Raw genomic sequence first — 56,116 nt, forward strand, 5'->3', positions numbered from 1 at the left:
ATTTCCCCGCAAGAGTAGGACGTCGCCAGGCGAACTGTACCAACCCTTTTGAATATATATTCAAAAGGGTTTTTTTGTATGACTCATTTTAAAAAAATTATGTGTACTTAATAGGTAAACACTCATTTGGTTCTTTTACATATCATAAGCAGAAAGCTATTTTCTAAGAGTGTGTATAATCCCGTTAGATTAGGAGATACTAGTTTACATGGAGGTGGAGAATTGTGACGGGAGAACATAGCAATACCGTTTGTGCTGTTTGTGAAAGAGAGAAGGAAGTTGGCATTCTTGTATATCATACATTTATATGCAGAGAGTGTGAGAATGAAATCGTTGCAACAGACCCCTCAGATAATAAATATGCGTACTTCTTAAAGAAATTACGCGTCATGAATAAAGCAAAGTTGCATTCTTAATAGGGGGCCGAGCGCCAAATACGTTCGGTTTTTTTCTATGAGTTCATTTCATTATTGCTTCGTTCAACTGCATATCTGAACGAACATTAAAGGATGGACGCTCATGCCTTCTGATTGGAACGTAAGGTAGCGACTTCAGCGGGAATAATGTGTCGTCTCGAGAACCCCATGTAACCAAGTTGTTCAGATTTCTATAAGGATAGTTGAATTTTGCAATGGATACTTGTATAAAACAAAGAATATCTTTTAAAATATAGTATAATTTCTTGGTAGATTAAATGAGTTTATGACAAAGGAGTATTTGATGGATCAACACAAAACCCCACTTTATCATGCAATGTTACAACATGATAAGAAAAAGCCTATATCCTTTCATGTTCCGGGACATAAAAATGGGACGGTTTTCCCTGAAAGAGGACGGGCTTTCTATAACGATATATTAATAGTCGATTATACAGAACTTACTGGACTAGATGATTTACATGAACCAAGGTCTTGTATTTTAGAGGCTCAACGTCTTGCAGAACAATGGTTTGGTGCATTACATAGTTATTTTTTAGTTGGTGGAAGTACGGTAGGTAATTTAAGTATGATTATGGCTACACACCAATTTGATCGGCCGGTTATCGTGCAACGGAATTGTCACAAGTCTGTGATGCATGGTTTAGAATTGGCCGGTGCTGAGCCTGTATTCGTTTCCCCTATATATGAAAGGGATGTTCAACGTTATGGCTCTGTATCTGTAGAAGGAGTATTGGAGGCAATCGAGGAACATCCGCATGCAGGTGCAATTATTTTAACGTATCCAGATTATTATGGTAGAACGTATGATTTATTAGCTATTATTGAGAAAGCGCATTCCTATAATATCCCCGTGTTAATTGATGAAGCGCACGGTGTTCATTTTTCATTAGGTGATCCTATGCCACCTTCTGCTTTGCAATTAGGCGCAGATATAGTAGTACAGTCGGCTCATAAAATGGCACCAGCGATGACGATGGGATCTTATTTGCATGTTGGGTCAGATCGAGTGAATAATAAGCGAGTAGCTCATTATTTACAAATGCTTCAATCTAGTAGTCCGTCCTATCCTATTATGGGATCGCTGGATTTGGCAAGATATTTCATGGCAACAGAAGGAGCTCGATGTGTAAAAAAAAGTTTGCCATTTATTCAATTGTTCAGAGAAAGTTTGTCTCATTCAAAGGTTTGGTCTGTGTTACCTTACCGATTAGGTGTTGATGATCCTTTTAAAGTAACGATTCAAATGAATGACTATGATGCACAAGATGTTGCTCGTTTGTTTGAAGAGGAAGGGCTGTATCCTGAACTAGTAACAGAGAGTCAAATTCTATTCGTTCTCGGATTGGATTTTTATATTGATATGGAATCTTGGAGAAAGTGTTTGGAGCGAATCGAGATAAAAGCGCAACCCCAACAAGTGGTCACACATGCTACAATAGATAAAGCAGCTGTAAGTACTCCATTATATGAGAAGTGTGCTTTAAACTATCAAGATTTAAAGGAGTTAGAAACCGAATTTATTGCATGGCAAGATGCGGAACAAAGAATTGCCGCGCATCACGTTATTCCGTATCCTCCTGGAATTCCTCTTATTATGAAAGGGGAACGGATTACGAACCAACATATTCGAAAGCTGCATACTTTTATTCAGCAACAAATACATATACAAACAAATGAAGATTCTATTGAACAAGGAATTCATGTGTATATAGAGCTAGACTGGATAGGTTACACTTAGTTGGACAGATTCCTTAAGGTCATGTACACTTGATTCAATAATAAGTCGGAGGGTGATCAATTATGACAAAAAGACCGAGAAGAAAGAACTGCGGAGTTAGAGTGTAATAAAGAGTTGATCGTGAGTGGACGGTTAAAAGCCCTCGAGGGGGAAATCCAGAAACAGAAAGCTCTAATTGATAACTTAATCGTAGATAATATAGAATATATGAATCAAAAAATGATAATTGAAAACTTAAAAAAGGAAAATGAGAGATTACTGAAACAAAGAGAAGTGCATAATAGAGAAAAAGCTGATTTAACCAAAAAAATAATAAGTTAAGCATAGAAGTGAAGAAAGTAAATAATAATTTAATTGAATTCCCATCAAAATAAACAAATTAAACTTAATGTTCTTTCCCACTTCTCAGAGGATGGGTTTAGCATAGTCATATGAATAACTATGCTGCTAGGAATTACAATTGTCGGAGGATATTAAAATGAAAAAGTTATTTATAGTATTTGAAGGAATAGATGGTTCGGGTACATCTACCCAATCAAAGTTATTAAGAGATTACCTTACTGAACGTGGCCAAAGTGCCGTATTGACAGCTGAACCCACAAATGGACCCATTGGACATTTACTTCGAGAGGGTTTAAAAGAAAGAGTTATATTTTCTAAGGATGAAAAACGATTTGACCAACAAATGGCATATCTATTTGCGGCGGATAGACACGATCACTTGTACAATCACGTTGATGGGGTTTATAAGTTATTAGGCGAAGGGAAACATGTGGTTTGTACGCGCTATTCTCTCTCATCCCTCGCATATCAGTCTGATGAGGAAGGTTACGAATTCGTTTATGACCTGAACAAGAGATTCCCTAATCCCGATCTGGTGATTTATATAGATAACCCGGTTGAAACCTCTATAGATAGGTTACAAAAGAGGACTGTTCAAGATGTATATGAAAATAAAGAAAAGTTGTTATCAGTTAAAGAAAGGTACAACAAAATTTTCAAAACATATGATGGGAAATTGTTAATTGTGAAGGGCGACCAAAACCCACAGCAGATTCATTTAGAAATAGTGAAATATTTTGAGAGCCATTTCTAATTAATATCCTATTGCCTTAATACCTTATAAATATCCTCATTCTAAAAAGGGGTTAATTACAATATAAACTGTACAGGTACACGCGATTGCTATTAGCGTCACAGTTAGTAGGAATTCAGGGATATAACTCTATTAGATGGAATTAAGATTTAATGTGATGGTCAAGACGTACCAGTGAGTAATGAGCTGAAATAGTAATTCGCTCATTACTCTTTGCTTGTTTTAATAAATGGAAGAAGATATATGTCGATCTAGCTAAAAAGTCATCCTTTCTTTTTTCAAAATGGCAACTTATAGTTCCTGAATCTGAACAATTCATTAATATTATTAATAATTATGATTGGAGTCTGGGCGAAGGAGGAGAAGGTATTGACAAAATGAGTGAATTCCATAAATTATTAAATCAGTTACGACCATATGAAGAAATTAAAGACGATACAGATTATAAAGTGAAAAGATTATTGTTGAATTACGTATACCTAACAATGGTTCAATTGGGTATTACCGGAGTTGAAAAGTTCTCTATGTGCTACAGTGTGGCTAGATGGTTTGAAGAGAATTTAGATCAGGGGTGGAAAGAACAATTCATTAATAAGTATAACCCGGAGGGAATTAAATCTCTTTAATATTAAAGCGGTATTTTATTGAAGGAAAATTCTGATAAACGTTAATAGAACTAGAAGAAAGGAGATTACATGAATGGAGATGGTGTTTTAGAAGTTGACTCATTGTACGTAGAAATAAATGATCAGACCATTATAAATGGAATTAATTTACACCTAAAGGAAGGTGAAATTTGCTCGCTGGTAGGACATAACGGGGCGGGAAAGTCTATCACAATGAAAACAATTTTGGGTATCCAACAAAAAAAGAGCGGTCAAATCAAGATTAATGGCTGGGATATGGATCTTGATTTTGAACAATACAAGAGACAGTATACATATATACCGGAAGAACCGTTATTATTTACAGAGCTTACAGTGAAGCAACATTTCCAACTCTATGGTACGAGTTATCGTATACCTGAAACCATATTTGAAGAACGTGTATCCTATTATGTAGAGGCTCTCGAATTGCAGGGGAAATTGGAAGAATACCCACAAAATTTGTCTAAGGGCATGCGGCAGAAAGTAAACATCATTAGCAATTTTATTGTTGATACACCCTTAATTATTATTGATGAGCCATTTATTGGATTGGATGTAAATGCTGCAAACTTCCTTGAACAAGAGCTTGTAAAACGTAGAAAAAAAGGTGTATCAGTTCTAATTACTTCACATCAGTTGGAAAGGTTAAAGGAATTTTCAAACAAATATGTTATGCTAAAAATGGGGGAGGTAGTGCAAGAAGGGGAAATCACACATTTAAAGTCCATCAAGGGAAGAATTCACGATGAGTAAAGACATCGATCAAGCCATTTTTTCACTAGTTTATCAAAATCGATTTAAACGAATCATCGAATTATATAAAAGGTCATTTTTTATTCTTTTTGATAAAGTAACATTGATTTACCTAATCCCATTCGTTTCAATAGGTATGATTTTTCTGAGGTCATATATCCTTGAACATAGAACGGAAACAATATATACTTTTTTTCATCATGCTCCCTTGTTATTAAGTAGCGAATTTGCTTATTTGCTGCTTTTAGCAGCTGGACTTGCCTCATTTATAAGCCCTAGATATAAATTAACAAATTCTGATTACTTGCTAATCACTTTGCCAGTAAACATGGAACTCATCTTTCGCCGTAATATACAAAGAGAGCAAATAAAACGATTGATTGTCATGGTAATACTTTTTTCGCTGTCCACTTTGTTATTTGATTTTTTCTCCATTTTAACGTGCGTCTTGCTAATTTTGACGTTTGCAATTGTAGATCTATTCACAGGTTTATTTCAGTGGATGGCCTTTCAGAAGCAGGGTCGTCAAAAGTTATGCTTCATTATGGGTTATTTTGTGCTTTTGATTATAATCGGAGTTGGATTTATTTTATTTCAGAGTCATTATCTAGCTTATTATTATATCATTGGAATGGGTCTCATGTTTACGGTCACTATTAAATGGTTTAGGGAAGAGTTATTATACTCAGTTAAGTGGGGAGAGACAATTTCATACGGAGAGGAAAAAACATGGAATCGACTTATTGTTAAGCTTATCACGGGGGTTGGCTTTAACTTCCCAAGTAAATTATATATTACTAAGAAAAACGGTTCTAAAAAGAGAGTAAATTATCAGCTAACCAGTGTTTTATCTGCTAATTGGGAAGGATACCTATTAAATAATAAGTCAATCACCCTTAACATATTAATAAATACGATAGCTATTTTTATTTTGTTGAGTATTCGGTTTCATGTTTACAGTCTGTCCTATTTTTTAAGTACCCTGCTAATGTTTTATTTATTAAAAAATATATTTCAAGAGCAACTAACTACACACAAATTTCGGGTATTACCATGGTCAAAACGAGACTACATTAAATCTTTTTTGAAATCCGTTTCTTGGTTAGTTGGTCTTTTATTAATACTTCAATTTATTGTTCTTATTTTTATTAGTGGTAATGGAATTTATCAATCTATCTTCGCAGTGATTGGTCATGGAGTTTATTCCGTTTTCTTTTTCATATTGCTACTGCAAAATTCGTTTTTATTGCTGGAAAGTAAGAATAATTTCTTAAAATTAAAACAGTTTATGTTAATCATGTCCTATATGGGCCTGAATTTTATATCAATTTATTATCCAGTTCTAAATGTGGTTATGATAGTAAGCATTGTTTTAATGCGTCATTTTATTGTTCGGGTTAGAGAATAAGATTTTATGAAGGACATTGGAGTAAGGCGAGGCTGGGTGGAAATTCCCCCAGTCTTATTTATTCTCTATCAATTTATCAAATAGATAAGTTGGTTACAACAAGACTCCCTTTTAGGATCTCAAAGTTGAATTTTTATCTTTAGTTACACACTCTCGGACGATTTTATTGTATAACCTCCCTCAATAAATTAACCTTTTCTTAGAATTCCTTCGTTTATCTCTGTTTTTCTATTGGACAATTAAAGTCCATAGCGAATTCTGGCCTTTTCCACCCCTATAGGTGCTGGAATTTGGAAAAATGGGTAAGCTAAATAAACCTTAATGGCGTATTTCCGTTAAATGGATATGCATTTAATGATTGCACCTTGGATCTCCACTTTTACATGGCGGTGGACCCTCCCATGTCTCACGGCGTCTCCTTACATAAGTTAAAACATAGATATAGGTACCAAAGGAAGGTAGTTTATAATACTGTAACTCTGTCTTTCTACGGTAAAAGTGTAATTGGCGGTATAAAGACTGGCAAAAAAGCTGGCATTGGTAGTAAACTTGTTGGCAGACAGGGAAAGAACACGTCAAAATGGGTACATTTTAGTGGCTGTAATCAGTAATGTTGAAGCTTAACTAAAATACACAGCTTTCCATAAAAAAATTAGCCCGCTTTAACTAGTATCTTTTCTAAACGTTTTTTAACGTGAGAACTGGGGTTGTTTTGTATCCCTATTTAACTTTATTACAAAGATACAAAACCGCAGCCTTATTTATAAGTTTGATACAAATTTACTTATTATACCGTGATTAAATTAACGGATACTCTGGTAATGGAATTCATGGATGACTTTTTCACAAAAACCATACTAAGGATTGATAACACTGTCCATTAAATGTGAAATAACAAAGAATACGGAACCCATGGGAAAGTGGCTTAGGAAATACTGTATTATGGTGTCCATGGTTTATTCAATTTTGAGCGAGATGTTTATAGGTTTATAAAAGGTGATAAGTATTATATAATGAATAGAAGATAGAGGATCGTGTCCATATTTAAAATTATATATAATAAGTGTTAAAAATCAGTATTACCAAGCTTTAAGTGATGCTGGACATAATATCAACTTATCATAATATGCTGCTAGGAGACAGCATTTAGTGGAAAAGGTGATGCCAGCGCTTGAACAGGGGAAAATAGTGTTGTGTGATCGGTTTATTGACAGCAGTCTTGCTTATCAAGGATATGCAAGGGGATTAGGAATGGATGAAGTGTTTCAAATAAATAAGTTTGCTGTAGAGTCTTGTATGCCTGATGTTACGTTGTTTTTTGATATTACTCCTAAGCATGAACGGGAGAAAAATTAGAAAATATGGCTTTTCATCAAACGGTTTATGAAGCGTATCAAATGCTACTCACAACATTTAACGATCGAATGAAAACGATCGATGCAAGTAAGCCCTTTGAACATGTAGTAGATTCGGTATATGCACAAGTTATTTCTTATGTGAGGTACTAATGGGTGTATTCGTTTTTAAGGCATTTTTCCTGTTATAATATCACTAATAGGTTCCCTAATATATGAAGGGGGTAAACGTAATGAAGCTGGTTATTGCAGTTATTCAAGATAAGGATAGTAATCGATTAACAAACGCATTGTCGAATGAGAATTTTAAAGCAACAAAGCTTTCTTCAACAGGTGGATTTCTAAAAGAAGGTAATACGACCTTGATGATCGGTGTAGAAGACGAGCGAATAGATGAAGCATTGAATGTTATTCGGGATAATTGTAGTCAACGAGAGCAAATGATAGCACCGATTTCACCTATGGGAGGGAATGCAGATTCTTACATTCCTAAACCAGTAAAAGTCGAAGTAGGTGGGGCTACGGTTTTCGTTTTACCAGTGGAATCATTCTTTCAATTCTAATGAACTGCTATAAGGAGATTATTGCATGAAAATTAGTCAAGATATACGGACTCAAATAGAGACACATAAGAGTAATATACATCAGAAGCATCAATCAGCGAAAGGGTTTGATGCTCTCGTTCATGCACAAGCTAATAAAATGCAACAGGATGAAATGCAGCGCTTACTAACCGATATAACGAAGCAAGGAGAGAAAGTAGCCCGTTTTCGTTCTTTTAAAGATTTGGCGCGGTATAAACGTTTAGTTAAGTCGTTTCTAGAAGAATCTGTACAGTTCGGAATGGATTTGAAACAGTCCCATAGTTGGGATATGGAAGGCCATAGTCGGAAGTTAACGATTGTAGAGTCTGTTGATGAACAACTAATGGAGTTAACGAATGCTGTGATGGAGCAAGAGAAGAAATCCATTGATATATTAGGGATTATAGGAGAAATTAAAGGCCTATTAATCAACCTTTACACGTAAGGTAGTGACATGAACATGATAACTTGGGCAAAGATGGGGCGTCTACAACCGAAAGTGAGTAAAATGCTTACAAATAGTATTCAAAAGGATCGTGTGGCCCATGCGTATTTATTTCAGGGTTCAAAAGGTACAGGAAAATTATCTGTGAGTCTTCTTTTTGCAAAAAGCTTCTTATGTACGAACCGTAATGGGGTCGAGCCTTGTCAGGAGTGTAAGAACTGCATTCGAATTGAATCAGGGAATCATCCAGATGTTCATCTCATTCAACCTGAAGGACAGTCGATAAAGAAAGAGCAAATTCTTCATTTGCAAAAAGAGTTTACGTATACAGGATTAGAATCCAATCAGAAAGTATATATTATTGAAAATGCAGAAAAAATGACAACAAATGCAGCCAATCGTTTGTTGAAATTTCTAGAAGAACCGAGCAAGGAAACCGTCGCCATGTTGTTAACGGAAAACGGTCAGTCCTTGCTAGATACGATACGTTCTAGATGTCAAATATTGGCGTTTCAACCGTTGAACCCAGAAAATATGAGGCAACGTTTAATAGAAGAAAATATGACAGAGACGACGGCACGTTTAATGAGTGCGTTAACAAATAACTTAGAAGAGGCGATTACATTAAGCCAAGATGAGTGGTTTGCTAATGCGCGAAAACTAGTGATACAATTAATAGAAGTGCTTCAAAATAAGCCAAGTGAAGCACTGCTTTTTATAAATAATCAATGGATGGACCATTTCAAAGATCGTGATGCATTACAGCAAGGGCTAAATCTATTAATGATTTGGTTTAAAGATATCGTTTATGAGCATGTCGAGAATGATGCAGCTATTGTGTTTATAAATGAAAAAGAACGTATTCAAAAGAGTACGTATCATTGGTCGAAGCAACAAGCAACAAGTGCTTTAACCTATATACTGGAGGCAAAGCGAAAGCTAGTAGCAAATGTTCATCCAACTCTAGTGATGGAACAGCTCACGCTTCAAATACAGAGGTGATATGGATTGGTTGAAGTTGTTGGTGTACGCTTTAAAAAAGCAGGAAAAATTTATTACTTTGACCCAGATACATTCCCCATTACGCAAGATGATTATGTCATTGTGGAAACGGTTAGAGGAATTGAATTTGGTAAAGTCGTGTTAGCGCACAAACAAGTCGATGAGGAAGATATCGTCTTACCATTGAAGAAAGTCATTCGGATAGCGGATGATAAAGATAAATTATCGGTTGCTGAGAATAAGAAGAATGCAGAAGAAGCATATACGGTTTGTTCTCACAAAATTAAAGAGCACAAGCTTGAAATGAATTTAGTCGATGTAGAATATACATTTGACCGTAATAAAGTAATTTTTTATTTTACAGCAGATGGTCGAGTAGACTTTCGTCAGTTAGTAAAGGATTTAGCTGCTGTTTTTAAAACGCGAATAGAATTAAGACAAATCGGTGTCCGTGATGAGGCGAAAATGCTTGGTGGTATAGGACCGTGTGGACGCATGTTATGCTGTTCGACATTTTTAGGTGATTTTGAACCTGTATCGATTAAAATGGCTAAGGATCAGAGTCTTTCCTTAAACCCGGCCAAAATTTCCGGATTGTGTGGTCGTTTAATGTGCTGTCTGAAGTATGAAAACGATGATTATGAGACAGCGAAGCAAGAACTTCCGGATATTGGAGAGAAGATTCATACACCACAAGGGGCAGGGCGTGTGGTCGGATTAAATATTTTAGAGAGAATTGTACAAATAGAGCTACCTGAGAAAGAACGTATGTTAGAATATACGCTAGATGAACTCATACAAGAAGGTGCCGTACCAACGCAAGCCACAGAATGATGGGGTGGATTAAAGCGTGAACAAAAAAGAAATATTTGAACAAGTAACGCATATGGAAGAACAAATCGGTCATCTGTATCAACAGTTAGGTGATTTAAAGAATCAACTAGTGGAGTTGCTAGAAGAGAATCAACACTTATCTGTTGAAAATCATCATTTACGCCAACGACTTGATAAAGAGGAAGCAGATAGCCAGCAACAGCAATCCAATGAGTCAGTAGAAAAATCATTATTAGTTGGGGAAGGATACGATAATTTAGCCCGTTTATATGAAGAAGGCTTTCACATATGTAACCTTCACTTTGGTAGTCCAAGAGATGAGGATTGTTTGTTCTGTTTATCATTTCTTAATAAAAAGAAGTGAATCTTAATGAATTACCGTTGTGGCTTGTGAGCAATCAGAGATCTACAGTTTGAACATATGAACGAGGAATCCTAGCATGGTACATCTATGCTAGGATTTTCCTTTATCAACGAAGAGGAGTGACTTTATAAGTGTTGGTGCATGATGATGAACGAGTAAATTATTTATTAGCGGAAGAAGATATGCGCATTATCCAAAGTCCGAGTGTTTTTTCTTTTTCTTTAGATGCTGTATTGTTAGCGAGATTTGCGTATATTCCATATAAAAAGGGGAACATATTAGATTTATGCACAGGAAATGGTGTCATTCCCCTTTTGCTATCACGCCGGAGTGAATCGCGTATTACAGGTGTTGAATTGCAGCATCGATTGTACGATATGGCGGTGCGGAATGTTGCATTAAATCAACTAGAACACCAGATACACATGATCCATGGCGATTTGAAGGACATGCCAAAACAGTTAGGAAATGGACCGTTTGATGCTGTAACGTGTAATCCTCCCTATTTTCCTACACCTAGCCAAGAACTTATCAATGAGAATGAGCATCTAGCCATTGCTCGTCATGAGATTCATTGTACGTTAGAGGAGGTTGTATGGGCTTGCAGTAGACTCGTGCGTTCAGGAGGTAAAGTATCGTTAGTGCATCGCCCAGGCAGGTTGATCGACTTAATAGAGCTATTTAGGAAATATAAGCTTGAGCCGAAACGTATCCAGTTCGTATATCCTCGTGAAGGGAAAGAAGCGAACATGTTATTGATTGAAGGAGTTCGTGACGGGAAATCTGATGTGAAAATTGTTCCACCTATTTATATATATGATGAGCAGAATGAATATACCGAAACGATGAGGAAGCTGTTATATGGGTGAGCATATGGTGTATATTTTACAATGTAAGGATCACACGTTTTACACTGGTTATACAAGTAATTTACAACGCCGATTAAAAATGCATGAAGAAGGGAAAGGGGCCAAATATACGAAGGGAAGAGGGCCTTTTTCTGTTCTGTATTGTGCTAGTTTCGAGACGAAAGAAGCCGCTATGAGAGAGGAATATCGGATTAAACAACTATCAAGGTCGAAAAAGCAAAAGCTCATTACATCTTATATAGAAAGGCATGAAACCGAATGAACAATCAGAAGAGCTATGAAAACATAGAGCGTGATCAAGGTACATTGTATATTGTCCCGACTCCCATCGGAAATTTAGAGGATATTACGTATAGAGCATTGCGCACGTTGAAAGAAGCAGATGTAATCGCTGCAGAGGATACGAGACAAACGAAGAAGCTGTTATCTCATTTTGATATTCACGTTCCATTAGTTAGTTATCATGAGCACAATAAAATGAATCGTGAAGAACAACTATTACAGAAACTACAAAATGGGGAGCATATTGCTATGGTGAGTGACGCAGGGATGCCAGGTGTGTCTGATCCAGGTTATGAAATGGTGAAAGCGTCGATTGAACAAGGAATACATGTAATTGTGTTGCCAGGAGCTAATGCTGCTCTATGCGCTTTAGTGGGATCTGGAATCGATACGAGTCGTTTCTACTTTTATGGTTTCTTACCACGAAAGAAGAAAGAGAGAAAGGAAACGTTACAGCAGCTAAAAAAAATGACAGCAACTATCCTATTTTATGAATCGCCTCACCGTATAAAAGAAGTGATCAAACATATACACGAGGTTATTGGAGAACGCCAAATCACGTTAGCTCGTGAGCTCACGAAAAAGTATGAAGAATACGTGCGTGGCACTACTTCTGAAATAATGGAATGGTTACAACAGCAGGACATACGAGGCGAATTTTGCATTGTGATGGAAGGTTCTGATGAAAGAGAAGAAGAGCCTGAGCATTGCTGGTGGTCAGCGTTAACGGTGAGGGAGCATGTAGAAGCCTATATGGAGCAGCAGTATTCTTCCAAGGATGCAATTAAGCAGGTAGCACAAGAACGTCAAATGCCAAAGAGAAGTGTGTATCAAGCTTATCATATTCAATAAAAATAAAACCCCCGCTATAAAGAAAATAGCGGGGGTAGTCGTCTCTTTTATTCTCTAGATCGAAGCTTACTTACTTAAGTTGCTTTCAATTTCTCTAATTAACTCTTTTGCGCCTTCTTCGCTAAGAATTAATTTGCCGTTTGCTAGTTTCATATTTTGATCAGATACTTCACCAGTAACTTGGCAAGTCATGTTAGGCATATACTTTTTAAGAACGATTTGCTCATCATCCACGTAAATTTCCAAAGCATCCTTTTCGTTAATACCTAGCGTACGACGAAGTTCGATAGGGATAACCACCCGACCTAGTTCATCAACTTTACGTACAATTCCTGTAGATTTCATAATTAAAATCTCCTCTCACTCAAAATTTATAGATTGTAGAAACTTTCGTCATGATTCGACATTTCTATACAACATATAGTACCAACCATTCCATAGCATGTCAATTCTTTTTTTTCCCAAAACCCCCAATTAATTTAAAGTTTCTGTTATATTTCATTATAGTATTAATATACCCAAAATAAAAGGAATATAATCGCATTTCTTTACATTTTTTGAAAGTCCTTTCTTTGGATACATTTTCAGCAATATTACCTTTCTGATGATTCGAAAAATAACCCAACGTTTTTGTATTGTTTTGCTGAATAGATGGAAATAATGCGAATAAATCGGTAAAATAGAGTAAGGCTCTTTCGTTTCAAAAAAAGCTTAAATAACATGATACTCTTGTCCGTTGGATGGGAGTTTTCTTATACGACTAACGTCTATTTATAATGAGGAGGGACATACATGGCGAATGAAAAGAAAACATTTTATATTACAACGCCAATTTATTATCCAAGTGGCAACTTACATATCGGACATGCATATACGACAGTGGCAGGAGATGCGATGGCTCGTTACAAGCGGTTAAGAGGCTACGACGTAATGTATCTCACTGGTACAGACGAACACGGACAGAAAATTCAGCGGAAAGCAGATGAAAAAGGTGTAACGCCACAACAATATGTTGATGAAATTGTAGGCGGCATTGAACAATTGTGGAAGAAGATGGATATTACAATAGATGATTTCATCCGTACGACAGAAGATCGTCACAAAAAAGTAGTGGAACAAATCTTCGCTCATTTAGTAGAAAAAGGGGATATCTACCTTGATGAATATGAGGGTTGGTATTGTACATCTTGTGAATCGTTCTTTACTGAGCGTCAATTAGAGCATGGCGCATGTCCAGATTGTGGAGCGAAAGTAGATAAGGTAAAAGAAGAGTCCTACTTCTTTAAGATGAGTAAGTATGTCGATCGTTTGCTGGCATTTTACGAAGAGAATCCACAATTTATTCAGCCTGAGAGTCGTAAAAATGAAATGATCAACAACTTTATTAAACCAGGCTTAGAGGACTTAGCTGTGTCCCGTACAACATTTGATTGGGGAGTAAAGGTTCCTGGGGATCCTAAACACGTCATTTACGTATGGATTGATGCATTAAGCAACTATATTACAGCACTTGGTTATGGTACAGATGAAGATGGCCGTTTCCAGAAATATTGGCCTGCTGACGTCCATTTAATGAGTAAGGAAATTGTCCGCTTCCATACCATTTACTGGCCAATTATGTTAATGGCACTTGATTTACCATTACCGAAGAAAGTATTTGCACACGGTTGGATTTTGATGAAGGATGGAAAAATGTCCAAATCGAAAGGAAATGTTGTCGATCCGTATGATTTAATCGAGCGTTATGGATTAGATGCTCTTCGTTATTATTTATTACGAGAAGTACCATTTGGTTCAGACGGTGTATTTACTCCTGAAGGATTTGTAGAAAGAACGAACTACGATTTAGCCAATGATTTAGGAAACTTGTTAAATCGTACGGTTGCGATGATCGATAAGTATTTTGATGGTCACATCCCTGCATATAAAGCTGGAGAACAGCCAGTTGATACGGAGCTTGAACATTTCGCAAATGAAACACGTGTTAAAGTAGAGGAAGCAATGGAAAAGATGGAATTCTCTGTTGCGCTATCTGCAATTTGGAGCTTAATTAGTCGTACGAATAAATATATTGATGAAACGACACCATGGGTTCTTGCTAAAGATGAAGCTCAAAAGCAGCGACTTGGAAATGTCATGGCTCATTTAGCGGCTTCTTTACGTCATATTGCTGTACTGATTCAGCCATTTATGACACGTACACCACAAATGATTATGACGCAGCTCGGGTTACAGGAGGAGCGCTATTTAGCTTGGGATAGCTTAGACGAAATGGATATCATTCCAGCTAACACGAAAGTGCAAAAAGGTAGTCCTATCTTTCCGCGTTTAGATGCAGAAGAGGAAGCGCAAATTATTAAAGATATGATGAAAGGCTCTTCACCACAGCCTGAATCAGAAACAGAAGAAGTCGAGGTAGAAGAAATTACATTTGATGACTTTATGAAAGTGAATATTCGCGTTGCTGAGGTTGTCGAAGCGGATAAACATCCGAAAGCAGATAAGTTGCTACGCTTACAGCTAGACTTAGGTAAAGAACGTCGCCAAGTCATATCTGGAATTGCAGAGCATTACAAGCCTGAAGAGTTAGTAGGTAGGAAAGTGGCGTGTGTAACGAATTTAAAGCCTGTTAAGCTACGTGGGCAATTATCAGAAGGAATGGTGCTGTCTGCTGAAGATGAACAAGGCAAGTTAACGCTTGTCGCGATTGATGAAACGCAAGCAAATGGTTCCGTTATAAAATAATGTTTTACAATAGAAATGAGATCTCAGACTTAGTAGCTGGGGTCTTTTTTTCTTTGTGTAGTGTGGAATTTAATGGTGCATGGTTGTTGAATTATATTACTATAATGCTATAGGTTATCATGTAAGGTGATGCTAATAGACGTGGTACAATGAAGACAAAGTCGAAAAAAGGAGAATTTATATATGTTGTTTGATACGCATGTTCATTTGAATGCTAAGCAATTTGAAGAAGATCGGGAGGAAGTGATTCAGCGAGCAACGGCAGCAGGTGTTCAATACATGGTTGTGGTCGGTTTTGACCGGGAAACCATTCCGTTAGCAATCGAAATAGCTGAATCGTATGATCATATATATGCAGCCGTTGGTTGGCACCCGGTTGATGCAATTGATATGGAAGCAGGTGACTTGGAGTGGCTAGAGCAATTGTCCCAACATCCAAAAGTCGTTGCTATCGGAGAAATGGGGCTAGATTATCATTGGGATAAATCCCCAGTTGAAGTGCAGAAGGAAGTATTTCGAAAGCAGATTCAACTCGCCAAAAAAGTAAAAATGCCTATTATTATTCATAATCGTGAAGCAACGGAAGATATTGTGTCGATATTAAAAGAAGAAAATGCGGGAGAAGTTGGCGGAATTATGCATTGTTATAACGATGTTGTTGAATATGCTCATCAATGCATCGACATGAATTTTTATATTTCATTAGGTGGACCTGTTACATTTAAGAATGCTAAGAAGCCAAAAGAGGTAGCAGAAGCAATTGAGTTGGATCGCTTACTAATTGAAACCGACTGTCCATTCCTTGCTCCTCATCCTAATCGTGGGAAACGAAATGAACCAGCTTATGTACAATTAGTAGCTGAAAAGATTGCCGAAATTAAAGGTATTTCTGCCGAAGAAGTGGGAAGAAAAACGACAGAAAACGCATTGAATCTGTTTAATATTCAAAAATAATATATATCTATAACAATTTCCACCTAATATTTTGTAGAAATTTGTGTTTTTTTGTAAAAAACTTTGCATTTATTTGCGTGTGAAAAACAATTATAGTGTAAGGAGCCAGATTAGTGACTGGGTCCTTTTTTAATTTTTGATTCCAACGCAATGGTTGACAGGTGTATTATGCTATGCTTATAATCTACTGCATGGATAAAGGAGGCAGAACATGAAGAAAATTTTGGTAGCAATTGCAAGTTCTGTTGTGTTAATTGCCTTGCTTGTTAGCGTTACGTATGAAGTTACCAAAGCAGAGGTAACAGTGAGCACAGAAGGGAAAAAGCAAACCGTGCGCACACATGCGAATACAGTAGGTGATTTGTTAACAAGTTTAGACATTGATGTACAATCTCATGACCAACTTTCCCATTCCAAAGAAGATGAAATAGAATCAGGAATGGAGATTGATTATCAACCAGCTAAAGTCATCACGCTTACGATGGATAACCAATCAACAAAATACTATACCGTTCAAGATACCGTACAACAATTTTTCAATGATGAGAACATTGATGTTACTAAACGTGATCAACTGTCCATTGATCAAGACGCAACAATTGAAGACGGCATGAATATAGACGTAAAAAAAGCTTTCCGGGTTTCATTAAATGACGGTGGAAAGAAAGAAAAAGTTTGGACAACTGTCAATACAGTAGATGAGTTCCTAACAGAACAAGAAATTGAACTAAGTAAGCATGATAAATTAAAGCAAAAAGAATCCGCAAAATTATCAAAGGATAAGTCCCGCGTTACGATTATTCGAGTTGAAAAAGTAACGGATATTGTAGAAGAACCTATTGATTATGCAGTAGTAAAGCGTAAAGATGATTCCGTTGACAAAGGTAAAGAGAAACTTGTGCAAGATGGAGAAGAAGGTGTTGTGAATAAACACTATACAGTCACGATGGAGAATGGGAAGGAAGTCGATCGTGAACTGGTAAAAGAAGAAATGATGAAAGAAAGCCAAGATAAGATTGTAGCAGTCGGTACGAAAGAAATACAACAACAAGTATCAAGAAGTAATAGAACTAATACGAATACGAATACAAATGCTAATACGAACACGAATGCTACGAAACCGAAAAAAGAGTCATCTAATCAAGGCAATCAAGGACAATCGTTATATATGTCAGCCACTGCTTATACAGCAGACTGTGCAGGTTGTAGTGGTGTAACAACAACTGGTATTGATTTAAAAGCAAACCCGAATGCGAAAGTGATAGCAGTAGACCCAAGTGTTATTCCACTTGGTTCAAAAGTTTGGGTAGAAGGCTATGGTTATGCGATAGCAGGTGATACTGGGGGAGCTATTTCCGGAAATAAAATTGATTTACACTTCTCATCTAAAAGTAAAGCGAAATCTTTTGGACGTAAAAATGTAAAGGTGAAAATCATTAGCAAATAAGCAGGGGGAATTCCTCTGCTTTTTTTGTGTCGATGTGCATTTTATTTTCAATTCATAACGTGGTATAACTAAATAAGAACAATGCACGGGAGGAACGTTTTTTTGGACATTAAAGAAGTGATCGTTGTAGAAGGTAAAGATGATACGTTTAATATAAAAAGAGCAGTAAATGCTGATACAATTGAAACGAATGGTTCGGCGGTAAATGACAGCACAATTATGCAAGTAAAACACGCTCAGGAGAAAAGAGGCGTGATTATTTTCACCGATCCAGACTACCCAGGGGAGCGAATTAGACATATTATTTCTCAAGCGGTACCAGGATGTAAACACGCTTTTTTACCTAAGAAAGAGGCAATTGCTAAGCATAATAAAAGTGTTGGAGTAGAGCATGCATCAATAAGCGCAATTAAAGAAGCATTAGTTAACGTGTATAGCATGTCCGAAACGTATGAAAGTGACATTACGCAGGAGGATTTGGTCATCTTCGGCTTAGTAGGTGGAAAGAATGCAAGAGAGCGAAGAGAGCGATTAGGAGAACAACTGAAAATCGGTTATACGAATGGCAAGCAGTTATATAAGCGGTTGACGATGTTTCAAATAACAAGGCAAGAATTCATCGCCGTAATGGAGGACATTGTGCAGGAGGAAAACGAATGAATCAAGATAAAGCAATAGCAACGCCGAAACGAACACGAGAAATTTTGGAGAAGTATGGGTTTTATTTCAAAAAAAGCTTGGGGCAAAACTTTATTATTGACGTGAATACGTTAGAGAACATTGTTTATAACGCTGGTGTAGATAACCAAGCTGGTGTAATTGAAATCGGACCAGGTATTGGAGCGTTAACAGAACAATTAGCGAAAAAGGCGGATAAGGTGCTGGCGTTTGAAATTGATCAACGCTTGTTACCTATTCTCGATCAGACGTTACAACCGTATGATAATATTCGTGTGGTGAATCAAGACATATTGAAAGCGGATGTTCCTAGAATTATGGAAGAGTATTTTGATCAAGGCCAGCCTGTTCATGTCGTAGCCAATTTGCCTTATTATATTACGACACCTATTCTTATGAATTTATTAATGGCCCATTTACCAATTGATAGCATCACGGTAATGATACAGAAAGAAGTAGCAGATCGCATGGCAGCTGAACCAAATACGAAAAGCTACGGTTCGTTGTCCATTGCCGTTCAATACTATACGGAAGCGAAAGTAGTAATGGACGTTCCTAAGACTGTTTTTATGCCACAACCTAACGTGGGGTCTGCTGTGTTGCATCTAGCCATGCGACAGCAGCCTGCAGTTCAGGTAGATAACGAAACGTTTTACTTCGAAATCGTTCGAGCAAGTTTTGTCCAACGTAGAAAAACGATTATGAACAATCTTTCTAGACACTTTAAGGATCGCCTTGATAAAGACGCCGTACGTGCAGCTTTAGAGCAAGCAGACATTGAAATGCAGCGCCGTGGTGAATCGTTAACGATGGAAGAGTTTGCGCGGTTAGCGAACGTCTTTAACGCTTTGGGATAGACACATTCTCCTTTCTTACACATAGTCTAACGTAACAGGCTATACGTGTAGGGGAGGAGGATTTTTTTATGTTTGGTAAAGGTGACTTAGTAACACGCAAATCCTATCAGCATGACGTTCTATTTCGCGTGCAAGCTGTTTATGCTCAGCGAGCTATTTTATATGGGGAAGAAATTCGACTTGAAGCAGATGCACCTATTACGGATTTAACGAAAGTACAAGGGGAAGATCTAAAGCGACGTAAGAAGAAATTGAAAGAGAAAGAAGAGTACTCATTTCGATTGTTCAGGCAAGATTATCAATTAATGCGGAAAAAACGAGAATATGAGTTCTCCTCAGGTTATGCCAATGAGACGTCCTATTTTCAGCTCCCGTCTAGAGTGTTACATTTAGACGGTGATCGACTTTACTTAAAGAAGTGCATTGATTTATATCAGCAATTAGGATTACAAGTCCATGGTGCTTATGTTAGTGAAAAAGAGATGCCACATCAAATCGGAGAGTTAATTGATAAAGTAAACCCGGATATTGTAGTCATTACAGGGCATGATGCGTATTCCATGAACAAAGGAGCTAAACATGATTTACGAGCCTACCGCCATTCTCGCTATTTCGCAGAAGCTGTTCGTGAGGCTAGAAAAAAAGTACCGCATTTAGATCAGCTAGTTATTTTCGCTGGTGCTTGTCAATCCCATTTCGAATCGTTAATTGGAGCGGGTAGTAACTTTGCTAGCTCGCCAACACGAGTGAACATACATGCGTTAGATCCTGTCTACATCGTTGCCAAAATAAGCTATACCTCCTTTATGGAGAAAGTAAGTGTTTGGGATGTACTACGGAATACGTTAACAGGAGAGAAAGGGCTTGGAGGCGTAGAAACACGAGGATTAATGAGAACAGGTATGCCTTATCATAAAGACGATGACAACGAAATAGAATAATGGAGAGCACCTTTTTTGAAGCGAGAGGTGTTCTTTTCTATAGAGCGATTCGATGCTTTATGAAAAATAAATAAGAATGTAAATACAGACGCATATTTATGTCGAAAAATGGAACAATAACCAATAGTGTTAGAAATTACGCAGAAAGCATTGACATTGAATTCAACATACTGCTATAATATTAAGTTTTATTTGACTTTAATGATTGTTTTGTGTTATAGTAATTGTAGTGAGGTGGAGTGTAGTGGGAAAAACGTTAGGTGAAATTAAACAAGCTTTAGATGGTCAAATAGGCAATCGTTTAACACTGAAGGCGAACGGTGGTAGAAGAAAAACCATCGAAAGAAGCGGAATTCTTGCAGAAACCTATCCAGCTGTATTTATTGTAGAGTTGGACCAAGAACAAAATTCTTTTGAACGTGTTTCTTACAGCTATGCAGATGTCCTAACAGAAACGGTAGAATTAAGTTTTGGAGATAACGGATTAGCTTTAGGGGAGCAGTAAACCGAGTTTACTGCTTTTTATATTGCTTTTTTAAATATAATTGGACTAAGAATGTATGTGTTGCACAAACTATAGATGTCGTAACCTATCCATTTGGAAAGGAGCTGTTTTTTCCCTTGAGTAAACGTCGAGGCGTGATGTCCAGTCCATTCAAAGAAGAGATAGCTAAGGAATTAGGAATATACGACACCGTAATGCGAGAAGGTTGGGGCGGTATTACCGCAAGAGATGCGGGTAATATGACCAAGCTTGCGGTTCAAAAAGCACAACAGCAATTACAAGCAGACAGATCCCGATAATGGGGTCTGTTTTTATCGTTAAATTATGATACAATCTAGTTATACTTTATGCTAATGTGGGGTGATGTGTTGCGATTTTCAGAAAAAGCACCAGCTAAAATTAATTTAGTGTTGGATACATTGTATAAAAGAGCAGATGGCTATCATGAAGTAGAAATGGTAATGACGACAGTGGATTTGGCTGATCGAATTGAGCTTACTCCGTTGAGAGAAGATGAAATCATAATTGCTTCCGAGAGTCATTTTGTCCCTTGTGATGAGCGAAACTTAGCTTATCAAGCAGCACAACTTATGAAGAATAAGTACCACATTCGTGAAGGTGTTGAAATTTTTATTGAGAAACAAATTCCAGTCGCAGCAGGTCTTGCTGGAGGTAGTAGTGACGCTGCAGCGGTTTTACGTGGGTTAAATAAAATGTGGGAGTTAAATATCCCCTTAGATGAGTTAGCTGCTATGGGTGCAGCAATCGGCTCGGACGTTTCCTTCTGTGTATATAGTGGAACAGCTTTGGCAACAGGGAGAGGGGAGAAGATTCAAGCCTTACCCTCTCCACCAGCTTGTTGGGTCGTGCTAGCAAAACCAGCTATTGGAGTGTCTACAAAGACGATATATCAAAGTTTAAACATAGAAGAAATTAATCACCCCGACGTATCAGTCATGACAGCAGCGTTGCATAATGGTGATTATGAGCAAATGTGTGCGTCGATAGGAAATGTGCTAGAACCAGTAACGACAAAGCTACATCCAGAAGTAGAGCAGATTAAGGAGCATATGAAAGAATTTGGAGCAGATGCTGTATTAATGAGTGGTAGTGGGCCAACGGTATTTGGTTTAACGCAACAAGAAACAAGAGCACAACGTATATATAACGGGTTAAGAGGTTATTGTGATGAGGTGTATATCGTTCGTATGTTAGGTTCACGTACACCACTTGATTAAAACCGTATATTCCTGTTATATTAAGAACATTATATTCGGTTTTGAGGTGTTGGAATGAAGAGAAGTGAACGCTTAATTGCAATGACGCATTATTTAATAGAACATCCTCATCAATTAGTTTCGCTTCCTTATTTTACGGAATCTTATCAGTCGGCAAAGTCTTCTATTAGCGAAGATTTAGCAATAATCAGTGAAAGATTTCAGAAAGAAGGAATAGGTCGTTTGCAAACAGTACCTGGAGCAGCTGGTGGAGTGAAATATATTCCATACAATTCCATAGAGAAAAGCGAAGCGTTTATTGATGAACTGGCTTATCAATTACAAGATTCAGAACGATTGTTACCAGGTGGATATTTGTTTATGAGTGATCTATTAGGTGACCCACAAACAGTGCGCAATATTGGTAGGTTATTTGCTACTCATTTTGCTGAGTATGATATTGATGTAGTCGTTACAGTTGCTACGAAGGGGATACCTTTAGCATATGCAGTCGCCGCGTTCCTAAATGTCCCTGTTGTTATAGTGAGACGTGATCCGAAAGTGACAGAAGGGTCGACTGTTAGCATTAACTACGTTTCTGGATCTTCTCGCAAGATACAAACGATGGTACTACCGAAACGAAGCCTTAAGCAAGGTGCGAATGTTTGTATTATTGACGATTTTATGAAGGCCGGCGGAACTATTAATGGTATGCGCAGTTTGCTTAATGAATTTGAAGCGAATGTCGCCTGTATTGGTGTGCTCGCTGAGGCGGAAGATGAGGAAGAAGATCGAGTAGTTGATGATTATGTGTCGTTGTTGCAAATTAACAATGTCGATATTAAAAATAATAAAATTGAAGTGCATCGCGGAAATATATTCTTTTAATTCCGCTTAAAGTGGTAGAGGTGTTGTATGACGCAACCCTCTTTTTTTAAAAAAATGTAATGTAAGCGCACTCATTTTTTGTTATACATAAAAAATTTTTCTTAAATAGAAGGAATTTTCATATTCTTGTTGAATATTGGTAAACAAGCTCTTATGACAAAAAGGTGGTGACACATATGGAAGTGACTGACGTTAGATTACGACGCGTAAGTACGGAAGGCAGAATGAGAGCAATTGCTTCTATTACACTGGATGGCGAATTTGTCGTGCATGATATTCGAGTGATTGATGGGAACAATGGTCTGTTTGTAGCTATGCCGAGCAAACGTACTCCAGATGGGGAATTCCGTGATATTGCGCATCCAATCAATTCGAATACACGAAGCAAAATTCAAAAGGCAGTATTAGAGGAGTATAATACAGCTCGAAATGTTGAAGTGGAATATGAGGAAGCTGGAGCATCATAATAGGATGAATGAGAAGTCTAATCCATAAAAGGTTAGGCTTCTTTTTTTGTTATTTATAATCATTTTCGTTTGTTTTTAGAGAATTAGCGTTATAATGGGGTTTTGTACGTTATCAATTCGCAATCTTTTGTTAAGCTTTCTTTTCTATATTGAAATAGACAAGGTTTTGAGATATATTCGTAATGGATATAAAGGATGGAGGTATTTTTTCATGAGTAATCGCTATGCAGTTGTGTTGGCAGCTGGGAAAGGGACCCGTATGAAGTCGTCTTTATATAAGGTTCTTCATCCTGTGTGCGATAAACCAATGGTGCAACATGTAGTAGATCAATTACAAGCATTAAAACTGCAAGATATTATTACAGTAGTGGGACATGGAGCCGAACAAGTTCAAAAGCAGCTAAATGGCAGTAGTCAATTTGTTGTACAAGGTGAACAGTTAGGAACTGGTCATGCTGTACAACAAGCTGAGTCTATCCTTGCAAATAAAAAAGGCACTACTTTGGTTGTTTGCGGTGATACGCCATTATTAACAGCTGAAACGTTAAATACACTTATTTCTTTTCATGAAAAAGAAGCAGCGAAAGTAACTGTTTTGACAACACATGCAGATAATCCAACTGGATATGGGCGTATTGTAAGAAGCGAATCAGGCGATGTTGAAAGAATCGTTGAGCAAAAAGATGCTACTCCACAAGAGCAAGCCATTCAAGAAATTAATTCAGGAACGTATTGCTTTGATAATGAAGCGTTGTTTGAAGCGTTAAAGCATGTTTCGAATGATAATGCTCAAGGGGAGTACTACCTTCCAGACGTGTTAGAAATACTGAAGAAGCAGCAAGAGAAAATTACAGCCTACCAAACAATGGATTATGCTGAAACATTAGGTGTTAATGACCGTGTTGCTCTTGCAAATGCTGAACGTATTATGCAACGTCGCATCAATGAAAAGCATATGCGAAATGGTGTTCATCTTATTGACCCAGATCATACGTATATTGGATTAGATGTAACGATTGAACAAGATACTGTGATTCAACCTGGTTGTGTCATTAAAGGAGAAACAAGTATTGCAAGCGGTGCAGAAATTGGACCGCATACCGAAATATATAATTGTTCCATTGGTGCACAAACAGTTGTAAAACAAAGTGTTGCTCATGATAGTCAAATCGGTACTCATGTAAAAATTGGTCCATTTGCTCATATACGACCTGCCTCTGCGTTAGGTGATCATGTAAAAGTAGGTAACTTCGTAGAAATTAAGAAGTCCGTTTTTGGTAAAGGTAGTAAGGCATCTCATTTAAGTTATATTGGGGATGCGGAAGTAGGAACGGATGTGAATATTGGTTGTGGTACTATTACCGTTAATTATGACGGGGTAAACAAATATTTAACATCGATTGGAGATGGAGCCTTTATTGGTTGTAATTCTAATTTAGTTGCCCCTGTTTCCATTGGCGATGCTGCATATGTAGCAGCCGGTTCTACAATTACAGAGGATGTTCCGAGCAGTTCTCTTACTATAGCTCGTGCTCGTCAAATAAATAAAGAAGGCTATGTGGAGAAAATGAAGCATAGCAAAAAAGATTAATGGAGGTTTAGCTCATGGCTAACAATCAATATAAAGATCCAGCGTTAAAAGTATTTACACTTAATTCAAACCCAAGCTTAGCACAGGAAATTGCGGAGAGTATTGGAACGGAATTAGGAAAATGTACCGTAACTAGCTTTAGTGACGGCGAAATTCAAATTAATATTGAGGAAAGTGTCCGTGGATGTGATGTGTATGTTGTTCAATCTACATGTGAACCAGTGAACCAGCACATTATGGAGCTTCTTATTATGATTGATGCATTGAAGCGTGCTTCTGCAAGCTCTATTAATATTGTTATGCCTTATTATGGTTATGCTAGACAAGATCGTAAAGCTCGCTCTCGTGAACCAATTACAGCTAAACTTGTTGCTAACTTATTAGAAACAGCTGGAGCAACACGTGTAGTGATGCTTGACCTTCATGCTTCACAAATTCAAGGCTTTTTCGATGTGCCAATTGACCACTTAGTAGGAGTGCCACTTCTATCTGATTACTTTGAAGAGAAGAATTTTGAAGATGTTGTTATCGTATCACCTGACCACGGTGGCGTTACGAGAGCTCGCAAAATGGCGGATCGCTTAAAAGCACCAATTGCAATTATTGATAAGCGTCGTCCACGTCCAAATGTGGCAGAAGTAATGAACATTGTTGGTAACATTGAAGGAAAAACAGCGATTTTAATTGATGATATCATTGATACAGCAGGTACGATTACGCTAGCGGCAAATGCATTGGTTGAAAGTGGAGCAAAAGAAGTCTATGCTTGCTGTACACACCCAGTATTGTCTGGACCAGCTATTGAACGTATCGAGAATTCAAATATTAAAGAATTAGTAGTGACGAACACGATTCCGTTAAAAGAAGAGAAAATCATTGATAAGGTTACGGTATTATCCGTCGGTCAATTAATTAGTGAAGCAATTACTCGCGTTCATGAGCATAAGTCAATCAGTGTATTATTTGATTAATGTAAAGTTTGTTAATTTCAAGTTTAGCTTTTGTTAACTTCGGGAACTATGTGTTATGTAGAAGTTTTATAATTCTCTGGAGGTTGATGAACTTGGCAATTACATTGAAAGCTAAACCTAGAAACGTAAACAAACGCACTGTGGCAAAATTACTTCGCAGTGAAGGACGGGTACCAGCAATTGTATATGGTCAAAGTAAAGAACCGATTCCCATTTCTGTCGATAGCGTAGAGCTATTAAAGACACTACGCGATGAAGGGCGTAATGTCATTATTTCTTTAGATTTAGAAGGTCAATCACCGGTCAATGTTATGCTTCAAGAACATCAAATGGAGCCGATACGTAACACAATGGTACATGCCGATTTTTATCGAATCGATTTGTCATCAGAAGTAGATGTACAAGTACCTATTCATTTAGAAGGTGAAGCGCAAGGGGTGAAAGATGGCGGCATTCTTTCTCAGCCGTTACATGAATTGGCTGTTCGAGCAAAGCCAAATGAAATACCGGAAATGATTACAATAGATGTCTCTCCGTTAGAAGTGAACGACAGCTTACTTGTTTCTGATTTGAAAGATGGTCGTCATTACGAAATCATGGAAGACGAGTCAGCTGCTATTGTTACCATTCTTCCACCACAAACAGAAGCGGTGGTGGAATCTGGAGAAACGCAGGATGGAGATGTAGAGCCGGAGGTTATTAACCAAAAAGGCGAAAAACATCCATAAAAGCAATCATTTAGAAAATATAGAGGCGTAACCGGTTTTGGTTACGTCTTTTTTATGGGTTTTATCATGAAAAGGACTACAAGCATACAAATGAACATATTCTTAAATCATAACAGACGTGATGCGCTTCGCTTGTTTTATACATAAGCAGGGGATTTGTGAGGATGTGTTGTATATTAGAGAATAGAATCTTTTCTTTATGGTGCAGTATTCGATACAATAGATAAGAGAAAACATATAGAAATGGAACGTAGTTAGAAAGAGGGAATAGTGATGAAATGTATTATAGGGTTAGGTAATCCAGGACCAAAGTATGAGAATACGCGTCATAATATTGGTTTTATGGTCATAGATGAATTATTAGAGCGCCATCATTGGAAGTTAGATAAAGAGAAATTCAAAGCGCAATATACAGTGGAACGCATTGGCTCAGAAAAAGTGTTATTAATGAAGCCTTTAACGTATATGAATTTATCAGGGGAAGCTATTCGTCCTTTGATGGAATATTATGATATAGATGTGGAAGATGTCGTGATTATTTACGATGATTTAGATTTGCCAGTAGGTAAAATTCGCTTACGGACGAAAGGTGGACACGGAGGACATAATGGCATTCGTTCTACCATTGATCACTTAGGAACGAAAGGGTTTCCTCGTTTGCGATTTGGAGTTGGTAGACCATCTGTACCTATGCCGATAGCCGATTATGTGCTTGGTTCATTCCAAAAGGATGAAATGACAACCATTGAAGCGAGTGTACAGACAGCAGCAAACGCTTGTGAGGCATGGATGGAGAAGCCGTTTCTAGAAGTAATGAATGATTACAATCAGTAAGCATTAAAGCGTAGTATAAGGATATGTGGTGCCGGACACAATAGACATAATAGTGCTATTTAGGGAGGTGCACATTATGGCTATTGTGTATCAGTGCAGGCATTGTAAGCAACGTCTAGCCGCACTTGCTCATGAACAAGTTAATGCCAATGATTTAGGATTACAACATTTATCAGAGCAGGAGCGGTTGGAGATGATTCAGTTACATGAGAATGGCGATATGCAGGTAAATACGATTTGTGAACATTGCCAAGAAGCTATTGAATTACATCCTCATTATCATGAATTAGAATCGTTTTTACAATAAAATGTAAGAGATGCTTTGGTGAAAGACCCAAAGCATTTTTGTATGAAGGATAGGGTAATCAGGAGGGAACAAATTGCAAGGATTAAAAGATTATTTAAAAAAACAAGATGATGTTCATTCGATTATTTCCGGTTTTTCCTCCGGTATGAAAGAACAATTTGCAGCTGGTTTGTCTGGTTCAGCTAGAAGTTTGTTAGTTTCTGTATTGGAGGAGTCTTTAAATAAACCGATTTTACTTGTGACTCATCAGCTTACACAGGCACAACAACTATATGAAAATTTAATTGGGTTAGCAGATGCAGCAAACGTCCATCTATACCCAGTTAATGAGTTGATTGCTTCTGAGGTTGCTGTTGCGAGCCCAGAACTAAGGAGCGAGCGTATTGATGCGTTAAATCAATGGGTGCGCAAGAAGAAAGGGATATTAGTAGCTCCTGTAGCGGCGTTGAAGCGTATTTTGCCACCGCCTTCTTATTGGCAAAAGTATCAGTTCCCTTTTGAAATAGATAAAGCTATTGACCTCGATCAGTACATAAAAGGGTTTGTTGATGTTGGATATGAACGAACGGACTTAGTAGCCTCCCCTGGACAATTTAGTTTGCGTGGCGGCATATTGGATGTTTATCCTCTTACACAGTCAAATCCAATTCGAATTGAATTGTTTGATGATGAGGTACAATCGATTCGCTATTTCGACTCTGATAGTCAACGTTCTTTAGAGAAAGTGAACAACATAACGATTGAGCCTGCTAGTGAACTGTTATTGACGGAAGAAGACTTAACAAGGGCTGGTCAAAAGTTAGAAAGCATGTATCAAATCACAATGCAAAAATTAACATCTACAGAACGGAAAGAGATGTTAGCGGAAGTAACGGAGCGGGATATAGAACGTATTATGCACCACGAACGATTTCAAGAAATGTATAAGTATGCTTCGCTGTTTTATGAACAACCTGCTAGCTTGCTAGATTACTTACCTGAAGACGGTTTAATCGTTATGGATGAAATGAGCCGTATTCATGAAACAGCTAGCAGATTAGATGAAGAAGAAGCAGAATGGTATAGTAATCTGTTAGAAGCAGGGCAAATGATAAGAGATTTATCGATTTCGTATAGTTGGAAGGATATATGGCATTCCATTACGCACCCGCGTTTGTATATGTCTGTTTTTCTACGTCACATAACGAATACGCAACCAGAGAATATCGTGAACTTCTCTTGTCGTACGATGCAACAATTTCACGGACAAATGAACTTGTTGCAAAACGAAATGCAGCGTTGGCAAAAAGGGAACTACTCCGTTATTATTACAGCACCTACGAAGGAACGTGCGGAAAAAGTTCAGTCCGTGTTAGAGGATTACGACATAGAAGCTGTTCTTTCTGAGCAGCCGTTGACATTACCAATATCGACGCCAACGATCGTAGTTGATTACGTGCACTCAGGCTTCGAATTACCGATGCACCATGTCGCTGTTATTACAGAAAATGAATTGTTCAAAAAGCGCACTAGTCGACCTAAGCGAAAGAAGAAGATTTCAAATGCTGAACGTATAAAGAGCTATCAAGAGCTGAAGGTGGGCGATTATGTCGTTCACTATAATCATGGTATTGGTAAGTATTTAGGAATCGAAACATTAGATTTAAATGGGCTTCATAAAGATTATTTGTTGGTTCAATATTCAGGAGACGATAAACTATACGTTCCTATTGATCAAATTGATTTAGTGCAGAAGTATGTCGGTTCAGAAGGTAAAGAGCCTAAAGTTTACAAATTGGGCGGAAGTGAATGGAAGAAGGTCAAGCGTAAAGTACAATCATCTGTAGAAGATATTGCTGATGATTTAATTCAATTATATGCTGAACGGGAAGCCTCAGTCGGTCATGCGTTCGGAGAAGATACGGAAATGCAAAGAGGGTTTGAAGCGGCCTTTCCATATCAAGAAACAGAGGATCAAATTCGTTGTATTGAAGAAATTAAAGAAGATATGGAACGAGTACGCCCGATGGACCGCCTATTATGTGGCGACGTTGGCTATGGGAAAACAGAAGTAGCAATACGTGCAGCTTTTAAAGCGATTATGGATGGTAAACAAGTAGCCTTTTTGGTGCCAACAACGATATTAGCCCAGCAACATTATGAAACGATACGGGAAAGGTTTCAGGATTTCCCTGTGAATATTGGTTTGTTAAGTCGATTCCGTACACGAAAACAGCAGAAAGAAACGACAGATGGATTAAAGCACGGTACAGTAGATATTGTCATTGGCACACATCGAATTCTTTCAAAGGACATTCAAATACCTAAATTAGGGCTTTTAATTGTCGATGAAGAGCAACGATTTGGTGTAAAACATAAAGAAAAAATTAAGCAAATGAAGACCAATGTGGACGTTCTCACGTTAACCGCAACCCCAATACCTCGAACGCTACACATGTCGATGCTTGGAGTTCGTGATTTGTCGGTCATAGAAACGCCTCCAGAGAATCGCTTCCCGATCCAAACGTATGTGCTTGAGTATAACCCAGCATTTATGCGGGAAGCGATTGAGCGGGAAATGGCTAGAGGTGGTCAAGTATTTTTCCTCTATAACCGAGTTGAGAATATTGAACGAGTAGCAGGGGAGATATCGGCTCTTGTAGAAGATGCACGGGTTTCATTTGCTCACGGACAAATGAATGAATCGGAGTTAGAGGATGTTATGTTCAGTTTCTTAGAAGGGGAATCTGACGTATTGGTATCGACAACGATTATTGAAACAGGTGTTGATATCCCGAATGTGAACACACTGATCGTATATGATGCAGATCGTATGGGCTTAAGTCAGTTGTATCAAATTCGAGGTCGTGTCGGTAGGTCCAATCGAGTGGCGTATGCTTATTTTACTTACAAAAAAGATAAGGTGTTAACAGAAGTTGCGGAAAAACGTTTAGAAGCAATTAAAGAATTTACAGAATTAGGTTCAGGCTTTAAAATCGCTATGCGTGATTTGTCGATACGAGGAGCAGGTAATTTACTAGGAGCTCAGCAGCATGGTTTTATCGACTCTGTGGGATTTGATATGTATTCCCAAATGTTGAAAGATGCAATTGAAGCAAAACAAGAAGGGAAAACAACGGAGCAATTAAAGCCATTTGAACCAGAAATCCAAATTAAATTAGATGCATATATTCCTGATTTTTATATCTCAGATGAAAAACAGAAAATCGATATGTATAAACGATTCCATGCTATTGCGTCCATTCAAGATATAGAAGAATTACAGGAAGAAATACAAGATCGATTTGGTAAGTATCCGCAAGAAATTGATAACCTACTCCAAGTGTCCGCATTGAAATGTAATGCAGCGAACCATCGCATTGAAACCATTACTGAGAAAAATAACAAAATTCAGATGGTAATGGAGGAAGAAGCTAGTCAAAAGATAGATGGTTCTAAGCTATTTACGATTGCGAATCAATACGGAAGGACCATACAGTTAGGTACAGATGATAGGAAACTAAAAATCACATTTCAAATAAATTCAAGCAATAAGGCTAATCGTTATGAAGTAATACATGCATTTTTTAAAGACATGGAGCAATTAAGCAACGAATAATAGTTATTTTCCCCTTTTGATGAGATAGTTAAGTGCTTGTTTAAATGTTTTTCTATTTATTTGCATTTTTAATGAATAGTTCTTTCTCTGTGAAAAATACTATACCTATTGGATGGTGATTCCTACTTTATCGGAAGGTATCCATTTACATCATATGCTAGTCATCATAGGAAAGAGAGGCTTCGTAGAATGAAAGCAACAGGTATAGTACGTCGTATTGATGATTTAGGTAGAGTGGTCATTCCAAAGGAAATTCGTAGAACGTTACGAATTAGGGAAGGGGATCCTTTGGAGATTTTTGTGGATCGTGATGGTGAAGTGATTCTGAAGAAATACTCACCAATTAGTGAATTAGGTGATTTCGCTAAAGAATATGCGGATGCCTTATTTGATTCGCTTGGTCATACTATTCTTATATGTGACCGTGACGAATTTGTTGCTGCGTCAGGGGGTTCTAAGAAGGACTACCTTAATAAAAGTGTAGGTAGTGTCGTGGAACAAGCTATTCAAAATCGAACGGTGCGCAAGGTAGATCAACAAACGAATGCAGAGATTGTGAGTGGACAAGAAGAAAGTAGCGTTTCCTATGTTATTGGGCCGATTATTGCAAATGGTGATCCTATTGGTTGCGTCATGATTATGGAGCACGATGGGAAGCCATTAAATGATGTAGAACTTAAAGCAGTAGAGACAGCAACGGCTTTTTTAGCGAAACAGATGGAGTAACGCTGGTTGGTATTCTTCTATTAGGTGATCCGATGTATCGTATTCTATATGTCTTTATAACCGTAAAGGAGCCAGTACAAAAGGCTCCTTTTTATTATTGTAGCCTTAGCGAACCTCCACCTTCACATTATGCTATAATTGGGCAAGATCAATTTAGGGAAAGGATTAACGAATGGAACATAATGCTTCACAAAAAAACTTCTTCAAAGGTGCTTTGCTGTTAACGCTAGCTGGTCTTATAAGCAAGATACTGAGTGCAGGGTACCGGATTCCTTTACAAAATATCGCTGGGGATGTTGGCTTTTACATATATCAACAAGTGTATCCTTTTCTCGGGATGGCTTGGGTTATATCGATATACGGCTTTCCGGTTGCGATTTCAACATTAGTTGCCCAGCGGCGGTCTTTATCGATACGTGGCTTTTTTATGCCGGTTTTTTTTCTGTTATTAAGCATAAGTGTCCTTTTCTTTGCGGTGTGTTATATCGGTGCACCGTTCATAGCTCATGTGATGGGGGATGACAACCTTGTTATGCCTCTTCGAGTGGCTGCTTCTGTCTTTCTGTTTTTGCCGTTTACTTCTTTGTTACGAGGGGTATTCCAAGGGTTGAATGATATGGGTCCAACAGCTTATTCGCAAATGCTAGAGCAGTTCGTTCGTGTGTTGATTATTATAGTTGGCACGGTGTATTTCGTTCGGAGTGGGTACAGTTTATATCATGTAGGAGCGGGTGCTGCGGTTGGTTCTGTCATCGGTGCGATAGTTGCGACGGTGTATCTTAGCTATGTGGCATGGGTACGTATTCCCGCTCGTATAAGTCATGCAGATAAGCAGGTATCTTTCGTCTATACGGCGAAAATAGTCATTGTAGTAGGTTTGTTTATTTGTATCAATTATATGATGTTGTTATTTATTCAACTCGGAGATGCTTTAACAATGGTTGCTAGCTTAGAGCGTTTAGGTATGGAGTTCGTGGAAGCACAAAAATGGAAAGGAATCTTTGACCGGGGATATCCGCTTATTCAATTGGGTACGGTTATTGGTAGTTCTTTAGCCTTATCTTTAGTGCCTTCTATTACGAAACAACGGCTAGAGAACAAGGAGCAGGAAGTATATAATGATGCGTATCGTGCCATGCGTTTTAGTTTTATTTTTGCGTCTGCAGCCACCATAGGATTAATCATTGTGCTTCCTAGCGTGAATAAGCTGTTTTTCGATTCGCAAGACGGAACAATGGCGTTACAGTTGTTGGCGTTAGTTATTCTATTTGGCTCAGTAGCTTTAACGTCTTCATCGCTTTTACAAGGGATTGGCAAGGTGAAAACTCCAGCCATCATGGTTGTTATCGGCTTTGTGTTGAAAATAGCGCTTAACAGTTGGCTTGTTTCTGTGTACGGCATTTACGGCGGAGCAGTAGCGTCTGTTCTAGCTATTCTGGCTGTGTGTATCGGTAATAGTATCGCATTGTATAAAGAGATAGGTGTAAACGTTTTAACAACTGTTCCGTGGAAACAACTAATAGCATCATTATGTGCAATGGGTATCGCCGTTGTGGTAGGTGAATGGGGATATGAGCAGTTGTTTACCGTTCAATCTCGCCTTGATTACGTCGGTTATACGTTGGTTAATGTCGTGCTTGGTATGGGTGTGTTTCTTCTTATGTTGTTGCGAACGGGCATTTTCGCGGAGAAGGACTTAGAAGGCGTTCCGCTAGGTGAGAAATTAATGTTAATGGCAAAAAGGAGATAGCAAATGAAGCAAATTACAGTAATAGGGTTAGGTGCTGGTGATTTAGAACAATTGTCTGTAGGGTTGTATCGTACACTGATTGCATATAAAGGGGAAGTATATGTGCGGACGATGGACCATCCAGTTGTGAAAGCGTTACAGGAAGAGGGTGTATGTTTTACAGGCTTCGACCATATATATGAATCGTACGACCAATTTGAAGAGGTGTACGACTCGATTGTAAGTACGTTATTAGAAAAAGCGAATCATAATGAGGTGATGTATGCTGTCCCAGGACATCCGATGTTAGCGGAACGGACGGTGCAGTTATTGTTACAAGCTCAGAAACGTGGCGATGTAAAAGTGAACATGCAAGGAGGCCACAGCTATTTAGACGCTTTGTTTACCGCCTTACATATAGATCCCATAGAAGGGTTTCAGTTTTTAGATGCAACGTCATTTGCAAGAAGGGATATCCATTACGGACAACACACCATTTTCTGTCAAGTGTATGATGAAATGATTGCTTCAACTGTAAAAATAGAGCTGATGGAAGATTTACCTTATGATTATCCTGTGTATATCGTGACGGCAGCAGGGAGTGAGCAAGAGAACATTCAACAAGTTCCTTTATATGAGCTAGATCGTGAAGTGATGGTTAACAATTTAACGAGTGTGTACGTTCCGCCGGCTCCATCGGAACTGTTGCAGCACCAATTTCGCCGCCTTTATGAAGTGATTGCTACATTAAGAGGACCTAATGGTTGCCCGTGGGATAAAGAGCAGACACATGAATCGTTGCGTCCTTACTTGTTAGAAGAAGCCTATGAGCTTATTCAAGCGATTCATGATCAAGATGATGAAGGCATGATAGAAGAGCTCGGTGATGTTTTATTGCAAGTCATGTTACACAGTCAAATTGGGGCTGATGAAGGATTTTTCACTATTGATGATGTAATCGCATCGATCACAGATAAGATGATTCGTCGTCACCCACATGTGTTTGGCGATGAAAAGATGCACACCTCAGAAGAAGTGGTAGGAACTTGGGAAGCCATTAAACAAATAGAAAAAGGTTCTGAACGTCCTTCAGCAATCGATGGTGTCGCGGAGGTGTTATCGGGTTTACTGAAGGCTGAGCAATTACAGAAGAAAGCGAGAAAAGTTGGCTTTGATTGGGATGATCCAAAGCCGATATGGGATAAAGTACAAGAAGAAATATACGAATTCCATGAAAGTGTCCAAACGTTGTCACATGATGAACAAGAAGGGGAACTTGGAGACATTTTATTTGCTCTTGTGAATATTGCTCGCTACTATAAAATTAACCCAGAATTAGCTTTACAACGCACTAATCATAAATTTGAACGACGTTTTAGAGAGATGGAGAAGGAAATTCAGCAAGCAGGCTTCACTATGAAGAATTTGTCTCTAGATGAATTAGATCATTATTGGGAACAAGCAAAACAAAAAGAAAGAAGTGATTCGTAAGTTATGAGGATGGATAAATTCTTGAAGACTTCTAGGTTAATTAAACGACGAACATTGGCTAAAGAAGTAGCCTCCCAAGGTCGTATTCAGCTTAATGGCAAACAAGCCAAAGCATCATCCGATGTGGAAGTAGGTGATACGCTTTCCATTCGTTTCGGTCAAAAGCAACTCACGATTGAGATTATATCATTACGCGAAAATGTTAAGAAAGAGGAAGCGAATACGTTATACAAAGTTGTGAAAGAGGAAGAGTTGTAATGAACACAGTGGTCTACAACCGTTGTAGTGTCCCTCCTCTTAAATAAGTTCTAACTTGCACCTTTTTATCATACATTGGTAGCGATAAGGGGGTTGTTCGATGGAATATTATGAGAAGGATAGTGCGGTGCGTGGGCAGGCTGAACATCACGTGAAGATGAATAATCGTCGTCAATTAGAGATCACTGGTGTGAAAGAAGTAGATAGTTTTGACGCAGAAGAGTTTCTCCTGCAAACATCAATGGGATTTCTTGTTGTACGTGGTCAAAACTTGCAAATGAAAAATCTTGATGTTGATCAAGGGATTGTGTCGATAAAAGGGAAAGTGGATGAACTTTCCTACTTAGATGATCAACATGGGGAGAAAGCTAAAGGATTCTTTAGCAAAATGTTTAAATGAATTTAGATACGCAGTTTTTCACGATGTTTATGATGTTAGGAAGCGGCATTTATTTAGGGATGGCCCATGATACTTTCCGTAGATTAGAAAGGTATTGGAACAAGCTAGTAGTAGCTTCCTTTTTTATTGAAATTTTGTATTGGCTATTGCAAGGGCTAGTCATATTTTATTTTTTATTTATATCCAATCACGGAGAACTGCGTGTTTATATTTTTTTACTGATTTTATGTGGTTTTACGATGTATCAAGCGTTATTTAAGCCAATTTATCACCATGTGTTAGAATGGGGGATAGCTGCTGCGCTTGTAATGCTGCGCGCTGTTCATCGTCTGTATACTATCTTCATTTTTTATCCTATCAAAGGGCTAGGTGTGCTACTGTTGAAGATGGTAGAGGTGTGCTTTGCGACTTTAGTTTGGCTATTATTGTTGATAGGTAAAGTAGTATGGTATCCCATTCAACTAATGGGAAGACTGATGTGGCAAATAACACCGAAATTTTTGAAAAATTATCTATCCCCTTTACGAGGGTTTTATAGTAAAATAAAGAATATACTATTACAATGGTGGAATAAAATCCGACAGAAGGGGAGGTAGCCAATCTGTGAAAGGTAGTCGTAAACGAGTCACTAAAATTGATTCTGGTTATATGAAACAATACGATGCCTATGTAGAAAGGCAACAAAGAAAGAAAAAACGCCTAGTTCGTCGGCTTGTTTTATTTACCATCGTAGCTTTCCTTTTATTTGGCGGCTTATTAGCTTATCATATTAATCAAAGGAATTTGTACGCAGAGAAACAAAAAAAATACGAAGAATTACAAAAGGAAATGGAACAATTAGAGCAACAAGAAGAAGACCTCAGGGATGAGATCAAATTGTTGAAAGACGATGAGTATGTGCTTCAAATTGCGAGAAAGAACTATTTCTTCTCAAAAGAAGGCGAAATTATATTTAAATTGCCAGAAGATACTCCGTCATATTGACACTCTTTTTGAAGCTTATATATAATATGTTAGAAGATACTTTTTGAAATTCTTAAGGAGGAGCATTTTTTTTATGTCAATCGAAGTAGGCAGCAAGTTGCAGGGCAAGGTAACGGGGATCACTAATTTTGGAGCGTTTGTAGAGCTTCCGAATGGTTCTACAGGTTTAGTTCACATTAGTGAGGTTGCTGATAGTTATGTTAAAGACATTAATGACCATCTTAAAGAAGGAGACCAAGTACAGGTCAAAGTCATTAATGTTGAAAAGGATGGGAAGATTGGACTTTCCATCAAGAAAGCGCAGGAGAACTATAATAATAAACCACGTCGCCCACAAGGCGGTGGCGGTGGCGGTAAAGGTAACCGAGACCGTCGTGAAAAGCCCGAAACTTTTGAGGCGAAGATGAATCGTTTCTTAAAGGATAGTGAGGAGCGTATGGCTTCATTGAAGAAGCATACAGAGTCAAAACGTGGAGGACGAGGTGCTAAAAGAGGCTAACTTGCTGTCTATGACCTGATCATAAGGAAATGACTGCTGTTTTAGTTTACAATAGGGATGAATGTATATGAGATGAAAGGTCCGTTGCCATTTAGGTAACGGACCTTTCGCTCTATGGTATAAATGTTTATGTTTGATATTATGAAAAAGGAAACTAAAAAGAATAAAGGGGGGATAATCGGTGGATCATCATGCTATAGAGAAGACAGTATTAAATACGTTGTTAGGGGCGGCTATAGATCATACGCGTGTCGGTGTTATTATTACAGATCCAAACGAACAAGATAATCCTATCATATTTGTCAATGAAGGCTTTCAAAGGATTACAGGTTATCGTGCAGATGACATTATCGGTTTAAATTGTCGTTTTTTACAAGGTGAAGGTACAGATAAGAAAGTAATCAATCAATTAAGAGAAGCTGTTCAAGCAAATGCCTCGATATCTACTGTTATACTAAATTATAAAAAAGATGGAACGCCTTTTTGGAACGAATTACATATTGATCCTGTCTATGTTGAACATCAAAGGAAAGGTTATTTAGTTGGTATTCAAAAGGATATAACGGGACAAGTACATACTGAAAAAAACTTATCAACGTTTAGAGAGGAAGTCTCGGTTTTATCGACACCTATTGTACTCATAGCAGAAGGTGTCTGTGTTTTACCTATTATGGGGAATATGGTTGGAGAACGAATGGCGGAAATGGTTGATAATATTACTTCCAAGGTAGCAAAAGGAGAGTATGACTATTTAATTATGGAATTATCAGGTCTCAAACATTATGATGAGGAAATGATTCAGGGTATTTTCCGACTTAAGGACATGCTACGTTTATTAGGAATTGAACTTTTGATTGCAGGAGCATCACCGGAATTTGCTATGAAATCAACCATACTACAATTAAATCTCTCGTCTATAAAAGCTTTTGCGACTGTGAAACAAGCTATCCAATCCATTGAAAAGATTAGATAAGCATGAGAGTGCTTCTTGTAATGATGCGAGAAGCATTTTTTAATTGCATATAAAAAAGCACGCAATTAACTGCGTGCTAGGACAAGAATCGGATAATGACCCGTACGGGATTCGAACCCGTGTTACCGCCGTGAAAGGGCGGTGTCTTAACCACTTGACCAACGGGCCTAAGTCATTTCTTATAAATAAAATGGTAGCGGCGGAGGGAGTCGAACCCACGACCTCACGGGTATGAACCGTACGCTCTCGCCAGCTGAGCTACGCCGCCATAATTAAAAATAGTCTCCACATATTAACGTTGTAATCCAATGTTAATATCTCGAAGGCACAAAGAATATAATACACTATGATAAAAAAAGTGTCAATAACTTATTTGATATTTTATTACGTTTTCTCGTGACGAGAATGTAATAAAAGGAATGTGATCTCTTCGTTGACTCGAACAAGTATGAGAATGCGGTGTTCTTGGCGAATTGTCCTTTAGCGCGATGAATGAAGTCGAAAGTTTTCTATACTTTCTCCTGCTGTTTTGACAAAAAGAGCTTGTCTCTTATGTTTCAATAATATCACAAGGAGGAGGTATAGATGATGGAGTCAGTAACAGGGGAAACGTCAAAAGTATGGAATGGCAACCGAATGAATTGGTTCGTGAGATGGAAGCGAAAGATAGGGGAAGAGGTGAAGTACCTTTTTATTGAGCGAGGCTTTCTCTTATTTGTTGTGGGCTTTTTATTAGGAAGAGCTGTTGTGTTATCAACTGTGTCACCTTTTGCCCTTTCTTTTCTCGCTTCTGTGTGGCTTATTCGGAAGGAGAAGTCATTTAAAGTGATGTTTGCTGTTGTGGCTGGATCGTTTACGTTACATTGGCAACAAAGTATTTTCGTTTTTGTTTCTATGCTCATATTCCTTATGTTTGCTTTTTTGTTTCAGCGATATCGAGATCAACAGAAGTTTTTGCCGTTTTTCGTCTTTTTGGCAAGTGCTGGAACGAGATCAATTATGTATTCCTTTAGTGGCAATATCGATCCGTACAATTGGATGATGGCATTGGTAGAAGCGAGCCTTAGTGCCATCCTTGTTCTCATTTTTATGCAAAGCATTCCTTTATTATCACCCAAACGATATAAAACCACATTAAAAAATGAAGAAATTGTATGTGTGATTATTTTGTTAGCATCTGTACTCACTGGGACGATTGGCTGGCAATTATCCGACTTATCTATGGAGCAAATCTTATCCCGTTATTTAGTGCTGTGGCTTTCTTATGTAGGTGGCGCTGCAATTGGATCAACTGTAGGTGTTGTAACGGGACTTATTCTTAGCCTAGCCAATGTGGCAAATTTGTATCAAATGAGTTTGCTCGCCTTCTCTGGACTTTTAGGAGGGTTGCTAAAAGATGGTAAGAAGCTTGGGGTAGGTATCGGTTTATTTGTTGGTACGATGCTCATTGGTATTTATGGCAATGGATATGCGGATGTAACGCCTTCACTACTGGAAACGGCTGTAGCAGTAGGCTTGTTTTGGATAACACCTGAGGCGTGGATTCGCAAAATTGCTCGGTACATACCGGGAACGAATGAACATACTCAGCAGCAAGAGCAATATTTATTAAATGTCCGTAACGTTACAGCAGATCGGGTAGGACAGTTCTCTGATGTGTTTAAAGCGCTTTCGAATAGTTTCTCACAAGTAGACTGGCAAGAGGATGATCGAGAAGAAGTGAAAGAGCGAGATTATTATTTAAGTAATGTTACAGAGAAAACGTGTCAAACGTGTTTTAAGAAAGAAAAGTGTTGGGCGCAGCAGTTTGATAAGACGTATGGTTACATGGAGGAGATGATGGATGGATTACAGGATGGCTCCCTGCAGCATAACCGAAAGTTGAAAAATGATTTTGAAAGACATTGCGTCAAGCCAGATAAAGTATTAGAAGCGATGCAACATGAGTTATCATTCTTCCAGGCGAATAAACATTTAAAGAAACAAGTGTTAGAAAGTAGAAGGTTTGTGGCGGAACAACTTCAAGGTGTTTCCGAAGTGATGGAGGACTTTGCTAAGGAAATCGTAAAAGAAAGAGAGAATCACGATATTCAAGAAGAAGAGATTGTCCAAGCCTTGAATCAGATGGGCTTTGAAATGGATCAGTTAGAAATCTACAGCTTAGAACCGGGGAATATCGATATTGAGATGACACTATCTTTCTATGACTATAAAGGGGAAGGAGCGAAGATTGTTGCCCCAGTATTGTCGGAGATACTAAATGAAACGGTTGTCGTAAAGCAAGAAGAGATTTCTCCGTTTCCGAATGGATATTGTTATTTCTCGTTTGGTTCTGCACGAAAATTCGTTATGGAAACGGGGGTATCCCATGCTGCTAAAGACGGTGGATTAGTGTCTGGGGATAGTTACTCCATGATGGAACTCGGGGCAGGTAAATATGCGGTGGCTATTAGTGACGGCATGGGAAATGGAGAGCGAGCGCACGTAGAAAGTGTGGAAACGTTACATCTATTGCAGCAAATTCTCCAAACAGGTATTGAAGAGAAAGTGGCTATTAAATCCATTAATTCTATATTATCGTTACGGACGACAGATGAAGTGTTCTCGACGTTAGACTTAGCTATCGTGGATTTACACGATGCCTCAGCAGATTTCTTGAAGATTGGTTCTGCTCCGAGTTTTATTAAGCGTGGTGACCAATTTATAAAAGTCGAGTCAAGTAACTTACCAATTGGTATTGTTCGTGAATTTGATGTAGATGTAGTAAGTGAACAACTGAAAGCTGGTGACATTCTCATCATGGTTAGTGACGGTATATTTGATGGCCCTAAGCATGTAGAAAATGTGGATCGATGGTTACGACGAAAAATAAAAAATATGGAAACGAATAATCCGCAAGATATTGCTGACTTGCTTCTAGAAGAAGTGGTGAGAACGAGAGCTGGGGCGATTGAAGATGATATGACGGTAGTAGTGACGAGAATAGAACGTAACATTCCGCAATGGGCGAATATCCCAGTTGTTAGGAGGGAAGCGTAATCAGTCGTTCACTTTTTCTTCCATTGTGTAGTATATTTCTGCTTCATTGCGGTGATGATGGTAGTAGAATCAGGAGGAGGATGGAAGATGAATAAAGGAACGATTAAGCAAATATTGTTAATTACAGATGGGTGTTCGAATCAAGGTGAGGATCCTGCAGCGGTGGCATCGTTAGCGTTGCAGCAAGGAATCACTGTCAATGTAATAGGTGTGCTGGAAAATGATCAAACGGAGCAGCCGGAAGGGTTAGAAGAAGTAGAGGAAATTTCCCTTTCAGGTGGTGGGGTAAGTCAAATAGTGTATGCAAAGGCTTTGTCGCAAACTGTGCAAATGGTAACGCGGCAAGGAATGACGCAGACGTTACAAGGAGTCGTCAACCAAGAGCTTCAGTCTATATTAGGTTCAGGAAAGAATATGGAAGAATTACCGCCAGACCAACGTGGTGAAGTAATGGAAGTAGTGGATGAATTGGGAGAAACGAGTGATTTGCAAGTGCTAGTGCTAGTTGATACGAGTGCTAGCATGCATAGTAAATTACCGACAGTACAAGATTCTCTTTATGATTTATCGCTCAGTTTAAATGCACGGATGGGCAAAAATCGTTTTTCAATTTTCTCATTTCCAGGAAAGCGAAAAGCTATCGACAAAATAGTAGACTGGACACCTGAGTTAAATGCTATTGCATCTGTATTTCCCAAACTTACAAGCGGAGGTATCACACCTACTGGACCAGCGTTAAGAGAAGCAATGAATCATTTCAGCAAGAAGAAAAGGGTAAGGAGCCTGATTACTCGTGATGAATCAGCTAGGGAAGAGTCAGGATATTGAATTATCATTAGGAACGTTTGTAACAGGTAAATGGTATAAACGTTCTTATCGTATTTTAAGAAAGCTCGGTTCTGGTGCGTGTGGTACCGTTTATTTAGCAGAACGACAAGGGAAACAGTATGCGCTTAAATTGAGTCGTAACGGTTCATCTATTACAACAGAGGTTAACGTACTGAAAACGTTCCAGAAGGTTCAAGGAAAGACTCTTGGGCCTTCTTTGGTGGATGTTGATGATTGGATTCAGCCTGGTGGTGGAGCGTTGTCTTTTTACGTGATGGAGTATTTGAAAGGAAAAGAGTTGATCACGTTTATTAAGCAACATGGCAACGAGTGGATCGGTGTATTAGTTATGCAATTACTTACTGATTTAGAGCAACTTCATGATACAGGATGGGTCTTTGGAGATTTAAAGACAGATAATTTAATTGTAACGTACCCACCCGCTCGCTTAAGGTGGATTGATGTAGGTGGGACAACGCAAATAGGAAGGGCGATTAAGGAATACACAGAATTCTATGATCGCGGTTATTGGGGAATGGGTTCTCGGAAAGCAAATCCATCTTATGACTTGTTCGCTCTAGCGATGGTTGTTATCCAATTGTATTATCCTCATCGATTTGAAAAGGGTCAAGATCCAGAGAAGACATTGATTCGCAAGCTACATCAAGTGAAAGAGTTAACTGCTTATCAAGCGATACTCAAGAATGCCTTATACGGAAAATACAATAGTAGTGGTGCAATGCGCCATGATATTCAACAGGTTGCGTTGAAACACCCTACGTCCACAACAAATTTCTCTAGGTCTCCTCAAGTTAAGAAGAAATTTTCAAGTTCAGCGCCGCAGAGTCGACAGCAAAAAAATGCTCCGTATCGCCGGGGAAGTAAAGTGTGGGAAGGGATAGGTATAGGCGTCATGGTTGGATTGTTTTACATGATTTATATCGTTATACAATGGTTGTAGCATATGCTTTGCAGATTGATTAGCATTAATGGTACGATTAACAATGATACAGAGAAAGAGAAGAACGGAGTGGAACGTTTGTTTACCTTAAAGGTTGATCAGTTTGCCGAAAAGCATGAATTATTTAAGGAGCACGCGACGATGCTTGTTGCGGTTTCCGGAGGACCGGATTCAATGGCTCTTCTCCATTACTTAAAATCAATTCAACAGCAGTGGCAATTTCGTCTTATCGCCTTAACGGTTGATCACTCCTTAAGGAATGAATCAGCAGATGATGTGAAGTATGTCACATCGATGTGTGATGAGTGGGGCATTCTATGTAAGGCAGTGAAGTTAGATGTACCTACATATAAAGAACAATACCAAGTTGGTACGCAAGTTGCTGCACGTCATATGAGGTATGCATATTTCGAAGAGCAAATGAAAGAATGTGGCGGAGATTTCCTTGTATTAGGTCACCATGGTGATGATCAAGTGGAGACGGTTTTCATGCGTCTTACTCGTAGCGTAGAACCAAAACAAATCAAAGGTATGGATGTCAAACGCCCTTTTAGTTATGGTGAAATAATACGTCCCTTTTTAGGTGTTACAAAGCGTGAAATTGAACAGTATTGTGCTCAGCATGCGATTCAACCTCGTTTAGATCCATCGAATCAATCCTCTCAATATACGAGAAACGCATTTCGAATGGAGGTTCTTCCTTTTTTAAAAGAGCAAAATGAGAAGATACATGAACATATCCAACAATTTAGCGTGTATGCAAAGGAAGATGAAGATTTTTTACAACAAGAAGCAAATCGTCTTTTTCAATCGTCTCTTTTTACGAAAACGTATCGGCATATGGAGTTCGACCGATTAGCGTTTCTGAGTGTTTCTCCATCTTTACAAAGGCGTACCTTTCATCTAATATTAAATTATCTTTACGATAAGCTGCCCAATGATTTATCTTATCAACATTGGGAACAGTTTAAACATGTGCTTAAGTCAAGCTCTCCTCACTTATCAATTGATTTGCCGGATGAATTATTGGTAATACGTTCTTATGATCATGTGGCATTTACGTTTGAGAAGGAGGAAAGTGTAGCTTATCAATTCAAGTTAGATGTGCCTGGACAGGTGTTATTACCGGATGGATCTAGTCTTCATGCCGAAATAGGCGTTTGGCAAGCAGAGCGTAATCATCACCACTTTATATGTGATTTGAATCAAGTCTCATTTCCATTGTATGTTCGTACGAGGGAGCCTGGAGATAAAATCGCACTGAGGGGGATGGTTGGACGGAAGAAAGTGAAAGATTTGTTTATCGATCACAAGATTCCGAAACCAAAACGGGATGCTTGGCCAATTGTGACGGACCATAATGGGAAGCTGTTGTGGGTTGTTTCCATACAGAAAGCCGGTTTAGAAGCAAATAAGCCTGGAAATTGGTTGCACATAACGTATAAACCAGGATGATTTATCTAGGAGGATGGACAATGCATAACGATATGGAGAAGGTACTAATATCGGAGGAGAAAATTCAAGAAACGATACAGAAACTAGCCGCTCAACTCACAGAAGAATATGACGGTAAGTTTCCGTTAGTAATCGGCGTGCTAAAAGGTGCGATGCCTTTTATGTCTGATTTATTAAAACGCATCGATACACATTTAGAAATGGATTTTATGGATGTGTCAAGCTACCATGGTTCTACGAAATCAACAGGGGAAGTAAAAATTATTAAAGACTTAGATACACAAGTAGAGGGAAGAGATTTAATCATTATTGAAGATATTATTGATAGTGGTTTAACGCTTAGCTATCTTGTGGACTTGTTTAAATACCGTAAAGCAAAATCCATCAAAATTGTAACACTGTTAGATAAACCAGCTGGTCGAAAAGGTGTTGTATCTGCTGATTTAGCAGGCTTTGAAGTTCCTGATGAATTTGTAGTAGGTTATGGGTTAGACTATCAAGAAAAGTATCGTAATCTCCCATACATTGGGGTTTTAAAGCCTTCTGTGTATGGTGGCGATCAAAGCGAATAATGAATCGGATGTATGGATGTGCTAAATTTAATTACAATTTTTGAAACCTTAATGGTTATTAGTTGTATATCAACTTTTAACTATGGTACTATTTACTATAGTTTTCTCGCCTGGGAGGAGGTAGGCAATGAACCGAGTATTTCGTAATACACTATTTTATGCAGTCATTTTTATGGTTGTCATTGGTGTTGTTGGCATGTTAAGTGGTGATAATCAACAAACACAGCCACTAAGTTACACAGAGTTCAAAGATAAGTTAAGCAATGGTCAAGTGGAAGACATGACTATTCAATATACGAACCAAGCTTATCAAATAACAGGTAAGTTAAAGTCAGCTGAAGAAGGTAAAGAAACATTCACTGCTACCATTTTAGACAATGGTGAAGAAGTAAAAGAAGTGATTGACATTGCTGAAGATCAAGGTCTTAAAGATTTGAATTTTGAAGCAGCAGAGGATCCGAGCGGATGGCTTATTTTCTTTACGAATATTATTCCATTTGTGATTATCTTTATTTTATTCTTCTTCTTACTGAATCAAGCGCAAGGCGGCGGAAGTCGTGTCATGAATTTCGGTAAGAGTAAAGCGAAATTATTTAGCGAAGACAAGAAGAAAGTACGTTTTAAAGATGTAGCTGGTGCAGATGAAGAAAAGCAAGAACTAGTTGAAGTAGTGGACTTCCTTAAAGACCCACGTAAATTTGCTACAATTGGAGCGCGCATTCCTAAAGGGGTACTTTTAGTAGGACCTCCAGGAACAGGTAAGACGTTATTGGCTCGTGCCGTAGCAGGAGAAGCCGGTGTTCCATTTTTCTCTATTAGTGGTTCTGACTTCGTAGAGATGTTTGTTGGTGTCGGTGCATCTCGTGTCCGTGATTTATTTGAAAATGCGAAGAAAAATGCACCTTGTATTATTTTTATTGATGAGATTGACGCAGTAGGACGTCAACGTGGTGCTGGCCTTGGTGGGGGACACGATGAACGTGAACAAACCCTAAACCAATTGCTTGTTGAAATGGATGGGTTTGGTGCGAATGAAGGAATTATTATTATTTCTGCAACAAACCGCCCAGATATTTTAGACCCTGCTTTATTACGTCCAGGGCGTTTCGACCGTCAAATTACAGTTAACCGCCCAGACTTGAAAGGTCGTCAAGAAGTGCTTAAAGTGCATGCGCGTAACAAACCGCTTGCTGAAGAGGTGGAATTGCATACAATCGCAATGCGTACACCTGGCTTCTCTGGTGCAGATTTGGAGAACTTATTGAACGAAGCCGCTCTTGTAGCAGCCCGTGCGAATAAAGAGAAAATTGACATGGTATCTGTTGATGAAGCAATTGACCGTGTTATTGCTGGACCTGCTAAGAAAAGCCGTGTTGTTTCGAGTAAGGAACGCAATATCGTTGCTTACCATGAAAGTGGGCATACGATTATTGGAATGGTGTTAGATGAAGCGGATGAAGTACACAAAGTTACGATTGTTCCGCGTGGTCAAGCTGGTGGTTATGCTGTAATGCTTCCGAAAGAAGATCGTTTCATGATGACGAAACCGGAACTTCTAGATAAGATTACAGGACTGCTTGGTGGTCGAGTTGCTGAAGAAATCATCTTTGGCGAAGTAAGTACAGGAGCAAGTAATGATTTTCAGCGTTCAACAGATATTGCGCGCCGAATGGTGACGGAATTTGGTATGAGTGACAAACTAGGACCATTGAAATTTGGTGGTGGTGGTGGCGGCCAAGTATTCCTAGGCCGTGATATTCAAAATGAACAAAATTACAGTGATCAAATTGCTTATGAGATTGATCAAGAAGTACAACGCATTGTGAAGGAATGTTATGACCGCGCGAAGACAATTCTTACAGAGAACAAAGAACAATTAGAATTAATTGCGCAAACATTGCTTGAAGTAGAGACGTTAGATAAAGCTGAAATTAATTCTCTATTTAAACACGGTGTATTGCCAGAAGATTCTCGAGCAGCAAAAGTCAAAGAAGATGAAGCGAAGCAAGACGCTGATGTGAAAGTAAATATTCAATCTAAGGCGGAAGAAGAAGTAGAAACGGATTCTAACCGCTCAGAAGTTGATGAAGAGAATCAACGCAACGAATAATGTCAAATGAACTGCTCCGACCACCTGTTGGTCAGGGGCAGTTTTTTTTACGAGTTTCTTGGTCGGTGTGTATAGTATTCCTGTTACAGATTAGGATAAGGGAAAATACTTAGCTGAATAAGGTGTGGTATGATAAGTGCGTTATAATGTGAATGAAAGTGGTGAGAGGGTTGATTTTTGTATTCGATGTTGGCAATACTAATACAGTATTAGGTGTATTTGACCGTGGAGAATTGCAATATGAATGGAGAATAGGTACTGATCGTCATAAAACAGAAGATGAGTTTGCGATGATTATTAAACAATTATTTGAGCATGATGGTTTAGCTTTTGAACAAGTACATGGTATTATCATCTCTTCTGTAGTACCACCGATTATGTACGCTTTAGAACGTATGTGCCGTAATTATTTTCAACTTGAACCACTTGTTGTAGGTAATGGGTCAGTGGAAACGGGATTAAACATGATTTATCCGAATCCAAATGAAATAGGGGCTGACCGCATCGTGAATGCAGTAGGTGCTATTAAAGAGTATGATACGCCATTAATTATTATTGATTTCGGGACAGCGACGACGTATTGCTATATTGATGAGGAAAGGCAATATGTTGGTGGTGCTATTGCTCCAGGTGTTAATATATCTACAGAAGCATTGTATGCGAAAGCGGCAAAGCTACCGCGTGTTGAATTAGTGGCACCAAAAAATGTTGTCGGTAGTTCGACGGTAGAGGCGATGCAAATGGGAATATTTTATGGATATGTTGGTCAAGTAGATGAAGTAGTTCGTAGAATGAAGGAGCAATCAAGCATGCCACCGACAGTAGTGGCTACAGGTGGATTGGCACCATTATTTGCTGAGGAATCCCGAACGATTGACGTAGTGGATCCTTATTTAACGTTGAAAGGCCTATATGAAATTTATAAACGAAATGAAGGAAAATGTGTAAACAAAGGAGAATGACAAGCTTATGAAAGATTATTTAATTCGTTCAACTGCATTTGAAGGAAAGGTGAGAGCGTTTGCTATTACCTCTACCAATACTGTAGGAGAAGCGGCTCGTCGTCAAGATACATATGCAACAGCATCAGCTGCGCTAGGGCGTACGTTAACAATAGCGGCGATGATGGGAGCGATGAATAAAGGGGACGACAACCTGACTGTGAAAGTAGAGGGTGGCGGTCCGATTGGTGCCATTGTTGCTGATGCAGATACGCAAGGGAACGTTCGAGCTTATGTGTCGAACCCGCATGTCGATTTTGAATTAAATGAACATGGGAAGCTAGATGTAGCAAAAGCTGTAGGGACAACAGGTACGATTAGCATTGTGAAGGACATTGGATTGAAGGATTATTTTACTGGGGAAGTTCCAATTGTGTCAGGTGAAATAAGTGAGGATTTCACGTATTATTTTGCTAATTCAGAACAAGTACCATCTGCAGTAGGTGCAGGTGTATTAGTAAATCCAGATTTAACGATTAAAGCTTCAGGAGGGTTCATTATTCAAATGATGCCTGATGCAGATGAAGAAACAATTGCTAAGATAGAAGAGAATTTACGCTCAGTACAGTCAATCTCTTCATTAATTGATCAAGGGTATACACCTGAACAAATTCTTGAGGAATTGTTAGCTGGTGGTAATCCTAGCGTGCTAGGCAATACTCACATTCAGTTTACATGTAAGTGTTCAAAGGAAAGGTTAGAAAACGCTCTGAAAGGGTTGGGTGAAGAAGAGTTGCACAGCATGATTGAAGAAGATCATGGAGCATCAGCAACTTGTCATTTCTGCAATGAACACTATACGTTTACAGAAGAAGAATTAAAAGCATTGTTATAATAAAGTAGGTGACGTATGTCGAGAAAACAAATGTGGAGCATCATTGTTGTGCTCCTTATGACAAATGTAGCAACCTTAGTTTGGATGAATTTCTCTGATCGAGGAATGAAAACAGATAAAGGTACGATTCAAGACATGCAAGCTGCTGTGGCAAAAGTAGGCGATAAATCAATTACCTATGCAAGTTGGCTATCGGCTTTAGATCATCAGCACGGTGAAGAAGTGTTAGAACAGCTAATTAATCAAGAGGTTGTTTTTCAATTAGCTGAAGAGCAAGATATGCAAATAGAAGAGAAGCTGATTGAACGAGAACTATCCTTGATGGAGACGATGACTGGTGTTATGGATGATGACCAACTGCAAGCTATGCGTGATCATTGGAGAAAGCAAGTCAGGTACAATTATTTATTAGAAGCTTTAATGACGCAAGATGTTGGTATTCCAGAAGAAGAAATGAAAGAATATTATAATCAGTATAAGCAGCAGTATGAATTCCAGAAAACATATCAGCTATCTCACATTGTCGTGTCTTCTTCTGAAGAAGCAGAGAAGGTCGTTCAAGAGCTTGATGACGGTGCGGCATTTGATGCTCTTGCGAGAGAATACTCTGCAGATGAAGAGACGAAGCAAAAAGGTGGTTATTTAGGTTATTTTTCTGAAGATAGCAGTTTTTTATCAGATTCCTATTATGATGTGGCAAGCGAGTTAGAAGAAGGGGAATATAGTAAACCTTTTCCTTCGGAGCAAGACTATATCTTGTTGTATGTACATCGGACATTGCCTGCTATATCTTTCACTTATGATGAACTAAAAGCAGCGGTGGAAAGACAAGTGGCGTTACAACATGTTGGAGGTTCCTTCTCTCCTAAAGATTTATGGGAAGAAATTGGGGTAGATTCTTATTATGATGATTAATCGATTCGCCTCCATTCTCATGTGATTTTTAACGTGTATGGTTTGACATTTTTAACGTAGACGCATATATTATTATTAAAACCTATAAAAATACTCGGGATTAGAGGTGGCATTATGCGTATTGCTGAATCGATTGTTGATTTGATTGGCCAAACACCTATTGTAAAGTTAAACAGTGTAAATGAAGAGGAAAGTGCAGAAGTTTATGTGAAATTAGAATTCATGAATCCAGGGAGCTCAGTGAAAGATCGAATTGCTCTTGCGATGATAGAGGATGCGGAGGAAAAAGGTAGGCTGCAACAAGGTGATACAATTGTAGAACCAACGAGCGGAAATACCGGTATTGGCTTAGCGATGGTGGCAGCAGCGAAAGGTTATAAAGCTTTGCTAGTTATGCCCGATACGATGAGTCAAGAGCGTCGCAATTTATTACGAGCGTACGGTGCAGAGTTAGTTTTAACCCCTGGAAGTGAAGGAATGAAGGGGGCTATTCAGAAGGCTGGGGAGTTAGCGGATGAGCACGGATACTTCATGCCTCAGCAATTTAACAACGAAGCGAACCCGGCTATTCATGAGAAAACAACTGGCCCAGAAATTGTACAGCAGATGGGCAATCAATTAGATGCTTTTGTAGCTGGCATTGGAACGGGAGGAACGATTACAGGTGCTGGTAAAGTGCTGAAGGATGAGTACGATGGTATCCGAATCGTTGCCGTAGAACCAGATTCGTCTCCTGTATTATCAGGTGGAAAATCGGGACCTCATAAGATTCAAGGAATTGGGGCAGGATTTGTGCCAGAAATATTAGCGACGGATGTGTATGATGAAATTTTTCGTGTTACGAATGAACAATCTTTTGAAACAGCACGAGAGATGGCGAAAACGGAAGGTATTCTCGGAGGAATTTCTTCAGGAGCGGCCGTTTATGCAGCGAAGCAAGTAGCCAAACAGCTAGGTAAAGGGAAGAAAGTGTTGGCGATTGTGCCTAGTAATGGAGAACGTTATTTATCGACTCCGCTATATGATTTTGATTAAGAAAGTATATAAGATGTGTAGAGCCTATCGCTTAGAGGAGCGGTAGGCTTTTTAACGATTTTTGTTCAAGTGCCTAGAATATGAAAATATGTGAATATAGTAGCTACATTGTGTACAATAGTAATGGTAGATTAGAACGGTAAAGGAGATAGTAGAATGGCGCGAATGTTACGCACGAAAGAAAAGCATTACAATCTTGACGAACAAACACTTGTGATGGGAATATTGAATGTTACGCCTGATTCTTTTTCTGATGGTGGTAAATTTGATGAGGTGGCTTCGGCGGTTCAACAAGCAAAAGAAATGGAACGTAATGGTGCGCATATCATTGATGTTGGCGGTGAATCGACGCGTCCAGGTCATGATCCGGTTACAGAAAAAGAAGAATTAGAACGTGTAATTCCGATTATTAAAGCCGTGCATCGTGAAGTTCATATTCCAATCTCTATTGATACGTATAAATCGAATGTAGCGAGAGCGGCGCTAGAGGCTGGTGCGTCTATCATTAACGACGTTTGGGGGGCTAAGAAGGATCCAGAGATGGCGAATATAGCAGCTGCCTATCAAGTTCCTATTATGTTAATGCACAATCGCACAGATAAGGAATATAACGATCTAATTTCAGATATGAAAGTAGATTTACAGGAAAGCATTCAATTGGTTCAGGATGCCGGTGTAAGAGAACACAATATAGTTATTGATCCAGGGGTTGGTTTTGCGAAAACGGGTGCTCATAATTTAGAGGTCATGCGTCAACTGGAGGAATTCAGTGCCTTCGGTTATCCGTTGTTACTTGGCACGTCCCGGAAATCTTTTATCGGACAAGTATTAGACCTTCCTGTAAATGAGCGGGTGGAAGGTACAGGTGCGACAGTTTGTTTGGGCATTGCAAAAGGTGCCGATATCGTTCGTGTTCATGATGTGAAAGAAATGGCACGAATGGTTAAAATGATGGATGCCATGTTAGGTAAAGGAGGGAATGGCCTTGGATAAAATCATGATGAATCAAATGCAGTTTTATGGCTATCACGGCTTATATCCAGAAGAAAATAAACTAGGACAACGTTTTATTGTTGATTTACAATTAGAATTAGATTTGCAGCAAGCTGGTACGTCTGATGATATGAAGGAAAGCGTGAATTATGGGCACGTGTACGAAGTAGCAAAACGAGTTGTAGAAGGTGAAGCAAAAAACTTAGTCGAAGCAGTAGCGGAGCAATTAGCGGCTACTCTTTTACAGACGTTTACGAAAATACAAGCTGTAACGGTGAAAGTCGTCAAACCAGATCCGCCAATTCCTGGGCACTATCATTCCGTTGCAGTGGAAATTTGCAGGGAGCGAGTATAATATGGCGATAGCGTTTATTGCGTTAGGCTCTAACATACATCCGAGACAAACGTTTATTGAACGAGCGATTGAACGGTTAAGTAGCCATGAGGAAATAAAAAATGTCCGAGCATCCGCTATTTATGAAACGGTACCAGTAGGTTATACTAATCAAGATGACTTTTTAAATGGTGTTGTAAAAGTAGAAACGACTCTATCTCCAGTTGACTTACTTGCTTATTGTCAAACCATTGAGTCGACACTAGGTAGAGAAAGAAGAGTGAGATGGGGGCCGAGAACGATCGATCTTGATATCTTATTATATAATCAAGCCAATATGCAAACAGAGAAGTTAACCGTACCTCATCCACGAATGCACGAACGGGCTTTCGTGCTTGTCCCTTTGAATGATATTGGTTCAACTGTGTACCTGCCAAATTACGATAAGACGGTACAAGAGCTTTTATTGAGTTTACCAGAAGACGAGGTAAAAGGAGTAAGGCCATGGAAGCGTCGTAATGGGCAAAATGAAAAGGAGATAGGCAAATAGGGATTAGTTAATGTTTGGTACTGTATTGAGAGAACGAAACGAGTTATTCATACTTCAGATAAACGATAACGATTCATAAATAGCGTATGGATAAGGAGGGTATATATGTGGAACATTGGAGATATCACGATTCCTAATCAGGTTGTACTTGCTCCAATGGCCGGAGTGTGTAATTCAGCCTTTCGTTTAACTGTAAAAGAGTTCGGAGCGGGACTTGTATGTGCGGAAATGGTAAGTGATAAAGGAATAGTGAATAATAACGAGAGAACGATGAAAATGTTGTATATCGATGAAGAAGAAAGTCCAATGAGCTTGCAAATCTTTGGGGGGGAGAAGCAAACCCTTGTGGAAGCTGCTCAATTTGTCGATAAGAATACAACGGCTGATATTATCGATATTAATATGGGGTGCCCTGTACCGAAGATAACGAAGTGCGATGCAGGGTCTAAATGGCTGTTAGATCCGAACAAAATTCATGAAATGGTAGCCGCTGTTGTGAAAAATGTTGATAAGCCTGTCACGGTGAAAATGCGTACTGGTTGGGATGAAGACCACATTCTAGCAATTGAGAATGGCAAAGCGTTAGAAGAAGCAGGTGCTAAAGCGGTAGCACTACACGGTCGTACTCGTGCGCAATTGTATGAAGGGTATGCGGATTGGGATATTGTTCGTCGATTAAAAGAAAATATATCAATTCCTGTTATTGGAAATGGCGATATTGATACACCTCAAGAAGCCAAACGTCGTCTAGATGAAACGGGAGTAGATGCAGTTATGATAGGTCGAGCGGCGTTAGGCGACCCTTGGATGATCTATCGTACAACGAAGTATCTTGAAACAGGAGAACTCATTGATGAACCTCAACCACATGAGAAGATTGAAGTGTGTAAATTGCACATGGATCGTTTAATCGCTCTTAAAGGAGAGAAAACGGCGATTAAGGAAATGCGCAAGCACGCTGCATGGTATCTTAAAGGGGTAAAAGGCAACGGCAAAGTCCGTAGGCGTATCAATGAAGCGGAAACTCGTGAACAACTTGTCACGGTGTTGAATGATTTTGTTCAAGAGTCTCAGGCAAGAATGAAAGTTTCGTAAAGTAAGGGAAATTGACACAACTGTATGGTTTTTCTATACTACCTTTAAATAGACTGTCAGTACACCTGGCAGTTTTCGAACGTTTTCTATAATAGTCTTTAACTAGAACGTAGAGGATATAGCAACTTAAAACTGGAGTGATTAAACAATGACGGAAGAATTAAATGACTTAATGCGAGTGAGACGCGAGAAACTTGATTCTTTTTATGAAAAAGGATTCGATCCATTTGGGAATAAGTTTGAACGGACGCATTTGTCACAACAATTAAAACAAGCATATAACGACCAAACGAAAGAAGAATTAGAAGAACAACAAATCCCAACGACAATCGCTGGGCGTATAATGACAAAACGCGGTAAAGGAAAAGCGGGCTTTGCGCACATTCAAGATTTAACGGGTCAAGTGCAAATATACGTACGTAAAGACGCTGTTGGAGAAGAAGCATACGAATTGTTCCAATCTGCTGACATAGGAGATATTATCGGCGTGACAGGCGTCGTATTCAAAACGAATGTAGGAGAACTATCTGTTAAAGCGAAAGAATTTCACATGTTAACGAAGTCACTACGCCCACTTCCAGAGAAATTCCATGGTTTGAAAGACGTAGAGCAACGTTATCGTCAACGTTATTTAGATCTTATTACGAACCCAGGTAGCCGAGATACATTTATTATGCGCAGTAAGATTATTCAGTCTATGCGCCGTTATTTTGACGATAAAGGATTTTTGGAAGTAGAAACACCAACTATGCATGCGATTCCTGGTGGGGCGAGCGCACGTCCATTTATTACTCATCACAATGCTTTAGACATGCCTTTATATATGCGTATTGCCATTGAACTACACTTAAAGCGCCTAATCGTAGGTGGTATGGAGAAAGTGTATGAAATTGGACGAGTATTTCGTAATGAAGGCGTATCTACACGACATAACCCTGAATTTACAATGCTTGAACTATATGAAGCATATGCGGACTTCCATGATATTATGTCATTAACAGAAAATGTTGTCAGCCATATTGCGCAAGATGTATTAGGTACGACCACGGTTCCTTACGGTGAATATGAAGTGGATTTAGCTCCACAATGGAAACGAGTCCATATGGTGGACGCAGTTAAAGAATATACAGGTGTCGATTTCTGGGCAGAGATGTCTGATGAAGAAGCGAAAGCATTAGCGAAAGAACATGGTGTGAAAATTGAACATAACATGACGTTCGGCCACATTGTGAATGAGTTTTTTGAACAATTTGTTGAAGAGAAGTTAATTCAACCAACATTCGTATATGGTCACCCAGTTGAAATTTCTCCACTGGCTAAGAAAAACAAAGAAGACGAGCGTTTTACAGATCGTTTTGAGTTATTTATTGTTGGCCGCGAACATGCAAATGCATTTTCTGAGTTAAATGATCCAGTAGATCAGCGTCAACGCTTTGAAGCGCAGTTAAAAGAGCGTGAAGAAGGAAATGATGAAGCTCATATGATGGATGAAGACTTCTTAGAAGCATTGGAGTACGGCTTGCCACCAACTGGAGGTTTAGGAATCGGTATAGATCGTTTAGTTATGTTGTTAACGAATTCCCCATCTATTCGTGATGTACTATTATTCCCACAAATGAGACATAGAGATTAAGAAAGAATTAGCGCTCAAGTTTATGCTTGAGCGCTTTTATTGTGTGCAAAAAAAGCGTTCCTATACAGTTTGCGTCCTGTTTTATATAAAAACACAAGAAATTTTTAAAAAAACTATTGCATATATGACAATGATCATGGTATATTATTAAACGTTGCGCTAACAACGTAACAAATGCACACAATCGAAAAAGCAAAACAGCTTTTAAAACTTTTTAAAAAAGTTGTTGACGAAGATTCGATTAAATGTTATATTAATTAAGTCGCCAAAACAAGCGACGCAAACGAAAGACATTACGAACTT

Annotated in this window: 57 protein-coding genes, 2 tRNA genes and 1 pseudogene; 57 read left to right on the plus strand and 3 right to left on the minus strand. The window is 38.6% G+C overall.

All coding sequences use genetic code 11. The annotated features are described in order from the left end of the window. Positions 1-224 precede the first annotated feature (224 nt). From N784_RS12380 to rsmI, 16 genes and pseudogenes are all read left to right on the plus strand, one after another. Positions 225-416 (plus strand): sigma factor G inhibitor Gin, encoded by a 192-nt coding sequence (locus N784_RS12380; protein WP_052127304.1) that lies wholly within the window; start codon positions 225-227, stop codon positions 414-416. A 304-nt stretch (positions 417-720) separates the two neighbouring features. Beyond that, positions 721-2,178: an aminotransferase class I/II-fold pyridoxal phosphate-dependent enzyme gene (locus N784_RS12385; RefSeq protein WP_036835396.1), complete on the plus strand. Its 1,458-nt coding sequence runs from the start codon at positions 721-723 to the stop codon at positions 2,176-2,178. A 120-nt stretch (positions 2,179-2,298) separates the two neighbouring features. Then, complete coding sequence (locus tag N784_RS12390) at positions 2,299-2,499, plus strand: hypothetical protein (protein ID WP_036835398.1); 201 nt, start codon at positions 2,299-2,301, stop codon at positions 2,497-2,499. Positions 2,500-2,656: 157 nt separating this feature from the next. Further along, a complete protein-coding gene (gene tmk / locus N784_RS12395) occupies positions 2,657-3,274 on the plus strand; it encodes a dTMP kinase (protein ID WP_036835400.1) in 618 nt (205 codons plus the stop codon). Positions 3,275-3,651: 377 nt separating this feature from the next. Further along, complete coding sequence (locus tag N784_RS12400; protein WP_036835402.1) at positions 3,652-3,900, plus strand: hypothetical protein; 249 nt, start codon at positions 3,652-3,654, stop codon at positions 3,898-3,900. A 69-nt stretch (positions 3,901-3,969) separates the two neighbouring features. Further along, the gene (locus tag N784_RS12405) at positions 3,970-4,674 is read left to right on the plus strand and encodes an ABC transporter ATP-binding protein (protein ID WP_036835403.1); all 705 of its coding nucleotides are present in this window, start codon (positions 3,970-3,972) and stop codon (positions 4,672-4,674) included. Then, the gene (locus N784_RS12410; protein WP_036835405.1) at positions 4,667-6,082 is read left to right on the plus strand and encodes a hypothetical protein; all 1,416 of its coding nucleotides are present in this window, start codon (positions 4,667-4,669) and stop codon (positions 6,080-6,082) included. The genes N784_RS12405 and N784_RS12410 overlap by 8 nt, the downstream gene beginning before the upstream one ends. 1,128 nt (positions 6,083-7,210) lie before the next feature. Further along, positions 7,211-7,590, plus strand: a pseudogene (gene tmk, locus N784_RS16375) (dTMP kinase); the annotation flags it as partial. A gap of 80 nt (positions 7,591-7,670) precedes the next feature. Continuing rightward, positions 7,671-8,000, plus strand: a complete 330-nt coding sequence (locus N784_RS12425; RefSeq protein WP_036835408.1) for a cyclic-di-AMP receptor — start codon at positions 7,671-7,673, stop codon at positions 7,998-8,000. 25 nt (positions 8,001-8,025) lie between these two features. Further along, positions 8,026-8,466, plus strand: a complete 441-nt coding sequence (locus N784_RS12430; protein WP_036835410.1) for a YaaR family protein — start codon at positions 8,026-8,028, stop codon at positions 8,464-8,466. A gap of 15 nt (positions 8,467-8,481) precedes the next feature. Further along, positions 8,482-9,468, plus strand: a complete 987-nt coding sequence (holB, locus tag N784_RS12435; RefSeq protein ID WP_036835412.1) for a DNA polymerase III subunit delta' — start codon at positions 8,482-8,484, stop codon at positions 9,466-9,468. 6 nt (positions 9,469-9,474) lie between these two features. Further along, complete coding sequence (locus N784_RS12440; RefSeq protein ID WP_036835413.1) at positions 9,475-10,302, plus strand: PSP1 domain-containing protein; 828 nt, start codon at positions 9,475-9,477, stop codon at positions 10,300-10,302. A gap of 52 nt (positions 10,303-10,354) precedes the next feature. Continuing rightward, positions 10,355-10,666, plus strand: a complete 312-nt coding sequence (gene yabA, locus N784_RS12445) for a DNA replication initiation control protein YabA (RefSeq protein ID WP_408633532.1) — start codon at positions 10,355-10,357, stop codon at positions 10,664-10,666. 131 nt (positions 10,667-10,797) lie between these two features. Continuing rightward, a complete protein-coding gene (locus tag N784_RS12450) occupies positions 10,798-11,535 on the plus strand; it encodes a tRNA1(Val) (adenine(37)-N6)-methyltransferase (RefSeq protein ID WP_036835416.1) in 738 nt (245 codons plus the stop codon). Continuing rightward, positions 11,528-11,797: a GIY-YIG nuclease family protein gene (locus N784_RS12455; protein WP_036835419.1), complete on the plus strand. Its 270-nt coding sequence runs from the start codon at positions 11,528-11,530 to the stop codon at positions 11,795-11,797. The genes N784_RS12450 and N784_RS12455 overlap by 8 nt, the downstream gene beginning before the upstream one ends. Further along, positions 11,794-12,669, plus strand: coding sequence for a 16S rRNA (cytidine(1402)-2'-O)-methyltransferase (gene rsmI, locus N784_RS12460; RefSeq protein WP_036835421.1), 876 nt, complete (start codon positions 11,794-11,796; stop codon positions 12,667-12,669). Before N784_RS12455 ends, rsmI begins: the two co-directional genes overlap by 4 nt. 66 nt (positions 12,670-12,735) lie before the next feature. Here rsmI and N784_RS12465 read toward each other — a convergent pair whose 3' ends face one another. After that, a complete protein-coding gene (locus N784_RS12465; protein WP_036835424.1) occupies positions 12,736-13,014 on the minus strand; it encodes an AbrB/MazE/SpoVT family DNA-binding domain-containing protein in 279 nt (92 codons plus the stop codon). A gap of 447 nt (positions 13,015-13,461) precedes the next feature. On the opposite strand from N784_RS12465, the gene metG reads away from it, so the two are divergent. The 26 genes from metG (at position 13,462) to N784_RS12595 (ending at position 38,457) form a co-directional block, all read left to right on the plus strand. Further along, positions 13,462-15,414 (plus strand): methionine--tRNA ligase, encoded by a 1,953-nt coding sequence (metG, locus tag N784_RS12470; RefSeq protein WP_036835426.1) that lies wholly within the window; start codon positions 13,462-13,464, stop codon positions 15,412-15,414. Positions 15,415-15,597: 183 nt separating this feature from the next. Next, positions 15,598-16,368, plus strand: coding sequence for a TatD family hydrolase (locus tag N784_RS12475; protein ID WP_036835428.1), 771 nt, complete (start codon positions 15,598-15,600; stop codon positions 16,366-16,368). 211 nt (positions 16,369-16,579) lie between these two features. Then, positions 16,580-17,815, plus strand: a complete 1,236-nt coding sequence (locus N784_RS17120; RefSeq protein WP_036835430.1) for a G5 and 3D domain-containing protein — start codon at positions 16,580-16,582, stop codon at positions 17,813-17,815. A gap of 102 nt (positions 17,816-17,917) precedes the next feature. Further along, entirely contained in the window at positions 17,918-18,475 is a 558-nt protein-coding gene (rnmV, locus tag N784_RS12485; protein ID WP_232306020.1) for a ribonuclease M5, read from the plus strand. Continuing rightward, the gene (gene rsmA / locus N784_RS12490; RefSeq protein ID WP_036835435.1) at positions 18,472-19,350 is read left to right on the plus strand and encodes a 16S rRNA (adenine(1518)-N(6)/adenine(1519)-N(6))-dimethyltransferase RsmA; all 879 of its coding nucleotides are present in this window, start codon (positions 18,472-18,474) and stop codon (positions 19,348-19,350) included. Before rnmV ends, rsmA begins: the two co-directional genes overlap by 4 nt. Before the next feature lie 68 nt (positions 19,351-19,418). Next, positions 19,419-20,291 (plus strand): sporulation peptidase YabG, encoded by an 873-nt coding sequence (yabG, locus tag N784_RS12495; RefSeq protein ID WP_036835437.1) that lies wholly within the window; start codon positions 19,419-19,421, stop codon positions 20,289-20,291. A 244-nt stretch (positions 20,292-20,535) separates the two neighbouring features. Beyond that, a complete protein-coding gene (veg, locus tag N784_RS12500; protein ID WP_036835439.1) occupies positions 20,536-20,796 on the plus strand; it encodes a biofilm formation stimulator Veg in 261 nt (86 codons plus the stop codon). 116 nt (positions 20,797-20,912) lie between these two features. Beyond that, the gene (locus N784_RS12505; RefSeq protein ID WP_036835441.1) at positions 20,913-21,095 is read left to right on the plus strand and encodes a small, acid-soluble spore protein, alpha/beta type; all 183 of its coding nucleotides are present in this window, start codon (positions 20,913-20,915) and stop codon (positions 21,093-21,095) included. Positions 21,096-21,164: 69 nt separating this feature from the next. Further along, positions 21,165-22,034, plus strand: coding sequence for a 4-(cytidine 5'-diphospho)-2-C-methyl-D-erythritol kinase (ispE, locus tag N784_RS12510; protein WP_036835443.1), 870 nt, complete (start codon positions 21,165-21,167; stop codon positions 22,032-22,034). Between the two features lie 54 nt (positions 22,035-22,088). Further along, a complete protein-coding gene (gene purR, locus N784_RS12515; RefSeq protein WP_036835445.1) occupies positions 22,089-22,901 on the plus strand; it encodes a pur operon repressor in 813 nt (270 codons plus the stop codon). A gap of 176 nt (positions 22,902-23,077) precedes the next feature. Further along, positions 23,078-23,368, plus strand: coding sequence for a septation regulator SpoVG (gene spoVG, locus N784_RS12520; protein ID WP_036835447.1), 291 nt, complete (start codon positions 23,078-23,080; stop codon positions 23,366-23,368). Between the two features lie 211 nt (positions 23,369-23,579). Further along, positions 23,580-24,959: a bifunctional UDP-N-acetylglucosamine diphosphorylase/glucosamine-1-phosphate N-acetyltransferase GlmU gene (glmU, locus tag N784_RS12525; protein ID WP_036835449.1), complete on the plus strand. Its 1,380-nt coding sequence runs from the start codon at positions 23,580-23,582 to the stop codon at positions 24,957-24,959. A 14-nt stretch (positions 24,960-24,973) separates the two neighbouring features. After that, positions 24,974-25,930: a ribose-phosphate diphosphokinase gene (locus N784_RS12530; protein ID WP_036835450.1), complete on the plus strand. Its 957-nt coding sequence runs from the start codon at positions 24,974-24,976 to the stop codon at positions 25,928-25,930. A gap of 92 nt (positions 25,931-26,022) precedes the next feature. Next, entirely contained in the window at positions 26,023-26,658 is a 636-nt protein-coding gene (locus N784_RS12535; RefSeq protein ID WP_036835452.1) for a 50S ribosomal protein L25/general stress protein Ctc, read from the plus strand. A gap of 273 nt (positions 26,659-26,931) precedes the next feature. After that, on the plus strand, positions 26,932-27,492 hold the full coding sequence (gene pth, locus N784_RS12540; protein ID WP_036835454.1) for an aminoacyl-tRNA hydrolase: 561 nt from the start codon (positions 26,932-26,934) through the stop codon (positions 27,490-27,492). A 76-nt stretch (positions 27,493-27,568) separates the two neighbouring features. Further along, positions 27,569-27,799 carry an anti-sigma-F factor Fin family protein gene (locus N784_RS12545; protein ID WP_036835456.1) on the plus strand — a complete coding sequence of 77 codons (231 nt, stop codon included), beginning with the start codon at positions 27,569-27,571 and terminating at the stop codon, positions 27,797-27,799. Between the two features lie 73 nt (positions 27,800-27,872). Then, positions 27,873-31,397, plus strand: coding sequence for a transcription-repair coupling factor (mfd, locus tag N784_RS12550; protein ID WP_036835458.1), 3,525 nt, complete (start codon positions 27,873-27,875; stop codon positions 31,395-31,397). A gap of 189 nt (positions 31,398-31,586) precedes the next feature. Then, complete coding sequence (spoVT, locus tag N784_RS12555; RefSeq protein WP_036835459.1) at positions 31,587-32,123, plus strand: stage V sporulation protein T; 537 nt, start codon at positions 31,587-31,589, stop codon at positions 32,121-32,123. Between the two features lie 172 nt (positions 32,124-32,295). Beyond that, positions 32,296-33,873 carry a putative polysaccharide biosynthesis protein gene (locus N784_RS12560; RefSeq protein ID WP_036835461.1) on the plus strand — a complete coding sequence of 526 codons (1,578 nt, stop codon included), beginning with the start codon at positions 32,296-32,298 and terminating at the stop codon, positions 33,871-33,873. A gap of 3 nt (positions 33,874-33,876) precedes the next feature. Next, on the plus strand, positions 33,877-35,343 hold the full coding sequence (gene yabN, locus N784_RS12565) for a bifunctional methyltransferase/pyrophosphohydrolase YabN (protein WP_036835463.1): 1,467 nt from the start codon (positions 33,877-33,879) through the stop codon (positions 35,341-35,343). A gap of 3 nt (positions 35,344-35,346) precedes the next feature. Further along, complete coding sequence (locus N784_RS12570) at positions 35,347-35,601, plus strand: RNA-binding S4 domain-containing protein (RefSeq protein ID WP_036835465.1); 255 nt, start codon at positions 35,347-35,349, stop codon at positions 35,599-35,601. A 100-nt stretch (positions 35,602-35,701) separates the two neighbouring features. Continuing rightward, positions 35,702-36,001, plus strand: a complete 300-nt coding sequence (yabP, locus tag N784_RS12575; protein ID WP_036835468.1) for a sporulation protein YabP — start codon at positions 35,702-35,704, stop codon at positions 35,999-36,001. Further along, positions 35,998-36,597 (plus strand): spore cortex biosynthesis protein YabQ, encoded by a 600-nt coding sequence (yabQ, locus tag N784_RS12580; protein WP_036835470.1) that lies wholly within the window; start codon positions 35,998-36,000, stop codon positions 36,595-36,597. The genes yabP and yabQ overlap by 4 nt, the downstream gene beginning before the upstream one ends. Before the next feature lie 7 nt (positions 36,598-36,604). Beyond that, positions 36,605-36,985, plus strand: coding sequence for an FtsB family cell division protein (locus tag N784_RS12585; protein ID WP_036835472.1), 381 nt, complete (start codon positions 36,605-36,607; stop codon positions 36,983-36,985). Between the two features lie 73 nt (positions 36,986-37,058). Beyond that, positions 37,059-37,484: a S1 domain-containing RNA-binding protein gene (locus N784_RS12590; RefSeq protein ID WP_036835474.1), complete on the plus strand. Its 426-nt coding sequence runs from the start codon at positions 37,059-37,061 to the stop codon at positions 37,482-37,484. A 181-nt stretch (positions 37,485-37,665) separates the two neighbouring features. After that, the gene (locus N784_RS12595; RefSeq protein WP_052127306.1) at positions 37,666-38,457 is read left to right on the plus strand and encodes an STAS domain-containing protein; all 792 of its coding nucleotides are present in this window, start codon (positions 37,666-37,668) and stop codon (positions 38,455-38,457) included. A gap of 96 nt (positions 38,458-38,553) precedes the next feature. Here N784_RS12595 and N784_RS12600 read toward each other — a convergent pair. Next, a tRNA-Glu gene (locus N784_RS12600) sits at positions 38,554-38,625 on the minus strand. A gap of 23 nt (positions 38,626-38,648) precedes the next feature. Continuing rightward, positions 38,649-38,725, minus strand: a tRNA-Met gene (locus tag N784_RS12605). 320 nt (positions 38,726-39,045) lie between these two features. Between N784_RS12605 and spoIIE the strand changes: the two genes are divergently transcribed. The 15 genes from spoIIE to lysS all read left to right on the plus strand — a co-directional run bounded on the left by spoIIE (position 39,046) and on the right by lysS (position 55,813). Beyond that, a complete protein-coding gene (spoIIE, locus tag N784_RS12610; RefSeq protein WP_156965253.1) occupies positions 39,046-41,496 on the plus strand; it encodes a stage II sporulation protein E in 2,451 nt (816 codons plus the stop codon). 87 nt (positions 41,497-41,583) lie between these two features. Then, the gene (locus N784_RS12615) at positions 41,584-42,324 is read left to right on the plus strand and encodes a vWA domain-containing protein (RefSeq protein ID WP_036835480.1); all 741 of its coding nucleotides are present in this window, start codon (positions 41,584-41,586) and stop codon (positions 42,322-42,324) included. Further along, positions 42,293-43,285 carry a serine/threonine protein kinase gene (locus tag N784_RS12620; protein WP_156965254.1) on the plus strand — a complete coding sequence of 331 codons (993 nt, stop codon included), beginning with the start codon at positions 42,293-42,295 and terminating at the stop codon, positions 43,283-43,285. Before N784_RS12615 ends, N784_RS12620 begins: the two co-directional genes overlap by 32 nt. Before the next feature lie 3 nt (positions 43,286-43,288). Continuing rightward, positions 43,289-44,740: a tRNA lysidine(34) synthetase TilS gene (tilS, locus tag N784_RS12625; protein ID WP_052127307.1), complete on the plus strand. Its 1,452-nt coding sequence runs from the start codon at positions 43,289-43,291 to the stop codon at positions 44,738-44,740. Positions 44,741-44,760: 20 nt separating this feature from the next. Further along, positions 44,761-45,312 carry a hypoxanthine phosphoribosyltransferase gene (gene hpt / locus N784_RS12630; RefSeq protein ID WP_036835483.1) on the plus strand — a complete coding sequence of 184 codons (552 nt, stop codon included), beginning with the start codon at positions 44,761-44,763 and terminating at the stop codon, positions 45,310-45,312. 127 nt (positions 45,313-45,439) lie between these two features. Next, positions 45,440-47,422, plus strand: coding sequence for an ATP-dependent zinc metalloprotease FtsH (gene ftsH / locus N784_RS12635; RefSeq protein ID WP_036835485.1), 1,983 nt, complete (start codon positions 45,440-45,442; stop codon positions 47,420-47,422). Between the two features lie 170 nt (positions 47,423-47,592). Next, positions 47,593-48,384 (plus strand): type III pantothenate kinase, encoded by a 792-nt coding sequence (locus N784_RS12640; protein WP_036835487.1) that lies wholly within the window; start codon positions 47,593-47,595, stop codon positions 48,382-48,384. A 7-nt stretch (positions 48,385-48,391) separates the two neighbouring features. After that, positions 48,392-49,258, plus strand: coding sequence for an Hsp33 family molecular chaperone HslO (gene hslO, locus N784_RS12645; protein WP_036835489.1), 867 nt, complete (start codon positions 48,392-48,394; stop codon positions 49,256-49,258). Between the two features lie 15 nt (positions 49,259-49,273). Then, positions 49,274-50,173, plus strand: coding sequence for a peptidyl-prolyl cis-trans isomerase (locus tag N784_RS12650; protein ID WP_036835491.1), 900 nt, complete (start codon positions 49,274-49,276; stop codon positions 50,171-50,173). Positions 50,174-50,263: 90 nt separating this feature from the next. After that, on the plus strand, positions 50,264-51,208 hold the full coding sequence (gene cysK / locus N784_RS12655) for a cysteine synthase A (protein ID WP_269745338.1): 945 nt from the start codon (positions 50,264-50,266) through the stop codon (positions 51,206-51,208). 156 nt (positions 51,209-51,364) lie between these two features. After that, positions 51,365-52,201 (plus strand): dihydropteroate synthase, encoded by an 837-nt coding sequence (folP, locus tag N784_RS12660; RefSeq protein WP_052127308.1) that lies wholly within the window; start codon positions 51,365-51,367, stop codon positions 52,199-52,201. Further along, positions 52,194-52,556 (plus strand): dihydroneopterin aldolase, encoded by a 363-nt coding sequence (folB, locus tag N784_RS12665; RefSeq protein WP_036835495.1) that lies wholly within the window; start codon positions 52,194-52,196, stop codon positions 52,554-52,556. The genes folP and folB overlap by 8 nt, the downstream gene beginning before the upstream one ends. Position 52,557: 1 nt before the next feature. Next, entirely contained in the window at positions 52,558-53,085 is a 528-nt protein-coding gene (folK, locus tag N784_RS12670; RefSeq protein ID WP_036835497.1) for a 2-amino-4-hydroxy-6-hydroxymethyldihydropteridine diphosphokinase, read from the plus strand. A 105-nt stretch (positions 53,086-53,190) separates the two neighbouring features. Beyond that, on the plus strand, positions 53,191-54,180 hold the full coding sequence (gene dusB / locus N784_RS12675) for a tRNA dihydrouridine synthase DusB (protein ID WP_036835499.1): 990 nt from the start codon (positions 53,191-53,193) through the stop codon (positions 54,178-54,180). A gap of 148 nt (positions 54,181-54,328) precedes the next feature. After that, positions 54,329-55,813, plus strand: a complete 1,485-nt coding sequence (lysS, locus tag N784_RS12680; RefSeq protein WP_036835501.1) for a lysine--tRNA ligase — start codon at positions 54,329-54,331, stop codon at positions 55,811-55,813. Positions 55,814-56,116 lie beyond the last annotated feature (303 nt).

Source organism: Pontibacillus litoralis JSM 072002 (assembly GCF_000775615.1).
GTDB lineage: Bacteria > Bacillota > Bacilli > Bacillales > BH030062 > Pontibacillus > Pontibacillus litoralis.

Excerpts from the sequence above, each read along its gene's own strand:
- N784_RS12385 (WP_036835396.1), top strand. The coding sequence starts at position 721 with ATGGATCAACACAAAACCCCACTTTATCATGCAATGTTACAACATGAT.
- tmk (WP_036835400.1), top strand. The coding sequence starts at position 2,657 with ATGAAAAAGTTATTTATAGTATTTGAAGGAATAGATGGTTCGGGTACA.
- N784_RS12400 (WP_036835402.1), top strand. The coding sequence starts at position 3,652 with ATGAGTGAATTCCATAAATTATTAAATCAGTTACGACCATATGAAGAA.
- N784_RS12405 (WP_036835403.1), top strand. The coding sequence starts at position 3,970 with ATGAATGGAGATGGTGTTTTAGAAGTTGACTCATTGTACGTAGAAATA.
- N784_RS12410 (WP_036835405.1), top strand. The coding sequence starts at position 4,667 with ATGAGTAAAGACATCGATCAAGCCATTTTTTCACTAGTTTATCAAAAT.
- N784_RS12425 (WP_036835408.1), top strand. The coding sequence starts at position 7,671 with ATGAAGCTGGTTATTGCAGTTATTCAAGATAAGGATAGTAATCGATTA.
- N784_RS12430 (WP_036835410.1), top strand. The coding sequence starts at position 8,026 with ATGAAAATTAGTCAAGATATACGGACTCAAATAGAGACACATAAGAGT.
- holB (WP_036835412.1), top strand. The coding sequence starts at position 8,482 with ATGATAACTTGGGCAAAGATGGGGCGTCTACAACCGAAAGTGAGTAAA.
- yabA (WP_408633532.1), top strand. The coding sequence starts at position 10,355 with ATGGAAGAACAAATCGGTCATCTGTATCAACAGTTAGGTGATTTAAAG.
- N784_RS12455 (WP_036835419.1), top strand. The coding sequence starts at position 11,528 with ATGGGTGAGCATATGGTGTATATTTTACAATGTAAGGATCACACGTTT.
- rsmI (WP_036835421.1), top strand. The coding sequence starts at position 11,794 with ATGAACAATCAGAAGAGCTATGAAAACATAGAGCGTGATCAAGGTACA.
- N784_RS12465 (WP_036835424.1), bottom strand. The coding sequence starts at position 13,014 with ATGAAATCTACAGGAATTGTACGTAAAGTTGATGAACTAGGTCGGGTG.
- metG (WP_036835426.1), top strand. The coding sequence starts at position 13,462 with ATGGCGAATGAAAAGAAAACATTTTATATTACAACGCCAATTTATTAT.
- N784_RS12475 (WP_036835428.1), top strand. The coding sequence starts at position 15,598 with ATGTTGTTTGATACGCATGTTCATTTGAATGCTAAGCAATTTGAAGAA.
- N784_RS17120 (WP_036835430.1), top strand. The coding sequence starts at position 16,580 with ATGAAGAAAATTTTGGTAGCAATTGCAAGTTCTGTTGTGTTAATTGCC.
- rsmA (WP_036835435.1), top strand. The coding sequence starts at position 18,472 with ATGAATCAAGATAAAGCAATAGCAACGCCGAAACGAACACGAGAAATT.
- yabG (WP_036835437.1), top strand. The coding sequence starts at position 19,419 with ATGTTTGGTAAAGGTGACTTAGTAACACGCAAATCCTATCAGCATGAC.
- purR (WP_036835445.1), top strand. The coding sequence starts at position 22,089 with ATGAAGAGAAGTGAACGCTTAATTGCAATGACGCATTATTTAATAGAA.
- spoVG (WP_036835447.1), top strand. The coding sequence starts at position 23,078 with ATGGAAGTGACTGACGTTAGATTACGACGCGTAAGTACGGAAGGCAGA.
- glmU (WP_036835449.1), top strand. The coding sequence starts at position 23,580 with ATGAGTAATCGCTATGCAGTTGTGTTGGCAGCTGGGAAAGGGACCCGT.
- N784_RS12530 (WP_036835450.1), top strand. The coding sequence starts at position 24,974 with ATGGCTAACAATCAATATAAAGATCCAGCGTTAAAAGTATTTACACTT.
- pth (WP_036835454.1), top strand. The coding sequence starts at position 26,932 with ATGAAATGTATTATAGGGTTAGGTAATCCAGGACCAAAGTATGAGAAT.
- N784_RS12545 (WP_036835456.1), top strand. The coding sequence starts at position 27,569 with ATGGCTATTGTGTATCAGTGCAGGCATTGTAAGCAACGTCTAGCCGCA.
- spoVT (WP_036835459.1), top strand. The coding sequence starts at position 31,587 with ATGAAAGCAACAGGTATAGTACGTCGTATTGATGATTTAGGTAGAGTG.
- N784_RS12560 (WP_036835461.1), top strand. The coding sequence starts at position 32,296 with ATGGAACATAATGCTTCACAAAAAAACTTCTTCAAAGGTGCTTTGCTG.
- yabN (WP_036835463.1), top strand. The coding sequence starts at position 33,877 with ATGAAGCAAATTACAGTAATAGGGTTAGGTGCTGGTGATTTAGAACAA.
- N784_RS12570 (WP_036835465.1), top strand. The coding sequence starts at position 35,347 with ATGAGGATGGATAAATTCTTGAAGACTTCTAGGTTAATTAAACGACGA.
- yabP (WP_036835468.1), top strand. The coding sequence starts at position 35,702 with ATGGAATATTATGAGAAGGATAGTGCGGTGCGTGGGCAGGCTGAACAT.
- yabQ (WP_036835470.1), top strand. The coding sequence starts at position 35,998 with ATGAATTTAGATACGCAGTTTTTCACGATGTTTATGATGTTAGGAAGC.
- N784_RS12590 (WP_036835474.1), top strand. The coding sequence starts at position 37,059 with ATGTCAATCGAAGTAGGCAGCAAGTTGCAGGGCAAGGTAACGGGGATC.
- spoIIE (WP_156965253.1), top strand. The coding sequence starts at position 39,046 with ATGGAGTCAGTAACAGGGGAAACGTCAAAAGTATGGAATGGCAACCGA.
- N784_RS12615 (WP_036835480.1), top strand. The coding sequence starts at position 41,584 with ATGAATAAAGGAACGATTAAGCAAATATTGTTAATTACAGATGGGTGT.
- N784_RS12620 (WP_156965254.1), top strand. The coding sequence starts at position 42,293 with ATGAATCAGCTAGGGAAGAGTCAGGATATTGAATTATCATTAGGAACG.
- tilS (WP_052127307.1), top strand. The coding sequence starts at position 43,289 with ATGCTTTGCAGATTGATTAGCATTAATGGTACGATTAACAATGATACA.
- hpt (WP_036835483.1), top strand. The coding sequence starts at position 44,761 with ATGCATAACGATATGGAGAAGGTACTAATATCGGAGGAGAAAATTCAA.
- ftsH (WP_036835485.1), top strand. The coding sequence starts at position 45,440 with ATGAACCGAGTATTTCGTAATACACTATTTTATGCAGTCATTTTTATG.
- hslO (WP_036835489.1), top strand. The coding sequence starts at position 48,392 with ATGAAAGATTATTTAATTCGTTCAACTGCATTTGAAGGAAAGGTGAGA.
- N784_RS12650 (WP_036835491.1), top strand. The coding sequence starts at position 49,274 with ATGTCGAGAAAACAAATGTGGAGCATCATTGTTGTGCTCCTTATGACA.
- folP (WP_052127308.1), top strand. The coding sequence starts at position 51,365 with ATGGCGCGAATGTTACGCACGAAAGAAAAGCATTACAATCTTGACGAA.
- folK (WP_036835497.1), top strand. The coding sequence starts at position 52,558 with ATGGCGATAGCGTTTATTGCGTTAGGCTCTAACATACATCCGAGACAA.
- dusB (WP_036835499.1), top strand. The coding sequence starts at position 53,191 with ATGTGGAACATTGGAGATATCACGATTCCTAATCAGGTTGTACTTGCT.
- lysS (WP_036835501.1), top strand. The coding sequence starts at position 54,329 with ATGACGGAAGAATTAAATGACTTAATGCGAGTGAGACGCGAGAAACTT.